This window comes from Pseudomonas sp. MOIL14HWK12:I1 (assembly GCF_000510705.1).
GTDB lineage: Bacteria > Pseudomonadota > Gammaproteobacteria > Pseudomonadales > Pseudomonadaceae > Chryseomonas > Chryseomonas oryzihabitans.
Genome location: NZ_KI783307.1, coordinates 555,328 through 611,721, shown reverse-complemented (window position 1 = coordinate 611,721; position 56,394 = coordinate 555,328). Strand labels below are relative to the sequence as shown.

54 protein-coding genes and 3 pseudogenes (2 of these 57 cut by a window edge) are annotated in these 56,394 nt (G+C 59.8%); 39 read left to right on the top strand and 18 right to left on the bottom strand.

Going from position 1 to position 56,394, the window contains the following annotated elements; genetic code table 11:
• Positions 1-100, top strand: partial view of an SDR family NAD(P)-dependent oxidoreductase gene (locus PSEK12I1_RS0112895; protein WP_027601781.1) — the 3' end only. It extends 653 nt beyond the left edge of the window; the window shows 100 of its 753 coding nt (coding positions 654-753); the start codon falls outside the window, past its left edge; its stop codon occupies positions 98-100.
• Between the two features lie 250 nt (positions 101-350).
• On the opposite strand, the pseudogene PSEK12I1_RS23775 reads toward PSEK12I1_RS0112895, so the two are convergent.
• Positions 351-851: pseudogene (locus PSEK12I1_RS23775) on the bottom strand (beta-ketoacyl-ACP synthase II); the annotation flags it as partial.
• A 405-nt stretch (positions 852-1,256) separates the two neighbouring features.
• Here PSEK12I1_RS23775 and PSEK12I1_RS24790 point away from each other — a divergent pair.
• The 10 genes from PSEK12I1_RS24790 to PSEK12I1_RS0112845 all read left to right on the top strand — a co-directional run bounded on the left by PSEK12I1_RS24790 (position 1,257) and on the right by PSEK12I1_RS0112845 (position 5,379).
• A complete protein-coding gene (locus tag PSEK12I1_RS24790) occupies positions 1,257-1,676 on the top strand; it encodes a hypothetical protein (protein WP_037006974.1) in 420 nt (139 codons plus the stop codon).
• A 78-nt stretch (positions 1,677-1,754) separates the two neighbouring features.
• Positions 1,755-1,931 (top strand): hypothetical protein, encoded by a 177-nt coding sequence (locus tag PSEK12I1_RS24785; RefSeq protein WP_177323751.1) that lies wholly within the window; start codon positions 1,755-1,757, stop codon positions 1,929-1,931.
• 1 nt (position 1,932) lies between these two features.
• Complete coding sequence (locus PSEK12I1_RS24985) at positions 1,933-2,058, top strand: hypothetical protein (protein WP_256204056.1); 126 nt, start codon at positions 1,933-1,935, stop codon at positions 2,056-2,058.
• A 300-nt stretch (positions 2,059-2,358) separates the two neighbouring features.
• The gene (locus tag PSEK12I1_RS0112870) at positions 2,359-2,577 is read left to right on the top strand and encodes a hypothetical protein (RefSeq protein ID WP_027597849.1); all 219 of its coding nucleotides are present in this window, start codon (positions 2,359-2,361) and stop codon (positions 2,575-2,577) included.
• A 103-nt stretch (positions 2,578-2,680) separates the two neighbouring features.
• Positions 2,681-3,151, top strand: coding sequence for an STY4534 family ICE replication protein (locus PSEK12I1_RS0112865; RefSeq protein WP_027601779.1), 471 nt, complete (start codon positions 2,681-2,683; stop codon positions 3,149-3,151).
• Positions 3,152-3,292: 141 nt separating this feature from the next.
• Positions 3,293-3,460, top strand: a complete 168-nt coding sequence (locus tag PSEK12I1_RS24780; RefSeq protein WP_165904673.1) for a hypothetical protein — start codon at positions 3,293-3,295, stop codon at positions 3,458-3,460.
• A gap of 51 nt (positions 3,461-3,511) precedes the next feature.
• Entirely contained in the window at positions 3,512-3,736 is a 225-nt protein-coding gene (locus PSEK12I1_RS24385; protein WP_081737483.1) for a hypothetical protein, read from the top strand.
• 73 nt (positions 3,737-3,809) lie between these two features.
• On the top strand, positions 3,810-4,367 hold the full coding sequence (locus PSEK12I1_RS0112855) for a hypothetical protein (protein WP_027601778.1): 558 nt from the start codon (positions 3,810-3,812) through the stop codon (positions 4,365-4,367).
• Between the two features lie 69 nt (positions 4,368-4,436).
• On the top strand, positions 4,437-4,937 hold the full coding sequence (gene radC, locus PSEK12I1_RS0112850; RefSeq protein ID WP_051399109.1) for a DNA repair protein RadC: 501 nt from the start codon (positions 4,437-4,439) through the stop codon (positions 4,935-4,937).
• A gap of 82 nt (positions 4,938-5,019) precedes the next feature.
• A complete protein-coding gene (locus PSEK12I1_RS0112845) occupies positions 5,020-5,379 on the top strand; it encodes a hypothetical protein (RefSeq protein WP_027601776.1) in 360 nt (119 codons plus the stop codon).
• Between the two features lie 389 nt (positions 5,380-5,768).
• Here PSEK12I1_RS0112845 and PSEK12I1_RS0112835 read toward each other — a convergent pair whose 3' ends face one another.
• The 3 genes from PSEK12I1_RS0112835 to PSEK12I1_RS0112825 all read right to left on the bottom strand — a co-directional run bounded on the left by PSEK12I1_RS0112835 (position 5,769) and on the right by PSEK12I1_RS0112825 (position 9,443).
• Positions 5,769-6,752, bottom strand: coding sequence for a D-glycerate dehydrogenase (locus tag PSEK12I1_RS0112835; RefSeq protein ID WP_027601774.1), 984 nt, complete (start codon positions 6,750-6,752; stop codon positions 5,769-5,771).
• Between the two features lie 103 nt (positions 6,753-6,855).
• Positions 6,856-8,181 carry a C4-dicarboxylate transporter DctA gene (dctA, locus tag PSEK12I1_RS23760; RefSeq protein ID WP_051399108.1) on the bottom strand — a complete coding sequence of 442 codons (1,326 nt, stop codon included), beginning with the start codon at positions 8,179-8,181 and terminating at the stop codon, positions 6,856-6,858.
• 92 nt (positions 8,182-8,273) lie between these two features.
• The gene (locus tag PSEK12I1_RS0112825) at positions 8,274-9,443 is read right to left on the bottom strand and encodes a mandelate racemase/muconate lactonizing enzyme family protein (RefSeq protein ID WP_027601773.1); all 1,170 of its coding nucleotides are present in this window, start codon (positions 9,441-9,443) and stop codon (positions 8,274-8,276) included.
• A 102-nt stretch (positions 9,444-9,545) separates the two neighbouring features.
• Between PSEK12I1_RS0112825 and PSEK12I1_RS0112820 the strand changes: the two genes are divergently transcribed.
• From PSEK12I1_RS0112820 to PSEK12I1_RS0112785, 8 genes are all read left to right on the top strand, one after another.
• Positions 9,546-10,418, top strand: a complete 873-nt coding sequence (locus PSEK12I1_RS0112820) for a LysR family transcriptional regulator (protein WP_027601772.1) — start codon at positions 9,546-9,548, stop codon at positions 10,416-10,418.
• A gap of 328 nt (positions 10,419-10,746) precedes the next feature.
• Positions 10,747-11,379, top strand: a complete 633-nt coding sequence (locus PSEK12I1_RS0112815) for a DUF3275 family protein (protein ID WP_027601771.1) — start codon at positions 10,747-10,749, stop codon at positions 11,377-11,379.
• Positions 11,380-11,456: 77 nt separating this feature from the next.
• The gene (locus PSEK12I1_RS0112810) at positions 11,457-11,822 is read left to right on the top strand and encodes a hypothetical protein (protein ID WP_027601770.1); all 366 of its coding nucleotides are present in this window, start codon (positions 11,457-11,459) and stop codon (positions 11,820-11,822) included.
• Positions 11,823-11,887: 65 nt separating this feature from the next.
• A complete protein-coding gene (locus PSEK12I1_RS0112805; RefSeq protein WP_027601769.1) occupies positions 11,888-12,466 on the top strand; it encodes a hypothetical protein in 579 nt (192 codons plus the stop codon).
• A gap of 54 nt (positions 12,467-12,520) precedes the next feature.
• Entirely contained in the window at positions 12,521-13,969 is a 1,449-nt protein-coding gene (locus PSEK12I1_RS0112800; protein ID WP_027601768.1) for a DUF6094 domain-containing protein, read from the top strand.
• A gap of 116 nt (positions 13,970-14,085) precedes the next feature.
• Positions 14,086-16,329 carry a DEAD/DEAH box helicase gene (locus PSEK12I1_RS0112795; protein WP_027601767.1) on the top strand — a complete coding sequence of 748 codons (2,244 nt, stop codon included), beginning with the start codon at positions 14,086-14,088 and terminating at the stop codon, positions 16,327-16,329.
• Between the two features lie 296 nt (positions 16,330-16,625).
• A complete protein-coding gene (locus tag PSEK12I1_RS0112790; RefSeq protein ID WP_027601766.1) occupies positions 16,626-16,859 on the top strand; it encodes a Phd-YefM in 234 nt (77 codons plus the stop codon).
• 10 nt (positions 16,860-16,869) lie between these two features.
• Complete coding sequence (locus tag PSEK12I1_RS0112785; protein WP_027601765.1) at positions 16,870-17,154, top strand: type II toxin-antitoxin system RelE/ParE family toxin; 285 nt, start codon at positions 16,870-16,872, stop codon at positions 17,152-17,154.
• Between the two features lie 190 nt (positions 17,155-17,344).
• Here the strand turns inward: PSEK12I1_RS0112785 and PSEK12I1_RS0112780 are convergent, their stop codons facing one another.
• Both PSEK12I1_RS0112780 and PSEK12I1_RS0112775 read right to left on the bottom strand, forming a co-directional pair.
• Positions 17,345-19,075, bottom strand: a complete 1,731-nt coding sequence (locus PSEK12I1_RS0112780) for a hypothetical protein (protein ID WP_027601764.1) — start codon at positions 19,073-19,075, stop codon at positions 17,345-17,347.
• A complete protein-coding gene (locus PSEK12I1_RS0112775; protein ID WP_027601763.1) occupies positions 19,072-20,925 on the bottom strand; it encodes a hypothetical protein in 1,854 nt (617 codons plus the stop codon). The genes PSEK12I1_RS0112780 and PSEK12I1_RS0112775 overlap by 4 nt, the downstream gene beginning before the upstream one ends.
• 314 nt (positions 20,926-21,239) lie before the next feature.
• On the opposite strand from PSEK12I1_RS0112775, the pseudogene PSEK12I1_RS24980 reads away from it, so the two are divergent.
• A pseudogene (locus PSEK12I1_RS24980) lies at positions 21,240-21,405 on the top strand (integrase); the annotation flags it as partial.
• Positions 21,406-21,411: 6 nt separating this feature from the next.
• Here the strand turns inward: PSEK12I1_RS24980 and PSEK12I1_RS24380 are convergent.
• Positions 21,412-23,286 (bottom strand): ATP-dependent endonuclease, encoded by a 1,875-nt coding sequence (locus PSEK12I1_RS24380; RefSeq protein WP_231501000.1) that lies wholly within the window; start codon positions 23,284-23,286, stop codon positions 21,412-21,414.
• Between the two features lie 519 nt (positions 23,287-23,805).
• Between PSEK12I1_RS24380 and PSEK12I1_RS0112765 the strand changes: the two genes are divergently transcribed.
• Together PSEK12I1_RS0112765 and PSEK12I1_RS0112760 are read left to right on the top strand one after the other, a co-directional pair.
• A complete protein-coding gene (locus tag PSEK12I1_RS0112765) occupies positions 23,806-24,444 on the top strand; it encodes a recombinase family protein (protein ID WP_027601762.1) in 639 nt (212 codons plus the stop codon).
• Positions 24,445-24,765: 321 nt separating this feature from the next.
• Entirely contained in the window at positions 24,766-25,149 is a 384-nt protein-coding gene (locus PSEK12I1_RS0112760) for a histone-like nucleoid-structuring protein, MvaT/MvaU family (protein WP_027601761.1), read from the top strand.
• Positions 25,150-26,380: 1,231 nt separating this feature from the next.
• On the opposite strand, the gene PSEK12I1_RS0112750 is transcribed toward PSEK12I1_RS0112760, so the two are convergent.
• Positions 26,381-27,340: an aromatic alcohol reductase gene (locus PSEK12I1_RS0112750; protein ID WP_027601760.1), complete on the bottom strand. Its 960-nt coding sequence runs from the start codon at positions 27,338-27,340 to the stop codon at positions 26,381-26,383.
• A gap of 92 nt (positions 27,341-27,432) precedes the next feature.
• Between PSEK12I1_RS0112750 and PSEK12I1_RS24370 the strand changes: the two genes are divergently transcribed.
• A complete protein-coding gene (locus PSEK12I1_RS24370; protein ID WP_081737512.1) occupies positions 27,433-27,876 on the top strand; it encodes a helix-turn-helix domain-containing protein in 444 nt (147 codons plus the stop codon).
• A 169-nt stretch (positions 27,877-28,045) separates the two neighbouring features.
• On the opposite strand, the gene PSEK12I1_RS0112745 is transcribed toward PSEK12I1_RS24370, so the two are convergent.
• From PSEK12I1_RS0112745 to PSEK12I1_RS0112735, 3 genes are all read right to left on the bottom strand, one after another.
• Entirely contained in the window at positions 28,046-28,963 is a 918-nt protein-coding gene (locus PSEK12I1_RS0112745) for a GntR family transcriptional regulator (RefSeq protein ID WP_027601759.1), read from the bottom strand.
• A gap of 128 nt (positions 28,964-29,091) precedes the next feature.
• The gene (locus PSEK12I1_RS23755; protein ID WP_037006965.1) at positions 29,092-30,390 is read right to left on the bottom strand and encodes an MFS transporter; all 1,299 of its coding nucleotides are present in this window, start codon (positions 30,388-30,390) and stop codon (positions 29,092-29,094) included.
• Positions 30,391-30,481: 91 nt separating this feature from the next.
• Positions 30,482-31,795 (bottom strand): CitMHS family transporter, encoded by a 1,314-nt coding sequence (locus tag PSEK12I1_RS0112735; protein WP_027601758.1) that lies wholly within the window; start codon positions 31,793-31,795, stop codon positions 30,482-30,484.
• Between the two features lie 319 nt (positions 31,796-32,114).
• Between PSEK12I1_RS0112735 and PSEK12I1_RS23750 the strand changes: the two genes are divergently transcribed.
• The 4 genes from PSEK12I1_RS23750 to PSEK12I1_RS0112715 all read left to right on the top strand — a co-directional run bounded on the left by PSEK12I1_RS23750 (position 32,115) and on the right by PSEK12I1_RS0112715 (position 37,996).
• Entirely contained in the window at positions 32,115-34,745 is a 2,631-nt protein-coding gene (locus tag PSEK12I1_RS23750) for an aconitate hydratase (protein WP_037007080.1), read from the top strand.
• Complete coding sequence (gene prpF / locus PSEK12I1_RS0112725) at positions 34,742-35,890, top strand: 2-methylaconitate cis-trans isomerase PrpF (RefSeq protein ID WP_027601757.1); 1,149 nt, start codon at positions 34,742-34,744, stop codon at positions 35,888-35,890. Before PSEK12I1_RS23750 ends, prpF begins: the two co-directional genes overlap by 4 nt.
• A gap of 74 nt (positions 35,891-35,964) precedes the next feature.
• On the top strand, positions 35,965-37,173 hold the full coding sequence (locus PSEK12I1_RS0112720; RefSeq protein ID WP_231500999.1) for a lactonase family protein: 1,209 nt from the start codon (positions 35,965-35,967) through the stop codon (positions 37,171-37,173).
• A 61-nt stretch (positions 37,174-37,234) separates the two neighbouring features.
• The gene (locus PSEK12I1_RS0112715; RefSeq protein ID WP_027601755.1) at positions 37,235-37,996 is read left to right on the top strand and encodes a transporter substrate-binding domain-containing protein; all 762 of its coding nucleotides are present in this window, start codon (positions 37,235-37,237) and stop codon (positions 37,994-37,996) included.
• Here the strand turns inward: PSEK12I1_RS0112715 and PSEK12I1_RS24365 are convergent.
• Positions 37,980-38,903 carry an alpha/beta hydrolase gene (locus PSEK12I1_RS24365; protein WP_197027414.1) on the bottom strand — a complete coding sequence of 308 codons (924 nt, stop codon included), beginning with the start codon at positions 38,901-38,903 and terminating at the stop codon, positions 37,980-37,982. The genes PSEK12I1_RS0112715 and PSEK12I1_RS24365 overlap by 17 nt on opposite strands.
• A 423-nt stretch (positions 38,904-39,326) precedes the next feature.
• Between PSEK12I1_RS24365 and PSEK12I1_RS0112710 the strand changes: the two genes are divergently transcribed.
• The 4 genes from PSEK12I1_RS0112710 to PSEK12I1_RS0112695 are packed head-to-tail and all read left to right on the top strand — an operon-like array spanning position 39,327 to position 44,894.
• A complete protein-coding gene (locus tag PSEK12I1_RS0112710; protein WP_027597871.1) occupies positions 39,327-39,770 on the top strand; it encodes a hypothetical protein in 444 nt (147 codons plus the stop codon).
• Positions 39,763-40,395 (top strand): translesion DNA synthesis-associated protein ImuA, encoded by a 633-nt coding sequence (imuA, locus tag PSEK12I1_RS0112705; RefSeq protein WP_027601754.1) that lies wholly within the window; start codon positions 39,763-39,765, stop codon positions 40,393-40,395. The genes PSEK12I1_RS0112710 and imuA overlap by 8 nt, the downstream gene beginning before the upstream one ends.
• 12 nt (positions 40,396-40,407) lie before the next feature.
• Positions 40,408-41,823 (top strand): DNA polymerase Y family protein, encoded by a 1,416-nt coding sequence (locus PSEK12I1_RS0112700; RefSeq protein WP_027601753.1) that lies wholly within the window; start codon positions 40,408-40,410, stop codon positions 41,821-41,823.
• Complete coding sequence (locus PSEK12I1_RS0112695) at positions 41,820-44,894, top strand: error-prone DNA polymerase (protein WP_027601752.1); 3,075 nt, start codon at positions 41,820-41,822, stop codon at positions 44,892-44,894. Before PSEK12I1_RS0112700 ends, PSEK12I1_RS0112695 begins: the two co-directional genes overlap by 4 nt.
• Positions 44,895-44,917: 23 nt before the next feature.
• On the opposite strand, the gene PSEK12I1_RS0112690 is transcribed toward PSEK12I1_RS0112695, so the two are convergent.
• The gene (locus PSEK12I1_RS0112690) at positions 44,918-45,223 is read right to left on the bottom strand and encodes a hypothetical protein (RefSeq protein WP_155951371.1); all 306 of its coding nucleotides are present in this window, start codon (positions 45,221-45,223) and stop codon (positions 44,918-44,920) included.
• Positions 45,224-45,542: 319 nt separating this feature from the next.
• A complete protein-coding gene (locus tag PSEK12I1_RS0112680; RefSeq protein WP_231500998.1) occupies positions 45,543-45,779 on the bottom strand; it encodes a hypothetical protein in 237 nt (78 codons plus the stop codon).
• A gap of 210 nt (positions 45,780-45,989) precedes the next feature.
• Here PSEK12I1_RS0112680 and PSEK12I1_RS0112675 point away from each other — a divergent pair, with 210 nt between their 5' ends.
• The 8 genes and pseudogenes from PSEK12I1_RS0112675 to PSEK12I1_RS0112640 all read left to right on the top strand — a co-directional run.
• Positions 45,990-46,694 (top strand): hypothetical protein, encoded by a 705-nt coding sequence (locus PSEK12I1_RS0112675; RefSeq protein ID WP_027601748.1) that lies wholly within the window; start codon positions 45,990-45,992, stop codon positions 46,692-46,694.
• A gap of 12 nt (positions 46,695-46,706) precedes the next feature.
• Positions 46,707-47,459, top strand: coding sequence for a TIGR03759 family integrating conjugative element protein (locus tag PSEK12I1_RS0112670; RefSeq protein WP_051399106.1), 753 nt, complete (start codon positions 46,707-46,709; stop codon positions 47,457-47,459).
• The gene (locus tag PSEK12I1_RS0112665; protein WP_027601746.1) at positions 47,444-48,022 is read left to right on the top strand and encodes a transglycosylase SLT domain-containing protein; all 579 of its coding nucleotides are present in this window, start codon (positions 47,444-47,446) and stop codon (positions 48,020-48,022) included. Before PSEK12I1_RS0112670 ends, PSEK12I1_RS0112665 begins: the two co-directional genes overlap by 16 nt.
• Entirely contained in the window at positions 48,019-48,513 is a 495-nt protein-coding gene (locus PSEK12I1_RS0112660; protein ID WP_027601745.1) for an integrating conjugative element protein, read from the top strand. The genes PSEK12I1_RS0112665 and PSEK12I1_RS0112660 overlap by 4 nt, the downstream gene beginning before the upstream one ends.
• 207 nt (positions 48,514-48,720) lie before the next feature.
• Entirely contained in the window at positions 48,721-48,894 is a 174-nt protein-coding gene (locus PSEK12I1_RS24775) for a hypothetical protein (protein WP_155951369.1), read from the top strand.
• A gap of 2 nt (positions 48,895-48,896) precedes the next feature.
• Positions 48,897-51,062: a type IV conjugative transfer system coupling protein TraD gene (traD, locus tag PSEK12I1_RS0112650; RefSeq protein WP_027601744.1), complete on the top strand. Its 2,166-nt coding sequence runs from the start codon at positions 48,897-48,899 to the stop codon at positions 51,060-51,062.
• A 40-nt stretch (positions 51,063-51,102) separates the two neighbouring features.
• Entirely contained in the window at positions 51,103-51,849 is a 747-nt protein-coding gene (locus PSEK12I1_RS0112645; protein WP_027601743.1) for a TIGR03747 family integrating conjugative element membrane protein, read from the top strand.
• Positions 51,850-51,956: 107 nt separating this feature from the next.
• A pseudogene (locus tag PSEK12I1_RS0112640) lies at positions 51,957-52,355 on the top strand (DNA helicase); the annotation flags it as partial.
• Between the two features lie 40 nt (positions 52,356-52,395).
• Here the strand turns inward: PSEK12I1_RS0112640 and PSEK12I1_RS0112635 are convergent.
• The 4 genes from PSEK12I1_RS0112635 to PSEK12I1_RS23740 form a co-directional block, all read right to left on the bottom strand.
• Positions 52,396-53,571, bottom strand: coding sequence for an L-rhamnonate dehydratase (locus PSEK12I1_RS0112635; RefSeq protein WP_027601741.1), 1,176 nt, complete (start codon positions 53,569-53,571; stop codon positions 52,396-52,398).
• A gap of 141 nt (positions 53,572-53,712) precedes the next feature.
• The gene (locus PSEK12I1_RS23745) at positions 53,713-54,633 is read right to left on the bottom strand and encodes an amidohydrolase (protein ID WP_231500997.1); all 921 of its coding nucleotides are present in this window, start codon (positions 54,631-54,633) and stop codon (positions 53,713-53,715) included.
• A gap of 2 nt (positions 54,634-54,635) precedes the next feature.
• The gene (locus tag PSEK12I1_RS0112625; protein WP_027601740.1) at positions 54,636-55,562 is read right to left on the bottom strand and encodes a YncE family protein; all 927 of its coding nucleotides are present in this window, start codon (positions 55,560-55,562) and stop codon (positions 54,636-54,638) included.
• Positions 55,563-55,589: 27 nt separating this feature from the next.
• Positions 55,590-56,394, bottom strand: the 3' portion of a protein-coding gene (locus PSEK12I1_RS23740; protein WP_051399105.1) for an MFS transporter. The gene runs 494 nt beyond the window's last position; only the last 805 of its 1,299 coding nucleotides appear in the window; its start codon lies off the right edge, out of view — the gene reads right to left on this strand; the stop codon is at positions 55,590-55,592.

The window sequence follows — 56,394 nt, the reverse complement described above, 5'->3', positions numbered from 1 at the left end:
CGTGGCCAACATGGCGGCCTTCTTGGTATCCCCGCGGGCGCGCTACGTGACCGGCTCGGTAACCACCGTGGACGGCGGCATGCGCTACTACTCGTTCTAGGGGCTTTCGGTGCCCCTGAACGGCCGCCCGGGTGGATGAGGATGCCGGACAGGCGTCGAGCGGGCGACGTAGCAGAGGATGACCCGCCTAAGGCCGCCACGGGCGCCTGCTCATCCGTGTCCGGCCACCCGCTTTGGGATAAAAAAAGGGAAGAGAAAGGGCTCTTCCCAGTGGGCTCAATCCGTATCCGAAACAGGCGCAGGGAAACGCCGTTCCTACCGCTGCGTCGAGCCCGAGACTGCGCGAGGGCCTATGCCCCGGCCCAGCGCTTGAACACCACGCTGGCGTTGACCCCACCGAAGCCGAATCCATTCGACAGCGCGTACTCGATGGGTAGCTGCCGTGCCTGCAGGGCAACGAGGTTCAAGCCTTCGGCAGCCGGATCCGGGTGGTGCAGGTTCAGTGTCGGCGGCACGAACTGATCCCGCAGGGCGAGCACGGTAAAGATGGCCTCGATGCCGCCCGCGGCGCCCAACAGATGCCCGGTGCTCGACTTGGTCGAGGTGATGGCCACCGGGGACGCGTCGCCAAACACCGCACGGATGGCCGCCAGCTCGCCCTTGTCGCCCACCTGGGTGGAGGTGGCGTGGGCGTTGATGTGCTGGACCTGGGTCGCGTCGATACCGGCCTGGCGCAGCGCCTGCGTCATGGCGCGGCGGGCGCCGCTGCCATCTTCCGGGCCGGCGGTGAGATGGTAGGCATCGGAGCTGGTGCCATTACCCACCAACTCGGCCAGGGGCGTGGCGTCCCGTGTTGCGCGACCATCAATAGTTCTACGTTAGGGGTTTGGGCGAGGGCTTCTCGGCCAGGCAGTGCTCAGTGTTTTTCTCCTGTGTCGCTACGCGAGACCGCTTCGTCCGCTCGAATCTCTTCACAGGCTCAATTGACAACTACGGTGCAGCTGAACATTCTTGCCCCATGTTCCGCTGACGTCGTCAGCAACATGCCCAGGCAGCTCTGGATCTCAAGACTGCAACGTGGTCACCCACGTCGATCCGAACCCATAGTTCGCCAAGCTTCCGGAGGCGCGAACGGTTGACCGGTTCTACCGGTTGATGGAGGCACCTCATACATCTGCTCTACCTACCCAGCGGGGACACACTCCCCCGCCCGGGATCAGTGTTTCTCCGCATTACTCACCTGCAGGAGAAACACCATGACCACCCCTACCCTGAGCTATCGCTTTGGCGAATCCGTCGGTACTGCCCTGCGTGAAATCATTCGCTCCGTGCGTAATGCCCAAGCTAAGGCACGTGCTGCGCGTCCGTCCGTAGCACCGGCTGAACGTCGTGTAGTCGAGTTTCCGCAACCGATCTTAGCGGCTGCTGTGCTCGAGGAGATGGATCACGTCCCGGCGTTCGTTCGCCGCAACGCGATCGACCTCAACACCTGGTTCAAGCAAAACACCCAGGAAGCCCAGCTTGAAAAGCCCAAGCGTGAGCGCAAGCCGCGCAAACCCAAGGCTGCCGCCTCTGTCACTGAGCCCGTCCAGTCACCAGCGCCCCGCGCGCTGCGTCCGGGCTCCTTGGACCAGCTGATCGCCCCGTTCGACCCTGAGGTCGCGCTGGCCAGCTGATTCACACCTTACCCACCCCTGTCGGGAAACCTCCCGTCAGGGCGGTTTTCCTGACGTCATCTGAACGAAGGAGAGCTGATGGCTATCAAAAAACAAGGCGCTGTGGCAGAGGATCTGCGAAAGGTTGGTACCACCTCGGTGGCCGCCGGCATCGTAGGTGTCTTCCTCAGCGATCACCGACTGTTGACGGCTTGTGCCCTCGCAGTAGGTGTTCTAATCTGGTTCATAGGTATCGTCCTTACCGTGGAGGAATGACATGAGTCAGACCGCCTTCGGCATCCTCATGCTGACCTTTCTTTTGTTCGTCTGCTCTGGCATGGCGATTTGGGTCACCTGGCCCAACTTCAAACTGAAAGCGCAGAAGCTGCTGCGATCTCACTGAATGATCCACACCCCTAAAGCCCTCTTCGGAGGGCTTTTTCATTTCCGGGGTATTGACAAGCGATACGGCCCTGAACATTCTGAGGGTGTATGCCGCTGACGTTGTCAGCAACATGCCCTAGGCAGTCTCGGATCTCACGATTGCGATGCGCCCCGAGCGCATTGATCCAAACCCAAGTTCGCTAAGCATTCGGTAGCGCGAACGATTGACCGGCACCCCCGGTTGATGAATGCACCTTCCACCCACCCTCGACGGGACTACCCGTCAGGGCCGGTCTCCGTCACAACCTGGAGACCTTCCATGAAAAGCGGTCTTGCGTTGTACCAGGCATTGCGCTCCATCGATGTTCCTGATGACAAAGCAACTGCTGTTGTCGATGCTTTGGAGTCCGATATGCAAACTCACCTTGCTACCAAGGCTGATCTAGCACAGCTCGAACTCAAGCTCACTATCCGCATGGGCGTCATGATTTCTACTGCTGTCGGCATCCTGCTGGCCGCGATGAAATTCATGCACTGACCTGGCACCACCCTTTCTGGCTACACCCACCCACGCGGGGAATACTCTTCCCCTCCCGGGCAAGGTGTTCTCCGTTTTCACCTATTGAAACTGGAGAGTCACCATGAGCAACCAAGCCGCCGAAAGCCAATACTTCGACCTGCACACCACCGGTATCGGTTACCTCAACCGCATCCGCGAAGTGAAACCCAAAGGTAGAAACGCCAAGCCCTTTTTGGCCGTCACCGTAGCAGCCCTGTGCGGCAGCAAAGAAGCGGTGGAATACCGCTACATCGACTGCAATGTCGTCGGCGCCGAAGCTGAAAAGCTGGTTCGCCGCTGCATCGAAGCCGTCAACGCTGAGAAGAAGGTTCTCGTGTCCTTCCGCATCGGCGATTGCTGGGCTGATCCCTTCACCTACTCTTCCGGACCGAAGCAGGGACAACACGGCGCAAGCCTGAAAGGTCGTCTCCTGTACATCGGCTGGATCAAAGTGGAAGGTGAATTTGTCTACGAAGCCAAACCGCGCGACGCAGCCCCGGCTGAGCAGCAAGGTACGGATCAAGGGGATGACAGCGACCAATCCGCCGCTTGATTCACCCAGTTCTTCCAGGCGCCCACCGGGCGCCCCTGCTCTACCCAGGCTTTGCCACCTTTCTCTTCGCACACCCATCCGGGGGCACCATCCCCGGACCGGGGCATGGTGATCTCCATGAGCTAGATTTTGGAGCCCATCATGCAAGTCATCGCCACCATCAAGTCCGAGCTGCCCGCCCTGCCCATCGTTGCCGAAGTCTCCTATGACGACGTCACCGAAGAGCTGCTGAGCAGCGACCTGTTCTGCGACAACGCCTGGTTCCTGTTCGAGATGAACGCCACCAGCGCTGACCGCGTCCAGGCCTGACTGAACACACCCTATAGGCGCCCTCTGGCGCCTTTGTCTTTTGGAGGCCCCATGGCTACCAATACCGCACCTGCTCACAGCAAGTTCGATCTCGACGGCGCAGCCAACAACTACCCATTGCAGGTTCTGCAGTCTCGCCGTGGTTTCTACCTCGGTACCCTGGACGATGAGGGCATGCCCTTCAGTCGTGAATCGGCTGAATACTTCCGAAACCACAAGGCTGCAGAAAATGCACTTAACTCAGGGAAGTGGACTCGGCATTCGCTGAGCATCTGACGAGCTGAAATCTACCCTTAAGGGATTCATCATCCCTTGAGGGCATGATGAATCTCAGGACGTTGGAGGCATCATGGAATTGATTATTCAAAGCTTCGAAGGCCAGGCTTTCGTCAGCAACCCGTACGCACCTGGTACGTCTCTTCGCCAAGACCTCTTCGAGCGGCAGTTCACCATCACCCTGCATGGGTCGATGGAGCTGTTTGAAGACTCCGGTCGCGGCACCTTCCACACTGATGGCTATGTCCAGCTCGGCCAGTGCGGCCTGCTTGATGACATCCTGCCCATCGCCTTGGACGCAGTCCGACAAGACCGCTATCCGGCACCTGCAGCAGCGCTCACCTTCTGCCCGAAGCGGATCTCCGTTTCCGATCGCCACGGCCACCTGGTCATGGCGGGCAAGGTGGATCGTGAGAGCCGCCGCATCGACTGGATTGACCCCTGCCGCACGGCCGAGGAAGAGAAGGTGGTACTGGCTCAGATCCAGCTGTTGCGTTCGCGCTCTGCGTTCCAACACGGCTGGGACAACTTCAGCACCTCACGACTGCTAGACACCGACGCTGACCTACTCAAGGGCCGGCTTGTTCACAAAGCCTGGCGGCCGCACGTTCGTGCACTGCTAGGCGCCTGATCTCACCCACACCCATCAGGGGACACCGTCCCCTGGGGGCGGTTGTCCGCCAACGCTTTGGAGACAACCATGACCAACGTCCACACGCTCGACAGCACCTCGGCCATCCGCGCTCGCGAAGACGCCATCATCGCCGAAGCCAAGGTCATCTTGGACCAGCGACTCTTCACCCGCGGAAGGCGCATCAACAGCCCTGAGGATGTCCGCAGCTACCTGAAGCTCAAGATAGCACCTGAGCCTAACGAAGTCTTCGCCGTCATCTTCATGGATTCCCCATATCGGGTGATCGCGTTCGAGATCCTGCAGTACGGCACCATCGACAAGGCCTTGATCAGTCCTCGTCACGTTGCCCAACGCTGCCTGAAGCACAACGCCGCCGCGGTCATCGTGGCGCACAATCACCCCTCCGGTAATCCCGAGCCTAGCGAGGATGATTACAGCCTCACTGAACGCCTGCGGGACGCGCTAGCGCTGCTGGATATCCAGTTGCTGGACCACTTCATCGTGGGCAAAGGACAGCCTCTCTCGATGGCGGAAGCCGGACGTTTCACCTTCGCCACCTCGAGCTGATACAGCCCCTGGTACTACACCTTCCATTCACCTACCCAGAGGGGCTGACCCTCTGGGCAGCTCCTCGTCCGAGGAGTCTTCAATGAACAGTTCGTCCACTTCCACCACCCAGTCGGTAACTGAACACAGCGGCCTGGTAGCCGTCCTGACCGATCTACAACGCCGAGGGTGGCGCGCCTCTGAACTGTGGGATGGCGAGGCCTGGGGGCCTATCCACGCCCTCTGGTCCGCTGATGAGATCGCTAAGCACGCGGCAGAAACCGACTTGGCCAAGCTGCGCTTCCTATCGGAAAGCACAGCCGGCCACGAAGGTGTGATGCTGCTGGTATGGGGCAATAGCCCTATCGAGCTCATCGCCGACATGACCATGGCGAACGGCTTCAGTGAGGCCGTCGAGTTGGCCCAGCGAAGCGTTTGGCCGTACTACCCGGAGGAGGAGTAGTCATGGGCTGGACCTGTCCGCAGTGCGGCTCTGCTGACGTCTCAGCCGAGGGGGGAGTGACACCACCTCGACCCGACATCGATGCGCCCGAAGCTGCTGAGTCCGACTGGGACGACACCTGCGAGATGACCTGCAATACCTGCCAACACCAGGATCTCTCGATGTTCTTCGTGAGTGACCTGGAACAACCCTAACCCTAGCTCTGCTGAGCTCCATCAACCACCACACCACCGTGAGGGACCGACCCTCTGGGGCGGCTCCTCTTTTTGAGGAGCCACTTTTGACAGCGCCTCCCCTTCATCCGCGGCCACCGAGACCTGTACATCCGCCAGGAGCTGCTGATCAGCTCACTGTAGACGCGGTTCTTGGTCAGCTTATACACCCAAATATCAGGCCATTCGACGATCCCATGCTTCTGAGTTAACGAGATCTCTGGGTCGATTTCCTGCCAAGCCGCAAAAAAGATTTTCGATCGCCCGGACAGCCATCGAGCGTCGTGTCTCATAGGTAGCTGAGCCGATATGCGGAACGGTGACCACATTGCTCAGGCTGAAAAGCGGTGACCGTACCATCGGCTCTTTCACGAAGACATCAAGACCTGCGGCACGGATCTCTCCCGCCGATAGGGCTCGTACCAGGGCGGCCTCGTCGACCACCGGCCCACGGGATACGTTGATGAGGATCGCGGAACGCTTCATCAGCTGAAACTCCTTTGCACCGATGAAGTTCTTGGTTTCTTCAGTCAGAGGCGTCATGGGACAAACGAAGTCCGACGAACCAAGCAGCTCGTCTTTCGACACGTATCGCGCGCCCAGCTCACGCTCAATATCCAGTTTACGTGAGCGCCCGCTGTACAGAATCTGCATACCGAAGCCAGAGTGACCACGACGGGCAATTGCGCTACCGATCTGGCCCATCCCGAGAATCCCTAGCGTCTTACCATGCACATCGGTGCCGAATTGCGCTTCGCCAGTTGCCTGAGTCCAGTTGCCTGTCTTCGTCCAGTGATCAAGCTCCGGAATCCTCCTGGCCGTTGACAAAATCAGTGCGAAGGCGAGATCGGCGGTGGTCTCGGTAAGGACGTCGGGAGTGTTCGTTAGAAGGACACCCTGCTCGGTCAAGGCATCCAGATCGTAGTTGTCATAGCCGACCGAGATGCTGGAAATGATCTGCAGATTCTTGGCAGATTCGATCTGCGATCTACTGAATTTTCTGTTGCCGCCGATGAGGCCATGCGCTACTGGCAAGACTTCGTTTAGCTGGCTATTTAAGTCTTCGCCGGTTCCTTCGAGTCTGATGATTTCAAACTCCTGGGCATAAGGCTCAAGCAGATCAACTGGAACACGATTGAAGGCGACGACCGTCTTGCGCATAGGTAGCTCTCAACGCTGTGGCATTGTTGATTGTCTTGCCGCCCACCAACACCCTTCCGTTGTGGGAGAACAAACAGCAAGCCAGCCTTGCGGCTGGCTTTTTTCAGTGGGTGACGGGCTTAGCAGGTGGAAGCTCAGCCCCCTTTGGAGGAGCGGTTTTTAGCGACTCGATCTCTCGCTTGGCCTGCTCCACATCGAAGGCGCCGTCCCATTTAGCGATGGCGATAGTGCCGATGCCATTGCCGATCAAGTTGGTCACAGCGCGCGCCTCGTTGAGGAAGCGGTCGATACCAAGCAGCAGCACCAGGCCTACCAAGGGAATGGCGTGGATGGTGGTAAGCGTCGCTGCCAGAGTGATGAAGCCGGCACCGGCAACCCCGGCGGATCCCTTCGAGGTCAGCAGAAGCACACCCAGCAGCATCAGCTGATCCATAATGGAAAGCGGGGTATTGGTAGCCTGGGCGATGAAGATGGCCGCCATGGTGAGGTAGATGCAGGTGCCGTCAGCGTTGAAGGCGTAGCCGGTAGGCAGCACCATGCCCACTACAGACTTTTCGCAGCCCAACCGCTCCAGCTTGGCCATCATGCGTGGTAGTACTGCCTCGGTGGAACAGGTACCAAGGGTGATCAGGATTTCGTCCTTGAAGTAGCGCAGAAACTGCAGCAGGGACAGTCCAGACCAACGTGCGACAGCACCCAGTACCACGACGATGAACAGGAGCGTCGTGATGTACAGAGCCACCAGCAACTGCCCCAACGACAGCAGAGTGCCGATGCCGTACTTGCCGATGGTGAACGCCATACCGGCACCTGCCCCAAGCGGCGCAAGCCGCATGACCATACCGACGATCTTGAACAACCCCTGCATGAACAGATCGATGATGTTCACCAGTGGCTTGCTCTTCTCACCCAGCTGAACCAGGGCGATGCCCATCAGTACGGAGATCAGGATCACCTGCAGCATCGAGCCCTTGGCAAAGGCATCGGCGAAGGTGTGAGGGATGATGTTGAGGAAGAAGTCGACCGTCCCACCTTGCTGCTCAGCGGCCTGGCTGTACTTCTGCACTGCGCTACCGTCGAGCGTGGCAGAATTGATGTTCATGCCCACGCCCGGCTTGACCACGTTCACCACAATCAGGCCGATGACCAGCGCAATGGTGGTCACAATCTCGAAATAGGTCAGAGCCTTCACTCCGATCCGGCCTACCTCTTTGATGCTGCCCATCTTCGCGATACCAACCACCACGGTACCGAAGATGATGGGCGCCAGAAGCATCTTGATCAGCTTGATGAAACCGTCGGCAAGCGGCTGCAGCTTGGCACCGAGCTCAGGTTCGAAATAGCCAATTGCACCGCCGATGACGATACCGATCAGCACCTGTATGTAGAGTTGGCCATACCACCGAGACCTCTTGATTTCCGCTTCCATTGGGGCACCTCGTTTTATTGTTGTGTTCGGGGCTTGCTGGACTCTGCACGGGTATCTGGCCGCGTTTTGAGAGCGCGGCCAGAGGCGATTTATCAGCTGTCGCTGAGCTCTCGCATGACCTTGTAGAGCGCCGACTTGGCTTCGAAGCCCACACCCGGCACATCCGGCAGACCGACGTAGCCGTCTTCCACGCGGATGCCATCGGCGAAGCCACCGAAGGGCTGGAACACGTCTGGATAGGATTCGTTACCGCCCAGGTGCAGGCCGGCAGCGATGTTCAGTGACATCTGGTGGCCGCCGTGGGGTACTACGCGACGCGACGACCAGCCCAGCTCTTCCATCGCCTTGAGGGTGCGCATGTACTCGACCAGGCCGTAGGACAGGGCGCAGTCGAACTGCACATAATCGCGATCCGAACGCATGCCGCCATGGCGCAGCAGGTTACGGGCGTCCTGGTGCGAGAAGAGGTTTTCGCCGGTAGCCATCGGCAGCTCGTAGTGGTTGGCCAGCTCGGCCTGGAGGGCGTAGTCCAGCGGGTCGCCAGCTTCCTCGTACCAGAACAGGTTGTAGGGCTTGAGCGCTTCGGCATAGGCAATCGCGGTTTGCTGATCGAAACGACCGTTGGCATCCACCGCCAACCGGCGTCCGTCGCCGACCACATCGATCACGGCCTCGATCCGGCGGATGTCTTCGGCCAGCGAGGCGGCGCCGATCTTCATCTTTACCACGCTGTAGCCACGGTCGAGATATCCACGCATCTCGTCCTGCAGCTGGGAGTGGTCTTTACCTGGGTAGTAGTAACCGCCAGCAGCGTAGACCCAGACCTTGTCGTCGGCCTGGCCGTTGCGATAGCGGTCGGCGAGCAGACGATACAGCGGCTTGCCTTCGATCTTGGCGACGGCGTCCCACACCGCCATGTCGATGGTGCCCACCGCGACGGAGCGCTCACCATGGCCGCCGGGCTTTTCATTGGTCATTAGGGCCTTCCAGATGGCGAACGGATCCAGGTTGTCGTGTTCCTTGTCGATCAGGCTCTCGGGGTCGGCTTCGCTCACCCGGGCCAGGAAGCGATCGCGCATCAGAGCGCCCTGCCCGTAGCGACCATTGGAGTTGAAGCCATAGCCCACCACTGGCTTACCGTCGCGGATTTGATCCGTGATCACGGCCACGACCGAGCAGGTCATCTTCGAAAAATCGATGTAGGCATTCGCAATGGGCGATGCGATGGATACGGTCTTTTCACGAATCTCGACGATACGCATTGGGTGCGCTCCTTTGTTGTTGGAGACCCAAACATAGACCTGGCGAACTACCCCGCCCAATGCTATTAATGCCTGACCACATGCTGAAACGGCATTGCCCTGATGGAGCTGGTCTGGCTGGAAGATTTCATTGCCTTGGCGGAAAGCGGTAGCTTCATTCGCGCCGCCGAAGCTCGCCATGTCACGCAACCGGCGTTCAGTCGCCGCATTCGTTCACTGGAGCACTGGGTAGGCACCCCGCTGTTCATCAGGACGCCGCAAGGCACCTCGCTCACCGAAGCCGGCAAGTTCATCTTGGACGATGCCCAAGACACCATCAGTCGTCTCTACCGGTTGCGTGAGGATGCCCTTCAAGCAAGTGGGACGGTCATCAAGCATTTAGAGATTGCGGCGACCCATTCCCTATCCTTCACCTTTTTCCCCAGGTGGATCCGTCAGCTCGACCGCAAAGCACCCATCGAGGCCATACAGCTCCACTCAGACAGCATGCCCCGCTGTGAGGGGATGCTGTCCCATGGCCACGTTCAATTTCTGCTCAGCCACAGGCACGTTAACGTCCCTCCTCGCCTCCCCGTTGATACCTACATCAGCAAACGGATAGGCGAGGACTCGCTCATCCCTTTGGTGGCAAGCAACGTGAACCTGCCCAAGGATCTGGGCGAGCTACCCTATCTGGCTTACAGCGAAGAGTCCGGCTTGGGTCGCTTCGTGGCGCACCAGTTCGCCGGCAAGACCGAGTACACGAAGCTGAAGCCGCTGTTCAGAAGTCATCTCGCCGCGGTGCTGATGTCCATGGCACTGGAGGGCAAGGGTATTGCCTGGCTTCCCAGATCGTTGACGGAACAGGAGATCTCTTCAGGCCACCTCATACGCGCGCTGGATGAGAGCTGGGATATTCCATTGGAAATACATCTCACCAGGCCTAAGGCTGTTATCAGCAGTTTTGCAGAAAACTTTTGGCGTCAGCTTGGGTAGCGTTGCAGCCTAGCGCTCGAAATTGCCGTAGCTAGATCTGCTGCTAATGCTGCTACCACCACACGGCGTATGCTTTACCCCTTGCAGTGTTGACCGAGCGGAAGTCTGCCTACAGAATTCGGGCTGTATGCAGCTGACTTCGTCAGCCATGCCCAGGTGGTCAGGATCTCAAGACCACGGCGCCACGCGCTGATCCAGCCCTAAGCTTGCCAAGCATCCGGTAGCGCAAGCGGTCGGCTCCGCCGATGGATGCACCTTTTACCGTTTTCTCCCCCAGGGTACCCCTCCCCTGTCGGGCATGGCGTGCCCCTTATTCACGAGGACCGCCATGATCAAGATCCCCGGCCACCTGGCCATCCGCACCATCCAGGGACGCAACGGCGCTTTCAACGTCGGTCGGCTCTCTACCTCTATCGGCGAATTCGTCATCAAGGACGCTGTGCTCGAGCAACACGTCGAGGGCAAGTACCGCGGCGAGTTCGTCATCACCGAGATCCGTGCATCGTCCTACAGCACTGGCGGCCGCCTGGTCATCGAGATTCGCGCGCGCCTAGACAGCATGGTACTCGAGGACCTCGATGCTCTGACGGCCTACGACAACGCGCAGATCGATGCGCAGTCGCCGGATCCGCTCGATGAAGAGCAACCTGTCGCGGCACCGCCGCCAAAGGCTCGACCACAACCCGCTCGTCCCGCCAGGCCTGCCAGTGATCCAGCAGCGCCTGCAGACGACAACGCACCCTTTGGGATGCCGGTATCACCCGCATCTCCTCAGCTGACGCCTGAGCCGGATGTCAATGAAGCTGACCAAGAACTCTTCGGTACGGTCTGGCCACTTGGCGAGACCGTGCGGCTGGACTCCACGGTCGACCGGCAACGCCTCCGGCAGCAATGCCAGCGGCTGGGCCAGCTGGGCTACACCATGGACTTCAAGTCGCAGGCCTGGAGCCGCGCGGCCTGACCTCACCCTTCACAACCACACCCGGCTGGGACCTCTCCCAGCGGGAAGGCCTGGCCATCACCACAAGGACCTTCCCCATGGGCTGGCTGTTTTCTCACCCCGCGCGCGACGCTCTGATCGCCGAACTCACCGCCGACGGCGAAACCGACAACTGCACCCGCACGGTCATCGATCATCACCTGGTCGACAATGTGCTGTGGCAGGTCGTGAAGCTGGTACCCAAACATGATGGCGTCGTTCGTGGCGTCGCGGCGGGCGAAACCTGCACCTTGATCGGTTGCAACCTACTGGACGTTCACGGGGGCCGCTGGGGCCACAAGTCACTGGATGAAAGCGTGGGCCCCTTCTACTGGAGTTGCCCGCTGCACTTCCTCACTAGGGCCACCCACGGCATCAACCTCGAATGGCGCGAAGGCGTCCGTCGATACCACGCGGCGCGCTGAGCGCCTTCTCTCACCCACCTCGGGGCAACCGCCCCTGGGCGCGTTGCCTCCCTCAGGAGCTGACGATGCCCCTCTACCCTATCGATGAGTGCCCCGATCTGCTGGTGGACGCCTGCGTCTGCGATGAAGAACGGCGGCTGATCTTTCTCTCGGCCTGGGGCCGCGACACCGCCGTCCAGGAAATTCTGGCCAGGCTCACCCTGGGACGCAGCGAAGGCGGCCTCGAGCAATTCCACCTGGTCCAGAGCGGCCGCAGCCTGCCGGTCTTTCCGGACGCTGAGCGACTGGAGAAACGCACGACTCGCCAGCTGCGCGGCACCCTGTTTGGCAGCCTGCTTCATGTATGGCTGTTCGACGGACGCTGCGCGGTACCGGATCGTGCCAACCACCTGGCCTACGCCTTGGTGCGCGACAGCATCGACCCCCTGGCCAGCCTCTGGCCGCTGGTGGTCGACACCTGCCCACTCCCGCTCTTGCCGCACTGGCAGGGACCGGTCATGGAACTGCTCCTGCAGGAGCAGATGCTCGAGCGCCTGCCCGGCGCCTTGGGCGACCTGGCCGGCTGGCGACTCCGACTCAAGCTCGACGAGCTGCAGTACCACCTTGGCCAGCGCATCCGCGCCGGTCAGCTCACCACTTCCTGATCGGGCCGCTTGCGGCCCCTCCTCTCTCACTTTCCCAACACTGGAGCTCCGACCATGGCCCTGATGTTTCCGCGCCTGGCGCGCAACTTCGCCAAGAACGGCTATTACCCCACCGACGAGGTCACTCTCGAACGGACCCTGCAGGCCCTGAGCCCTGCCTCTACCGGCACCATGCGGATCCTCGATCCCTGCGCCGGCGAAGGTGTGGCCCTGGCGGAAGCCGCTCATACCCTCGGGCGTGAGTGCGTCCAGGCCTGCGCGGTGGAGTACGACCGGGAGCGCGCCGAGCACGCCCGTGGCCTGCTCGATCGTGTCCTGCAGAGCGACCTATTGGACACCATCATCACGCGGCAGGCCTTCGGGCTGCTCTGGCTCAACCCACCCTATGGCGACCTGGTCGCCGACCACAGCGGTGCCACGCAGTATCAGGGCAGCGGCCGCCGGCGACTGGAGAAGCTGTTCTATCAGCGCTCGCTACCACTGCTGCAGTACGGCGGCACCCTGGTGCTGATCGTGCCGCACTACGTCCTGGACGATGAGCTGTGTGGTTGGCTCTGCAACCACTTCACCAGCCTGCAGATCCACGCGGCCGCAGATCCGACCTTCAAGCAGGTGGTGATCTTCGGCATCCGGATCCGCCGGCAGGACCTGGCGAGACCCGCTGACATCAAGGCAACCCGAGAACGCTTTCGTGCGATCGGCAGCAGCGAGGCCTCGGCCGAACCGCTACCGGAGGTATGGCTCGGGGAACCCTATGGGGTGCCAGCCGCCGTCACGGAGCTGGAGCACTTCTACCGCGTTACCCTGGAGCCCGAGCAGCTCGCCCTGGAGACGGGTCGACTGGGCGGACTCTGGAATGACTTCACCCTGCACTTTGGCCAGGCTGGCCAAGTACCACGACCACCGGTCAAGGCGCTGTCGCAATGGCACCTGGCCCTGGCCCTCGCCGCGGGAGCGATCTCGGGCGTGGTCACCTCTCCCAATGGGCGCGTCCTGGTTCTCAAGGGCGACACCTACAAGGAGAAGGTCAGCCGCACCGAATTCACCGAGGATGAGGACGGCAACGTCCTGGAGTCGAGGATCCTGACTGACCGTTTCGTGCCCGTGATCCGGGCCTGGGACATGACACCGGGATCTCAGACGCTGGGACAGGTCCTGACCATCACGTCGGCGCCGGCGGCTGAGCCACCCGCACCGGCAGCACCTGAACCGCTCCAGCCACCGGCCGGACGCTTCGACCCTGGTCGAATCGTCATGACGGCAGCGGTGAGCGAGCTGGTGGAGCGCGGTGAGCTCAACCCCGTGACCTACCTGCGGCGTCATCTGCAGGGGGACTGGGGCGAGCTTGACCAAGAGGACAAGCACAGCAATGACCAGGCCCTGCGCCTGGGCAATCGGCTGTTCTCCAGCTACGACACTCCGATGTCCGACGAGCCCCGGCTCTGGATCATTACCGAAGCTGACCGCAGCGTGACCACGCTGCTGTTGCCCTCGGACTACTAACCCGACCCGCCGCCGGCGGCCATGCTGTTACTCGACATCCTGTTACTTCCATCCCCTGGGTACGCCGATACCCATCCGGGGTCGGCCGTGCCCGTTTCTCATCTCAGGAGATCCACATGACCGACCTCAATGCTGGCCAACCGGCCCTGCTCACCACCGTCAGCCTGACCGACTTCATCGCCGAGTTCGGCGAGGGTCTGCTCGACTCCCTCAACCGTTCCAACCCACCGGTCTATGCCGGCGCCGCTCACCCCGGGCGCCAGGCCGTGATGGCAGGTCTCAAACGCACACCCTTCCCGGCGCAAGCCGATGTCGTCCAGGCGATCGCCGCCCTGCTGCTCGACCGCGGCGAACAGGCCGGCATCATCAACGCCGAGATGGGGACTGGAAAGACCATGATGGCCATCGCCGTGGCCGCTGTACTCCACGCAGAGGGCTATCGCCGCTCCCTGGTCGTCTCGCCGCCCCATCTGGTCTACAAGTGGCGGCGCGAGATCCTCGAAACCGTCCCGGGCGCGCGCGTCTGGGTGCTCAACGGACCGGACACCCTGGTGAAGCTGCTCAAGCTCCGCCAGGCCCTGGGCGAGCCTTACGATGGTCGTCAGGAGTTCTTCATCCTGGGCCGCGTACGGATGCGGATGGGCTTTCACTGGCGGCTGGCGTGCGGTACTCGCCGCGCCGCCGGCAGAAGGCGACTGGCCTGCTGTACGGACTGTGGTCGTGTGCTCGAGGACGAGGAAGGCAACTACCTCACCCTCGAGGACTTCCAGCGCGAGGAGCGACGCCGGCAGTGCCCGAATTGCAAGGCGCCCCTTTGGACGATGATGCGTCCGGGCAGGCCCGCCGGTGGTGACAGGCGCAGCGTGATCCTCAAGTCGATGTGCCGCATACCGACCATCGGTCCCATCCGGGCCGAGAAGTTGGTGGCGGACTTCGGCGAAGAGTTTCTTGCAACGATGCTGGCTGACAACGTCCACGAGTTCATCAATCTGATGGACGCCAAGGGCAACTTCGTCTTCAGTGACCGCCAGGCCAAGCGCATGGAGCGGGCGATGGCCAACCTGGAATTCGGCTTCGGCGAGGGTGGCTACCAGCCGACCGAGTTCATCAAGCGCTACCTCCCGGACGGCTACTTTGACCTGCTGGTGGTGGACGAGGGACACGAGTACAAGAACAGCGGTTCGGCCCAGGGCCAGGCCATGGGGGTGCTGGCAGCGAAAGCGCGCAAGACGCTGCTGCTGACGGGCACGCTCATGGGCGGTTACGCCGACGACCTCTTCTACCTCCTGTTCCGGATCCTCTCCCGGCGCATGATCGAGGACGGCTACCGACCGAACGCGCGTGGCAGCATGGCCCCTGCGGCCATGTCGTTCATGCGCGACCACGGCGTGCTCAAGGACATCTACACCGAGCGCGACAGCCAATCGCACAAGACGGCCCGGGGCAAGAAGCTCTCGGTACGGACGGTGAAGGCCCCAGGCTTCGGCCCCAAAGGCATCCACCGCTTCGTGCTGCCCTTTACCGTGTTTCTCAAGCTCAAGGACATCGGCGGCAATGTGCTGCCGGCGTACCAGGAGGAGTTCGTCGACATCCCGATGGAGGCGCACCAGGACGCGGCCTATCAGCAGCTGGCCAGCAAACTGACCGCGGAGCTGCGCCAGGCCCTGGCACGGCGAGACACCACGCTACTTGGGGTGGTGCTCAACGTGCTGCTGGCCTGGCCAGACTGCTGTTTCCGGCCGGAGGTAGTGAAACACCCTCGGACCCGGGACACCTTGGCCAGGCTCGACGCCATTTTTGACGAAGACCAGGCCAACCCTAAGGAGGAGGCGCTGATCGAGCTGTGCCGTCAGGAGAAGGCGCTGGGCCGCAAGGTGCTGGCCTACACCGTCTACAGCGGCACCCGGGACACGACCAGTCGGCTCAAGCGCTTGCTCGAGCAGGCCGGTCTGAAGGTGGCGGTACTGCGTGCTTCGGTGGATACGGCCCGACGCGAGGATTGGATCCTCGACCAAGTCGACCGTGGCGTCGACGTGCTGGTCACCAACCCGGAGCTGGTGAAGACCGGTCTGGATCTGCTGGACTTCCCGACCATCGTCTTCCTACAGACGGGCTACAACGTCTACACCCTGCAGCAGGCAGCGCGCCGGTCGTGGCGGATCGGTCAGAAGCAGGCGGTACGGGTGCTGTTCTTCGGCTATGCCGGCAGCTCCCAGATCACCTGCCTGCAGCTGATGGCCAAGAAGATCGCGGTGGCTCAGAGCACGTCGGGAGACGTTCCAGAGTCTGGGCTCGATGCGTTGAACCAGGATGGTGATTCGGTCGAGATGGCGTTGGCTAGGCAACTGGTCAGTGGATGACAACAGCCCCTCTTCGGAGGGGTTCCTTCTCCCGATACCCTAGAGAAGCAGCTATCAGCGTCCTGCTAAACACGAAAGACCCACGAGCAATCCGCATATTTATTTACGCATAGTTTTGTGTATCATGAGCTTGCGCGTGCCATACCTATGACTAAGCTAACTACTTTGATCGCACCGACACGACAATCGAATTGACTCAGACGATCACACCTACCTACCGCTATCGAATGACTTTGAGGCCACAGCGCATGAGTGCACTCCTAGACCGGGCTGAACAGGCGGTGTCTGCTACAGCAATGGTTCGAGGCTTTAGCGCGAAATTGAAAGAGGTCACCAGTGGTGAGGTCACTCACCTAGTGATTTTCAAGGACAACGAGCCGGCTGCAGTGTTGGTAGGCGTAGAGGCCTACCAAGCTCTGCAGGACGAACTCGAAGACCTGCGTGCTGAGCGCCTCGCCATTGAACGCCTTTCCACCTTGGACAAACAAAACACAGTGAGCCTTGAGGACATGGAGGCTCGCTTCGAATAGGCGAAGGTTGATGAAATGGAGCGTTCGGTTTCACCCTGATGTCGAGCATGATCTCGTCCAGCTAGGCAAAGCTGAGGCGAAAAGGGTACTCAAAGTGATCCGGGAACGGATCGCTGAAGGCGAACCTGAAAAAATTGGCAAGCCTCTCCGCGGCGCCCTCGCAGGGCATCGCAGGATCAGGACGGGCGATGTACGCATCATTTACAAGATCGAAGGCACGGAAATCATACTGATCCTATGCGTAGGGGCCAGACGTGATGACGAGGTTTACGAGGCTGCCAATAGAAGAGCCTGACGAGATCCCCCGCTTCGGCGGGGTTTCTTTTGTCTATAGCTCACCGACCACACACCGCTTGTCGCAATAGACGGCCGCTAGCCTGCAATATCTTCGAAAGAGACGGTAATCAATCGAGAGAAACGTCTTCTGAATGAGAGCTCTCGACCAATAGCGGTCGTTCTCGGTGGATCTCAGGTAGCCAAAAACGCTAAGGAGTGAGGAGTGGCAACCAAAGGTGAGGCGGCAGTGGTAACCGGTAGTGCCTACAAGCCATAACCAGAATTGGCCAATGCCCATGTCTCACAGCTGACAGCGTCCTTAGATGCCCATCCCTCGAAACCTCGGAGTTGAGCATTTTGATCGCCGCCGCGCCGTCAGAAGTTACAGGAATGTCGGTTAGTGCTAGGCCATGCCCTGATATACCTATATACAACATCTCCTCACTATTCTCCCCTGGCAACCAGGCCTGCATGGTGCAATGCTTGAGAGATTCCTTAGCGAAAGTTGCGAATTCTCTGGTTCTCTTTGTTTCGCCTCGCGATGTTGCCCAAGCCATTAGTAGCGGGATCAAAGTACTACCTTTGGTTTGATCCTCACGATAGGTATCAGTAGATTCTCTGGGGTGGCTGATCAAGTTTCGATAGCTCGCGTCTATTGTTGGATAACCATTATGTGTCCAGTAGGTGAATCGGTAGTTTTCGAGTAGGTGGTCACAATAGTTGATAGCAAGCGGATGCCATTTTTCCATCATGGAGAGGAAGGTCAGCGCGACGCCTATGTCGATCGACTGCTCATCTGCGATCGGGCTAAGTAAGATCGGATTGTTGCTGATCAGGTGACGGATCTTTAAGGCCAAATTGGCGGCCTCGTCGAATATGGATGGGTCGCCTGCGTCAGTTTTCAGGCATCGTTGAGGGACCGTGTCATCCCCGCTTATCTGCCAAAGCAGCCAGAGGCCACGCTGGGCGATCCGTCCCAATGTCTCGAATAGTTTGAGACTGATGTCGACTGATGTCGAAGTATTCACCGCCGCAGAGATGCCATGTCGGACATGAACGTATGGCAAAATTTTTTCGCCTAAAAACTCGTCCCAAATTTGGAAGTGAAGATCAACGAGCAATGCGAACGTGTTACCCATGTCGTCCGCAATTTTCTTCTGCTGTTTAGCATCAATGTGCACCTTAATGTGTTCCCAGGCTAGCAGGATGACGCGTTCGCTGGCTCGATAGGGGGCCTCCAGATTGCCCGCGGCACGTGCCCAGACGAACAGTACCCACAAGCAAATGTAGACCTGTCTCACGCTGGTTAACCGTGACTGCGGTTTCAGGTTTTCACCGCCAAACAACCCCTTAGCCAAACGACAAAAATGCTGGTAGGCAATATCCGGCTCGTCGATCATCGCGACCGATTTCTGAAAACTACTGCGCAGGCGCTCGTCGACCAGCTGCTGCTGTAGCACACCCTGGCTTAGCTTTCCGGCCAGGAAATCCCCGTTCCAGATCTGAAAGGAAATGCGTTCATTCGTCTTTATTTTTATGTACTGCGTTACAATATCCTGGATCGCCTCATGTATTTCCCCACCGAAACACAGGCAGATGATAACTTTCATGTGCTTGTATTGCTCGGCAATCCGAACAGGAATATAGAAATCCGTGATTTCATTGATTGAGCCCCTTAGCGCCTGCGGTGTGCCGTCCCAATCGTTGCGGGTCAGATCACCCTGCTTGATGGAGAACAGAAATAGCTTCTCCTCCGAAATACCTGTTTGTGGGTCGAGTTCATTCCCCACAGCAGCTACGTCCACGCCGTATTGACGCGTTCCAACGGAGGGGCGCGAAATCACATTAAAATTTAGCTCGCTGAGTAAATCAGGTAGCACCACGTCAAGCTCACGGCGCTCTCGAAGAGAGGCGAGATATTCCCTGAATACGAGCTTCATTCTGTTTTACCTGCGTTTCGAAGACTCATCAACTTCATCTGCAAACCGACGGGTTCGAGAATCATTTCACGCGGCAACTCAACACTGTGGCTTATGCTTGCGAGGGGATGTTCCAAGCGCGTAGGTTGCCTATCGCTCTGCTCGTCGCCTTCGTTGGAGCTCAGGCTGTCCTCGATCCACGTCACCATGCCATTTCCGTAAAGGAGAATGCTCTCGGCAAAAATGCCGGCAAAAGGTGAGTCTTTTCGACTCGCCTGCATCGCATCATTCATAACGTCAGAACGGCGCTGACCTTCTAACTGTTTTTCGCGTTCAGAGGGCCCGAGCTCGACGATAAACCCAACCTTCTCAATTTCGTCACAGTACTGCTCAAGACTTTTGAGCGCGCGCTTTACCATCGGAGCGGATTTGTCATTGGTGTCGTCGGCAATAGGCTGAAGATGCTTTTGGGCACTGGTGTAATTTATTAGCAGCGGGTCGAACAGCAGATCGCTTATTTCGGCATCCCAATCTTCAGATCCTTGCGATTCGCTCGGCGGCTCATGAGTTCGCTTAGTAGAGGGCTGATCAGCTTGTGCGAACGTAGATTTGATACTCGCGCGCTGAGCGCAGCGCCCTAAATTAACCAGAAAGCTGGCAGCGATGACAGGGGTCATAAAGAAGACCGATGTCGCTCTGCGAGCTATGAACGCATATTCGCTTTCCGTAAAATTGAATAGGGTGAGTTCCAGCCGGAATGTGTACTCCTCATTGCCTCGAAAGAAGCATTCATTCATTTCTTTGCATAGCGAGTGAGGTGCTGTCCTTAGCCAGTCGACAATCCAGGTCTCGAAGTCCTGGACAGGCCCGTCAATGAGGTTTCGGATAGTTGAATCAAAAAGCTCAAACCGGAGATTGGAGCCCGGTTGCATAAGCAGCCTAGTAATAAAATCGCGAGCTTCATCAGCACCGCCTGCTTTTATGAGGTTTGCCAAGCCAAGGTCGATAAGCTTTTGAGTTTGAACTTCCAGCTGGATGGCTCCAAGCTGCGCCAGCAGTAATGCCCTTAACGAAGGTTGAATGTCCTTGAAACTGAAAGCGAGTGCGTAGGCAAGATGGTGAGCGACCTTTGATGTGATCGGATGTAAGGCCTTGCCCGTCAGCTCCTCGAGCTCCATTGCAAAACGCTGCGGAATCGACTCTGTGAAACTTAACAGCGTTCTCACCAGTGCGCTACGAACCTCATCGTCAGACTCCGTTACAGCTGATATACCAAGCACATCTAATGCTCGGCGCCATTCGGCGTCATCGTTAAATGGCGGGGAGGATAAAGCCTGTATAACTTGAGCCTTCACAACAGCCGTGCCATTCTCAATCAACGCGTACGCGCGTCTAGTGAAGTAGGGCAGATCCGCTTTTAGGCCGTTGCGAATGGCAATTTGCAAACTGTAGAAGTCACAGGCATCCAGCTTTCCAGAGTCGACTAGATCAATTAGCTCCCTTGGTCTATTTGGCGAGGCACTGCACCACTTCCGAAGGGTCTCAGTAGTCTCGTGAGCTTCCCCGTCTGCTTGGCTTGCGAGGATCCTGAGTGATGGTAGTAAAGCTGTTACAGAAGTGTTTAGGCGCTCCATGGCTAAGCTGTAGATCCTCCGCCCTTGGTAACCCTTAAAGCCACTAAAAGCTGCCAGGCCGCTGGCAGAGAGAGTGTCAAGCAGATCGAAATTTTCCCCATTGTGGGCGTCGGCAAGTAGTTGAGCAATCGCATCGAAGTGCTGATATCGACAATGCCAACGATCGCTGAAAATGGCCTCTAGCAGCGTTCCATTTTCAGCTAGCTCCACGACATCTGCGAGGGTGGGAAGGATCATCCGCGGCTCCTCAGCGGGGCGTAATTTGTAGGCAAATTATATCGGTAGTAAGTGTGGCTGGGAATGGCATTGCGTCGTCTGAGGTAGGCGTCCGCGTCGCGCGCCATTCCATGTATGCCTGCCCTGTAAAGCGAGGAATTCAAAACGGAATCTATGTTTTTACACTGCATGGGTTAATAGTCGGCGGTGGCAGATGACTATTTTTCTGGTTAGCGACCGTTGCGCTGGTGAGCCACTCTTGTGCTTGCCCGCGTGAAGGACATGTTATGAGCATCATGCCTACCCGTAGCCGTTAGCCTTGGAACAAACGAAAATTGATTAGGCAAAAACCCAGCTACAACTGAGAGATATCCAGGCTATCCGAGTAATGCTTCAAATTACAGAAAAATTCGAGATCTAGCTTTTTTCGATCTGGCTATCAACAGCAAGCTTCGTGATTGTGACTTAACCAATCTCCGCGTGCGCGACGTCGACCATGGCGGCGGCTCAAACCTTGGCTATCGCCTTCTCCAATATTGTTTTGAGATCCGGAGCAACCGTGAAGCCCTTTGGAATGGTGAATGTATTCAACGGGCTGTTGCTATGGCCATTCTTGGTCACCACGACTTTAATCTGCGCCAGTAGTTTTTTGCCCTTTACTGTCGCGGGACTGGGCCCTGCTTGCTCCGCCCACAAATCACTGGTTTCAGGTGAGCCACCATCAGGCCAGATGAGCCGATTTATCACTTGACGCTTAGCGGAAAAGGTATCTTTTGCCTTGTTAACCGCCCTGGACGCATCCATTCGCCATCGTTCCGCTTCTTCAAGTGAGATTCCGTATAATTCTGCCAGATAATCCGCTGAGCAGAAATATCCTTCAATATCCGATCCTGCCGTCGCCCATGGATATACACCCTTCGTACTGAATGCTGCGGCCCATTTATCTGCTTCTTTGGTCGTCATGAAGTCCCCATCTCGATGGATAACAGCACTTACGTCAATTTTGCCGTCGACCAGTAACCCTTCAAGTAGCTTGTCCTTTGGAAGGTTTTCGATTCCAAAGCACCTGCACAATGACAGATGTCGGCTAAGCTCTGGCCATTGCCGGAGAATAGCCCGAAGGGGCTTGTCGTCTTCATCTTCAATGAAAAACAAAACAGATTTATCTAGTCCGCCCCATCCGAGCAATCGACGGATTGCTTCGTCATCGTCTGTTTTGACTTCGCCTTCACTCATCCAGACTAACTTGGTTGTGGAGCTGGCTGCACGTACCACGTGCGGGCTGTGCGTGGACAATATGATTTGGGTGTCATGTTCGTCCGCCGCTTGCTCCAGGGCTTCAATAAGTCGCTCTTGTCGATTGGGATGAAGATGGGCATCGGGCTCATCAATCAGCATGAGCCTAGGCTCAAAATATATGAGATACGCAAAAATTTGGATGGTTTGGAGGATGCCTGTAGCAGCTGTTTCTAGCGGCCTTTTATATCCGTCCATCTGTACCGTGGCCGATATGTGGAAATCCTCCCTATCATCGTAGGACACATCAATGGACACGGTAGGGTGCACTTTTTGCAGCAGCAGGTTGAGCTGCCTCAAACGCTGCTCCCCCGCTGAGCTATCAGATTCGTCTGCTTTACGGGCTTTGAGATTGAGTAGGATGTTGCGTAGTACTCCTCCGGCGTCGCCGCTGGCGGCCTGTCGACGCAGCGACGGCTGTGCCAGGATTGCCTCTTTCTCTGAGAGTCCAGCCAATCCGGGGATGTAAGTCGTGAGAAACTGATATCGCTGCTTGTATGGCGTAACCGCGTTTCCACCGTCGATGTGTGCTGTGATTCCAGCCTTATTCCTCGCCGCCCTCAGTTTCACAACAGTCTGGACCGGATCGTCTCCTGCGGTTACATGATTGAACGCTACCTCAATAGGTGTCGATGTCGCTCCGGGCTTCAACTGACCGTTGTGGAGCATGGACAACGGATCGCTTGAGGGTAAGTAATCTAACCGCTCAAAAGAGATCATTTCACTGGTGTTTTTTGGCAGAATGTAGCTTGCGGCGCGTGCTGCCAAATGGACAGCCTGAAGCACGGACGATTTACCGCACCCGTTAGGCCCGACCAAAATTGTTACCTTCCCCAGAGGAATGATGGCGTGTTTAGCTGCCTTGAAATTCTGGACAGCGATGGATTCCAGGGGATTCCAGCGCTTTGCCCGCGTGGAGCGTGTATCTGGAAAGGTGACTGAAGTATCCAAGATCGGCGCTACTTCTACATTATCGGCGAGCTCATCAGCCGCGGTACGTTTGTGCCTTGTGCGTCGAATTCGCTTACCAACCGGCGCCGTTTCTGGCACTTCTGGCTCATATTCTAGGTTCGCTGAATCTTGCATCGATTCCTTCCTATCAAAGGTCTGGAGCTGGGTCGCGACTGCGAAAAATTCGGCTTCAGGCAGGTATATGGTAAGCGTAAGCAAAATACAACCTGTCCTGACCAGCCCGGCAGCCACTGATACGGTAACAGCTGCTCGATATCACTAGCCATCTACGCTGGCAGCTTCGCTAGCGCCTACATAATGTACGCGAACGATCACGCCCGATAGTTTCCGCCAACTGGATCAGGCTTACGATTTTCTTCGTCCATGATCGCCTCGGCAAAAATAGGAGGCCAATATCGTCATTAGCGCTGGAGTTAAGAAGCACCAGGCTTTCGAAGGAATATCAAGGGCAGCTATGGGTCGGACGCAGTCTCCCATGCCTTTCCATTTTATCTGCTGTAGCCGTGTGCTTTTACCTGTACCTCATGCGCTACACCTATCAGCACGGCTAAAGACGTGGCGAAAAGTAGTCCAGCGGACCCAAACGACTACGGTTACATTTCGAGACGCCAAACGACTACACCGGAGCCTGTCATGTTCGTTCGCGCCTACCTTCGAGCTTCGACGGATGATCAGGACGCCACCCGTGCGCGGGAGACGCTACGCACCTTCGCCGGCGAGCATGGCGCCCGGATCGCGGCGACCTATGTTGAGAACGCGTCGGGCACACTGCTGAACCGTCGTGAACTGCTGCGACTGCTGGCCGATGCCGAGCGTGGAGATGTACTGCTGGTGGAAGCGGTCGACCGATTGTCCCGGCTTGACCGTGCGACCTGGGACCAGTTGCGCGACCGGATCGCCCAGGCGGGCCTGCAGGTGGTTTCCCTCGATCTACCACTGACCCATGCATTGATCCGGCCGGCCACGGTCGGCGGCGACGGTCTCCAAGAGTGGATGACGAGGGCGCTATCCCAGATGTTCTTGGAATTCATGGCGGCGTTCGCTCGGAAGGACTACGAAACGCGACGTGCCCGCGCGGCCCAGGGCATCGCCAAGGCGAAGGCGGCAGGAGTTTACAAAGGGCGGCCCAGGGATGAGCAGCTGCATGCGCGGATCCGCGAATGCTTGGCCAGGGGGATGTCGGTGCGGGGGACGGCGCGGGTACTTGAGTGCTCAACCAGCACCGTGAACCGGTGCCGATCGCAGACTATCGCCGCCCAAAAACAGGAATGAGCCAGCTGCTTAACCAGCGAAGGGGAAAGGGAATTCCCACGCGCAACTATCGCGGAGCCCCTCTAGCAAACGCTATTCGTCTTCGCCCTCTGAGTGGCTAGCAATGTCCAGATAGTAGTTGTGCCACATACCAGCTTTTTGGTGAAGATAAGGGGTAACCGTGCTTGTACAGCACGAATTATCTCCCGAAGTGGGCGGACTTTTTTCATTGCCGATTTAACCGCACTGAATCAGCGCTCAACGTATCATCACGTGGGATATAGCATCTTGCAAGTAAAAAGGCTATAAAGGCAGCCACCGCCTAATCCAGAGGAAATCACGATGTCCCTAATTCAAGAATACCGTCAGACTGAAGCGACTATTGAAGAACTGAAGCAGCGCTTGGAACAGCTAAACAGCGACGGGCGCCTGCAGAAAGAGCTTGAGTTCGAAAAGCACCTGCGTGCTTTGCTGAGCGATTACAACAAGTCGCTCCGTGACGTCATCGCTATTCTGGACATGAACGCCACTGCCACAAAGAGCGTCGCCCGTAAGAGCAATTCCGCGCCGGCGGCACAACAGCGCCGGCCCCGCTCGTTGAAACGCTATGAGCACCCCGAAACCGGCGAGGTCATTGAAACTAAAGGCGGTAACCACAAGATACTGAAAGCCTGGAAAGCTAAGCACGGTGCCGACGTGGTTGAGGGCTGGCTTCAGGGCAATTAATCGTCCGCATGCCGCACAAGGCAGCGATTCATAATAGTGTTGAGTCGCTGCGCTTCTAGTACAGGTGAGGCCCCACTGCATCAGTGATGCCTTGTTTCGCCTCCGCCGTTCGTCGCTGTCAAGTTTGCCGGGACCCCTTTCGCTAATTTCTGTCTATCCATACAGCATCCTGAAAGGAGGTCCACTCTCATCTCCATTTCGCGCCCCATCCCTCGTCTCTGCCACAGTTGTCTCGGTCGTTCTGTCGACTATCAGAAGATCAAGGCTTCAGGGATTGAGCAGGCGGACTGCTATGGACATGCTCGGTGATGAGCAGGACAGCTTCTAACAATAGCAGTCTCTCTTCCGCCCTACGGAGCTGATGTACTGCCGTAACCTAATCGATTTGCTGACCGAAGAGCTCGACCAAGTTCGTCAGTGCCTAGGGCAAGCCCAACGCGCCAATCGTCTGTTTGTAGTTGAGTGCGACAACTAATTGCAGAACGCGATGCCCTCAAGGCGAAGGTGCAGCGTCATCGGCTACGCTACGTCCAGTTCGTACAGGAAGAGAATCAGCGTCACGGGCCCCGCAGGGTACGACTCTTCCCAGACGGCCGCGACGACCCTCCCTCACGGGCCCGGCGTCATATCCTCCGGCTGGAGTCGATGAACTCCGTCCTGCATGCAGATCTCTTCAAGGTGCGCGCGCAGCTGCAGGTCCTGCTTACCGAACACGGCAGCACGCCGTCGGCCCCGACGCGCATGCAGCATGGATAACGTGGGCACCAATGTCGTTGCGCTCGACTCCCGCTCGATAGCCGCCGCGTGTGGCGGGCAAAGTCCCCATGTCGACGACGCCAGCACCCAGCCAATCGGCCACGCCGCGCTCAATGCTAACTGCCCTCGAGGGCTGGCCTGATGCGGCCCTGACCGAAATCTTCAGCGCCCGGTCAGGCATTGGTGAGCTGACCCTCGTCTGGCCGACGCTTGCGCGTCCCACTGCCGTCGGCGAGCGGGTTGTACTCATCGCCCCTACCTGATCTGCCCACATGGGTGGCTGCAGGCCGGCGTCGATCTTGGCCGGTTGAGCATCATCCAGCTCCAGGGCAAAAACGTGCTGTGGACAGCAGAACAGTGCCTGCGCTTCGGTATCAGCGGCGCAGTGCTCTGCTGGCCCAGCCGTAAGGGTGATCGCCCGCTACGCTGGCTGCAGGTAGTCCCTGAAACCGGGCAGACCAGCGCTAAATGGCTATCAGTCTTTCTTGGCATCGCCAAGGTGGGCTAGCGCCCACTGCTCCGCAGTGGTAGTTGCTATTGCGTGCCTACCATTGAAGGTTGTGTCCTTGGGCCATGCAACACCCCGACCCTGAGCGAAGACTGCACGATACTTTTTGATGTGTTTGAGTCCTTCGTCACTCTCCTTCTCCATCTCGTCCATCAGGTAGGAAACCGACCAGACGTTGGACTTGAAGGGGCGCTTCAGTACCCGTTCGAGCAGGGCAGGCACCTCGCCATAGGCCAGAGTATCCCCCGCTAGGTAGACGATTTCGTTGCGGAAACGCGGCTCGAAGAACACGATGTCCGCTGTCAGCTTGCCGATATCGTCCGGGGTGGTAAGAGTGACCTTGGTATCCAGACTGCCCAGTGCATTGACCGTATCTGTGTCGAAATCAATCACGCCAAACACGGGCTCGAACAGGAAGCTGGTGAACATCCCGGTTGAGATGATCACCCATTCGGTTTGACTTTGCGCGCGCAGCAATTCACGCACATCGAGCTGTGCATCGAAAAGATCCTGGGGGCTGCCACGACCAATTACCTCGAAATCCACGCCGAATTGCCAAGGAAAGTACCGCTTGACGCCGGACTGGAGAGCAGCACGAGCAAGCTTCATCGGCGTTTCACGGCCAGCCACCATGCCTGCGCACCCAATGACAGTGTCGTACTGAGAGAAGACCGCGGCCAGTTGCTCGATAGAGTCGTTGACCAAGTCGGCAGCCACCATATTAACGCCCAAACTGCGCAGCTCATCTATCTCTTTTTTCTTACCAGGCGTCTGGCTGTTAATCGTGGACTCGCGCAGGAGAACGCTTACCTCGGAGCCGGGTTTTTGCTTGGAGATTCGCGCGAGGTTGCGCAACACTGGTAGGCCAAGTTCACCAGCGCCTAGTACGAGAATAGATTGAGTAGCGGTAGGAAAATTGAGAGTCATGATCAATCCTGCAGTCAGGTGTAGTATTGACCAATGCTGGCAGACAACAGCGACGCTTAGTAGAAGGCACACGCGTGATACCGGAGGAGAAATTGACCGAGCTGGAGATTCTCAGACAGTCGGAAGCCATCTGTCAGACGCTCAGGCGGGACGTTGATGGAGTACGCCGTGAGGTGCTAGCTCATGCAGGCAGTCGATGGTCCTTAGGTATCCTCCATGCACTTGGCGTCTACGGCGTCATGCGTCACGCAGAACTCGCACGACAATTGTCAGGGATCACCCAGAGAATGCTGACAAAGACTCTCCGCTCGCTCGAACGTGACGGCCTTCTTGTCAGACACGACTATGATGAGTTGCCGCCCAGGGTCGAATACGAACTGACAGCTCTAGGTATGAGCCTATTGGTTCGGATGACGCCCATCTGGACCTGGGTGGTCGAGAACGTTGAAGAGTTCCGGACAGCACGCCACGCCTTCGACGACAGAGGGAGTAAAAGACCTGCATGGCAGGATCCAAAGCCCATACCGGGCGATTGAAATAGGAATGACCCTAGAGGCTGGCTGTTAGCGACAGCTTTCACTCATATTATTAATACGCCTCATCGCCTATTACAGCCTCCGTAATTGGAAGCGGTAACTTCACGTTTAGCCATGTCAAAACCATGACTGCGCCCTATTTTTCCCTCGGCGCTTTGGGAGGCTTCGGTCAAGTAAGCTCCGTGCCCGTCGCGACTCCGGTGGTGAAGAGCCCAGAAAGAACTTTATGCTGTCGGGCATGCTCGAGATGCCGGCGCATACGATCAGCGGCTGCCAAACGATCCCCTGCCTCAAGTAGCGCCAGGATTTCCAAATGTTCCTCCGCGTGCTCTTTTCGCGGCGTACGCTGACTGGCCTGCTGGTACTCAACCAGACGCCGCAGGCCATCAAGTCGACGCACCGTCTGCAGGTGAAACCTATTACCAGAGAATGTCGCCAGCGTTTCATGAAACTGGGCGTTGGCTTCGAACAGCTCGCGCGGCGTCATGGTCAGGTAGCCCCCCTGGGCAATGTACTCCTGCTGCCGGCGGCACCTGCCCAATGCTTCGGCATCGACCATGAAGGTGGGTGCGAGCAGAGCTGCAGGCTCGATGATTGCTCTGAAGGTGTAGCTTTCTTCGTAGGCCTGTACCGAATCGATTATGGGCAGGAACTGCCAGCCCTGCCCCGCCCGCTGCTCGATCCAACCTTCCTGCTGGATACGCATCAGCACCACCCGCAACGTTGCCCGTGTCACGTCGAACAGCCGCATCAGATCAGTTTCCGCAAACTGCTCGGGCAACTTGCGCTGGAGCCGCATGGACGCGATCTGTAGATACAGCGGATCCTCAGCTTCCTCGAACAAGGATTGAGCAAAGCCGGCCATGTCCTTGGCACTTAGCGCCAAGAAGAAGCCTCGGTTACGGTCATAGGTGAGCATGCCCTGCTCCGCCAGGAACTGCATGGCGATCTTGACCGGGCTTCGCGAGGTGTTGAGGACTTTGGCCAGCCCTAACTCCGTCAGGTGATGCCCTTCTTCAAATTGTTCCTGCCGAACATAGGCAACGATGTCACGTGCTACCCGAGTTTGTAGGGCCGAGAGATTCATAGAACGGTAAAGCACCTTAAGCCGATCGCCCATCTGACAGGACAGGCAGGATAGCCCGCAGTCTACCACCCACTCAGCCACTGGCATGTCTGAGCAGGCGGCAATCGAAGGGGCTCTAACACCGCCGCTTATTTGGTCAAGAGAATCGGCGCTGGAACCTTGGTTTCGTTCGCAACCGGCAGCATCGGCTTGCGCGTCATCGTCAGCGCGATCACCGCTCCCACAAGCAACAGGCTGCCGGCAATGATGAAGGCCGCGTTATAGCCGCCCGAAGCCTGGATCACATAGCCCGTCACAACGGGTGCGAGCATCCCAAAAAGGTTGCCGCCCATCACTACGAATGCTACAGCGCGACCCACGTCACCCGCACTGGGCAGCATGTCATTGAGCAGCGAGAAATTAAGCGAGGTCGTAGAGGCGATACCCGCGAGCGTAAGCGAGGAAATTGCCACCAGCCCGAATGTCGAGTCAGCGAAGGGAATCAGCAGGATGCAGCTGGCGATCAGCATAGACAGCGCAATGACGTTACGGCGTTTGCCCGAACTTACGCCACCACCCTTCTTAAGGTACAGGTCGCTGAGCTTGCCTAAACCGATGCATAGCACCACGGCCATGGCATAGGGAATGGCCGTCACGACGCCGCTCTTGGCCAAGGTTAAGTGGCGAGCCTCCTGCAGGTAGCTGGGGAGCCAGGTCAAGAACAGGTACTGGGTGTAGACGTTGCACCCCTGGGTCAGGGCGAGCCCCCACAGCGTGGGCGTTTTCAGTAATTTCTTCAGGCCGTAGCCTTTACCGGTCGCGGCACCTTTCTCGCCGTCGCGATGCTGAAGAATGTGGGCACGCTCCTGCTCACTCAGCCACCTGACGTCTTCGGGCTTGCCATAGAAGCAATACCAGGCAAGCAACCAAACAGCCCCAATGCCACCCGCGATCACGAACGACCATCGCCAACCGAGACTGGCAACCAATGCCGCCAACACGATCGAGCATATGGCCGGGCCAGCATAGGAGCCGCTATTGAACACAGCGGTCGTGGTACCGCGCTCAGTAGCGGGAATCCACTCGCGGATCACTTTGCCGCCAACTGGATTGCTGACTGCCTCACCAGCCCCCATCACCAAGCGTGCGGCAATCAGTGTAACGAAGCTAGAGGCCGCGCCCGTCAGCGCGGTTGCCGTCGACCACACCAGGATGCCCAGGCCACCGATGCGCTTGGCACCGTAGCGATCAATCAGCAGACCGACGGGAATCAGGAAGAGCGCATAGCTCCAGATGAACGATGAGAAGAGATAGCCCATGCCCACCGACGACAGATGAAACTCTTCGGCGATAGGCTTGGCTGCGATGGATAAAGCGATCCTGTCCATGTAGTTGATCATGGCCAGGGTGAAGAGAAAGACGCCAATCCAGGCTCTACGGTAACGCATGGGGAGTGACCCTCTTGTTTGAATGAGTTCCTACGCCTGAGACTGGCGAGAGTGACCGGCCAGGCCGCTGGGCCCTGGCCGGTTCGGACGTTCAGGTGCCGTGGTAGAAAGGAAACGCACCGAACAACAGCCCACCTGCCAATAGGCCGAAGCTTGCGAAGATCGCCCACTTCAAGGCGAAGCGTTGGTGATCGCCAAGATCGACCTTGGCCAAGCCCACCAGCAGGTACAGCGACGGCACGAGCGGACTTAATAAATGAACCGGCTGACCGACGACTGAAGCGCGGGCGATTTCGACAGAACTAATGCCGTAATTGGCGGCGGTCTGCGCAATGACCGGCAGGATCCCGAAATAGAAGGCGTCGTTCGACATGAAGAACGTGAACGGCAGGCTGACTAGCGCGGTGAACACCGCCAGGAAGGGGCCGAAGCTGTGAGGAATGACAGCCAGCAGTCCTTTCGCCATGGCGTCCACCATCCCGGTGCCTGACAGAATTCCGGTGAAGATACCGGCGGCGAAGATCACCGAAGTCACCGCGAGCACATTACCTGCGTGGCTTGCGATGCGCTCCTTCTGCTCTTCAATTCGCGGGTAATTGATCATGAGAGCGATAGCAAAGCTGACCATGAACAGCACCTGGATCGGCACGACCCCTGCCATCAACAGCCCCACCAGAACAAGCGTGAGGATTAGGTTCGGCCAGAACATGCGGGGACGGCGGTGCTGATCGCACTCTTCGGCAGAGCCATTACCCAGTGCTATGCCAGCACTGGACGTATCCAGCGTGACGATTCCAAGCCTATTCCGCTCACGTTTACCTAGCACGACTGCGGTAAAAATCAGGCACGCGCAGCCGATCAGCATCCCAGGCACCATAGGCAGGAAAATATCCATGGCGTCCACGTGGAGTGCGGCAGCAGCACGCGCAGTCGGGCCGCCCCAGGGCGTGATGTTCATGATGCCGCTGGCAATGTTCACCACGCAGGTCAGGCCGAGCACATTCATGCCGAGCTTCTGATAGAGCGGCAGGAAGGCTGCAACCGCAATCATGTAGGTAGTGGAGCTATCGCCGTCCAAGGACACTAAAAGTGTCAATACAGCAGTGCCCACGAGCACCTTGAGCGGATCGCCCTTCACGAGTTTGAGGATCGTCCGCACCAGGCCGTCGAACAGGCCCGCATCGATCATGATGCCGAAGTAAAGGATGGAGAACGTCAGCATGACGCCGGTGGGCGCCAGCGTCTTGATGCCATCTAGCATCATCTTGCCAAGCCCGGCGTAGAACCCACCGATGAGCGCGAAAATGATGGGTACCACGATCAAGGCGACAAGCGCTGACAAGCGCTTCGTCATGATCAGGTACATGAAACAGATGACCATCGAAAAGCCGAGCACAGTAAGCATGGCTAGCCCCTATTTTTGCGAATGGATGTCAGATTCGGACGGTAGGGAAAGCAATGCGCTTGCTTTCTCTGGCCACAAAACTCAATTCACACTCATAGCGGGCCACCGCATACAGATTGTATTTCATCATCATGCGCCTCAATTTTTATCATTGTTTTAGGTTGCAAAGGCATGAAATAGCGGGACTTTTTACCGATTACGACAGATTGCATCGTTCGTACGGCAAGCCAGCTCATTCGCCTCGACTGCATCCAGATTGACCTAGATAGCTATCGAGTGCAATATGGCCTCACAAAAACATGCCTGTGAGGTCGCTGTGATGAATGAGATTCGGAGTCAACACCTAGCTGCCAATGGCCGCGACTATCGTGTTGCGAACATTCGGGAGGCAGTGGCGTCAGTTGGCGGACACTTCGCCAAGATGCCTCTCTCCCTGCGCATCCTTGCGGAAAACATCCTGCGTACCGAGGCTGAGCCGATTGCTGCATTGAGCGTGGTAAGTCAGCGCGCGAAGGATCAGGACATTCCGTTCCGCCCTGCGCGCGTCGTACTGCAGGATCTGCTAGGTACACCCGCACTCGTAGACCTGGCAGGTCTGCGCGATGCCGTAGCAGAACGTGGCGGTGACCCCAGGCAGGTCAACCCCGTTACCCCTACGCACCTGGTTGTCGATCATTCTCTGAATGTCGAGCGCTGGGGCAATGCCAAGGCGTTAGCGGAAAACGAGGCAATTGAGCGCGAGCGAAATGCCGAGCGGTTTGCCTTCTTGGACTGGTGCAATAAGGCGTTCAACAACCTGTCCATCGTGCCGTCAGGCAATGGCATCCTTCATCAGATCAACCTAGAGCGCCTGACGACTGTCGTGGGCACCAAGGAGATCGACGGCGAGCTGTGGGCGTTTCCCGACACCCTAGTAGGTACTGATAGCCACACCACGATGATCAACGCCATCGGCGTTTTGGGCTGGGGCGTTGGCGGTATCGAGGCTGAAGCTGCGATGCTGGGGAAGGCCCTGATGATGCGTGTGCCAGAAATCGTCGGCGTACGATTGGAGGGGGCGCCGCCCAGTGGCTACGTCGCGACGGATATTTCTCTGGCCCTAACTGAGCTGCTGCGCAAGGCAGGGGTCATCGGTAGCGTGCTCGAATTCTTCGGCCCCGGGGTGAGCACCCTGTCGCTGTCTGATCGCGGCACCCTATCGAACATGGCTCCGGAATTCGGCGCCACCGCAGCGATGTTCGCAATCGACGAGCGCACCCTTCACTACCTGCGCTTGAGCGGCCGTGGTGGAGAGATTTCCGTCTTGACTGAGGCTTATGCCAAGCAACAGGGCCTGTGGCACGACACCTTGACCGAGGTGGAATACGACCGTGTCGTCACCCTGGATCTGTCTACGGTCGGTCGGGCTATCGCCGGCCCCAAGCAGCCCCACCAGCGCATTCTGCTAGGCAAAAAGGATCCTGCTACCTCGCTGCCGTCGGGTCTAGATAATGGTTCGGTAGTCATTGCCGCCATCACCAGCTGTACCAATACCTCGAATCCTCGGGGTGTGATTGCCGCCGCACTGGTAGCCCGCAACGCGCTGCGCCGCGGCCTGAAACGCGCACCTTGGGTCAAGACGTCCTTTGCCCCCGGCTCTAAAGTAGTCGCCGATTACCTTGAGCGCGCGGGTCTAAACAAGGATCTGGATCAGCTCGGTTTCAACGTCGTCGGTTACGGCTGTACGACGTGCAACGGCATGTCAGGCCCGCTGATCAACGAAGAGATCGAGAACGAGATCCGGACGCGCAAGCTGGAAACGGTGGCGGCCACTTCGGGCAATCGGAACTTCGAGGGGCGTGTACATCCGCTGGCGCGTGAAGTCTTCATCATGTCGCCGCCGCTCATCGTAGCCTACGCCCTGTCCGGTACCTATCTGATTGACCCAGAAAAGGATCCCCTCGGTACCGATAGCGAAGGCAAGCCAGTGTATCTGCACGAGCTCTGGCCAGCTGATGACGAGCTCGCCCGGATCGAAGAAGCCTCGCTTTCAGCAGATCTCTTCGATAAGGCTTACGAAAATATCCCACGCGAGGCTGGCCTGATCGCATCGGATCTTCGTGCTGGCGTCAGTGACCAGTATGCCTGGCAAGCCGACAGCACCTACATTCGCAAGCCCCCCTACTGGAGCGAAGCGCTCACCGCGTCCGTCCCGGAGAAAGACCTGCAAAAGATGCGCGCGCTGGTGATGCTGTCTGACAACATCACGACTGATCACATCTCGCCTTCCGGTGCCATTCTCCCCGACAGCGATGCCGGCACCTACCTCAAGAGTCACGGCATTGACGTTCCGGAATTCAACTCCTATGGCACGCGTCGGGGCAACCATGAAGCAGCGCAACGAGCGACCTTCGCCAGCCCACGGCTGAAGAACGAGATGCTTGCCGACGGTCGTGAAGGCCCCTGGGCCGTAGTGCTGCCGGAAAATCAGATCACTTCGGTTTTCGAGGCCGCTCAAACGTACGCGGCGCGTAAACAGCCGCTGATCGTCATCGCGGGCAAGGAATACGGCAGCGGCTCCTCTCGCGACTGGGCAGCGAAAGGTCCACGGCTGCTGGGCGTAAGGGTCGTCGTCGCCGAGAGCTTCGAGCGCATCCATCGTACCAACCTCGCAGGACTGGGCATTCTTCCGCTGCAATTCGAGACAGGCGTCTCGCGGCAAACCCTGGGCCTTACCGGGCGAGAGCTGTTCAGCGTGGAAGGCATCGATGAGCAATTCGTACCCGGCGCGAAGCTCACCTTGGTCGTCGAGCGAGAAGACGGCGAAGTGGAACGTGTCACCGTCACCAGCCGCCTGGACACCTTCGAGGACGTTCGTTACTTCCGACGGGGTGGCCTGCTGCCTCAGCTGTTGGTGGAGCGTCTGGAAAAGGCTGGCAAAACCGTTGCTCTTGAAGGAACTGCAAAATGACTCAACAACGTATCCCTGCCGTCTACATGCGTGGCGGTACCAGCAAAGGCGTTTTCTTCTTGGATAAGGACGTGCCGCCGGCCGGGCCGCAGCGTGACGCCTTCATGCTCCGGGTCATCGGCAGCCCCGACCCCTACGGCAAGCAGATCGATGGGATGGGTGCCGCTACGTCGAGTACCAGCAAGGTAGTGATCATTGGCAAGTCCGCCCGTGATGACGCTGACGTCGACTATCTGTTCGGTGCGCCCTCGATCGAAAATCCGGTCGTGGACTGGTCAGGCAACTGCGGCAACCTCAGTTCCGCGGTAGGCCCCTTCGCCATCGCCCAGGGCTTGGTTGACGCGCCTCGTGACGGCATCGCCACCGTACGGATCTGGCAGGTCAACATCCAGAAGCACATCATTGCACACGTGCCGATGCGCGATGGGGATGTCGTCGAGGAAGGGGACTTCGTACTGGACGGCGTCGCCTTCCCTGCGGCCGAAGTTGTCGTCGAGTTCATGCACCCTGGCGGCTCTGGTGGCAACATCCTGCCTACCGGCAACACCATCGATGAGCTCGACATTCCTGGGTTTCCAGCGTTGCCGGCCACCCTCCTCAATGCGGGCAATCCCACAATTTTTGTGGAGGCCGACCGGGTCGGGCTCGTAGGCACCGAGACTCAGGAGCAGGTCAACGGAAACACTGAGCTGCTTGCCCAGCTGGAAACCATCCGTGCCCACTGTACGGTGGCCATGGGCTTGGCCGCTACGCCGGAGGAAGCCACATCCCTGCGGCCACACACGCCCAAGCTCTGCCTCGTGGCAAAACCGGCCAGCTATGTGGCAGCCGGCGGAAAACAAGTAGAGGCCGCCGAGATAGACGTCATTGCCCGCATCGTCTCGATGGGCAAACTCCACCACGCCATCACGGGCACGGGTGCCGTCGCGGTTGCAGTCGCTGCGGCCCTGGAAGGGACGCTCGTCAATCGCATCGCGGGCGACATCGGTAATCGTCAGGTGCAGATGGGGCATACCGCAGGAACGGTCGCTGTCGGCGCCCAGACCCAGCAGATCAACGGCGCTTGGGTAGTGGAAAAAGCCGTGATGAGCCGCAGCGCTCGTCGCCTGATGGAAGGCTGGGTACTCCTTCCCGAACAGTACTGATCACACCAGCAGCCGGGCACCTGTTTGCCCGGCGCTGCTCATCACAAAAACAATAGCCGATGAGTACCTGAAGCATGTCGCAGACGCCTTTCAATCGTCGTCATTTCATTCGCCTGGCCAGCGCTGCAGCCGTCCTGTCCACGACTAGTCTGGCTTCCAGCCGCCTGCTCGCAGCCACCACACCGAGCGCTTCTTCTATGACAACCACTGCGCAAGCCGCCAAGTTCGTCTATGTCGGATCGCGTACCACGCGTGAGCGAAACGCGCGGGGAGCTGGCATCACGGTCTACCAATACGATGCCGAGACGGGTCAGGCGAAGTTGATTCAAACGGTCGAGGACGTGGTTAACCCGTCCTTCCTGTGCTTTGACCGCGAACAGACATTCCTCTTCTGTGTGCATGGCGATCAGCAGGAAGTCAGTGCCTTCGCGATCGACGGCAATACGGGCCAATTGTCGAAGATCAACACCGTCAGTTGCGAAGGTCGCAATCCGGTACATCTGTCGGTAGATCCAACCAATCATTTTCTCGCCATTGCCAACTATGCCACCGGCGCCATTGCGCTGATTCCATTTGGTGCGGACGGTAAGCTCGCTGCAGTGGCCGACCTGCAGAAGCTTCCAGGCGAGCCAGGGCCGCACCGGATCGAGCAAGCCAGTTCGCACCCTCACATGATCCCTTTCGATCCGTTCGGTCGCCATGTCGTAGTGCCGGACAAGGGCTTGGATGCGGTGTTCGTCTACCGGGTCGAAACCACCACGGACAAACCGAGCCTCGTCCAAACGAGCGTGGTGAAAACCCGCGAGTCAGCTGGGCCACGGCACGTAGTGTTCGCACCCAAGGGCCGCCCCTTCGCCTATGTGGTCAACGAGCTCGACAGTACCGTCACGGCCTATCGCTACGATGGCGAAAGTGGAGCATTGGCGGCCATACAAGTACTCCCCACCCTCCCCGATGACTTCACCGGATCCAGTCGTGCAGCAGCCATTGTCATGGCACCTAATGGCGAAACTCTCTACGTCTCCAACCGGGGACACGACTCGATCGCGATTTTCTCACTGGATTCGAAATCTGGTTGGCTCCAGGCCGTTGGATACCAGGCGAGCGGCGGGCGTAAACCACGCTTCATGACGATATCGCCGGATGGTCGTTTCGTATTCGCGGCTAACGAAGACAGCGACAACATCCAACGGCTTAGCGTGATACCTGAGGGGCGTCTGGACACCCCAAAAATCGCGATCAATACGGGCAGCCCGGTGTGCATGATTTTTAAAACCGCCTAGTCACCTGCCGACCCTCACGCGCGCCATACGGTGAGACGTCAGATAATCAAGGAGTACTGATGTGCATGATCTAGCACAGGTAAAGAGCGAATTGGCTCCTACTGGGGTCTTGAGGGTGGCCATCAACTTCGGCAATCCAGTCCTTGCGCAACCGGGGCCCCAAGGCGCGCCTAAGGGCGTATCTGTTGCCCTTGCCGAATGCCTGGCACAAGAAGTCAATCTCGACGTCGAGTTCATTACGTTTGATGCCGCAGGCAAGGTGTTCGGGGCCTTAGCAGAAAACGCTTGGAACATTGCTTTCCTAGCTATCGAGCCGGTGCGCGAGGCCCAACTTCATTTCAGTACTCCCTACGTTATCATTGAGGGCACCTACCTTGTGGCGAGCGGTTCCCGCTATCAGACGGCTGCAGATCTCGATCATGCGGAGGCTGTTATCGCTGTTGGCCGAGGGGCGGCGTACGACCTCTTTCTGAGTAGAACGCTCACCGCGGCACGGCTTGAGCGGGCTGACACCTCTGTAGCTGCTGTCGAGCTTTTTTGCGAGCAACGCCTTGATGCGGCTGCTGGAGTACGTCAGCCCCTTGATGCATTCGCGAAGGCCAATGCAGGTCTGCGGGTACTGAAGGATTCATTCACTTCGATTCAGCAGGCCATCGCGGTGCCACGCGGTAGAACGCTGGCGGCTGCCTATATCCAGGATTTTGTTGAGCGGCAGTTGAAAAATAACTTTGTCACGAAAGCGCTGTTACAGAGCGGCCAGGCTGACCTAAGCGCTAAGCGGAAGCCCGGCGTTATGAAGACCACCTCTAAAAAGCGCCTCTAAACCATTCGGTAATCAGGTCAACTACTGAAGGTTGAAACCAGTAGATATCCCCGTGACCGGCACCTTCGAGCAGGTAAAAATCGGCGCGATTTCCGCGTGCGACCAGTTCAGCGTGAAGCCGCTCCGACTGCATGGGTGATACGAGCTTGTCTGCTGTACCATGCATAATAAGGAATGGAGGCTTTTTTCCTTCCAAGTAACCCACAGGGCTGCATGAAATAGCCAACTCGGGATCATCCTGGATGCTTTTTCCAACATGATCACCAACCGTAAAGCCGTGTAAAAGTAGCGCCTCGGGCGAAGCTGGAGAAGCTTGTTTCACATGAGCGCGCTCGGTACCTGCAACATCTAGCAAAGAGGAAATCCCATATAAACTAGCTACCGCCTGCACAGCAGACGATTGATCAGGACAAGGTCCCTTATCAAATTTAGACTCATCGTTTGTCAGGCCAAGCATTTGGACAAGATATCCACCTGCAGAATTTCCCAAAGCGCCAATTCGAGCGGAATCGATGCCAAACTCTTGCGCGTGAGCGCGTAGATACCTAACGGCGGTCTTGGCGTCCTCTATCGGAGCCGGGTAGCGTTCTGGAAGGACGCGATACTGCGCGGCGGCAACCACAAATCCTCTTTGTGCTAAAGCGTATCGCAACTCGATGAACCTATCGTGATGACTGGAAATAAAGCCACCACCAGGAAAAAATATTATTGCAGGTTTGGGTCTGTCATTCCGCGGGATTAGGAGGGACATTTCGAGCTTGCGCACTGACCGAACATCCGTAACTTGAGAGTATACGACCCCTGAAAGATGATCGATTTGATCGCGAAGTGGTAGCTGGGGCAGCGGTATGATACGCGCACCAGATACCGATACTTTATGATTCATTTTCGCCTCATCATCAGACATATTTAATAACCATCTGCAGAATTAGTAAATATCATACAAGACTATCGTTGAAATTTATACATAAGAGACTACCAGACGCAACTCGCACAGGGCTTGTTTCTTGGGAACATCCTAAATACACACTCCGTTGCCCGAACGGTGGGTCGTTCAATCCTTATTTACTTAAATGGTGCAAGGTTTGCTGGGCGGAGAGTAGCCTACCTCCTTGCGCTATCAACACTTGCCGCTTCGCCTCTACCGTTCGTCGGTGTCAAGCTTGCTGGGAACCCTTTCGCTGATTACTGTCTATCCATACAGTACCCTGAAAGGAGGTCTATCCCATGTCCATTTCGCGCCCCATCCCTCGTCCCTGCCACGGTTGTCCCGGTCGTTCTGTCGAGTATCAGAAGGTCATGGCTTCAGGGACTGAGCAGGTGGGCCGCCATGGACATGCTTGGTGATGAGCAGGACAGCTTCGAACAGCAGCAGTCCCTCTTCCGTCCTACGGAGCTGATGTACTGCCGCAACCTCGTTGATCTGCTGACTGAAGAACTAGACCAGGTGCGTCAGTGCTTGGGGCAAGCCCAGCGCGCCAATCGTATTTTGGTTGCTGAGCGGGATGTCCTGACGGCGGAGGTACAGCGCCACCGACTGCGCTACATCCAGTTCGTCCAGGAAGAGAACCAGCGCCACGTACCCCGCGGTGACCGACTCATTCCGGACGACCGCGACGATCCCCTCTCACGCGCTCAGCGCCATATCCTGCGGCTGGAGTCGATGAACTCCGTCCTGCACGCTGACCTCTTCAAGGTACGCGCGCAGCTGCAGGTGCTGCTCACCGAGCGCGGCAGCACGCCGTCGGCGGCGACGGGGGTGCAGCATGGATAACGCGGCCACCAATGTCGTAGCGCTCGACTCCCTGCTCGATAGTCGCCGCGTATGGCGCGGGCAGAGTCCTCATGTCGACGACGCCAGCACCCAGCCAACCGGGCACTCGGCGCTCGACGCCCAGCTACCCCTCGGCGGTTGGCCTTATGCAGCGCTCACCGAAATATTAAGCGCCCGACCGGGCCTGGGTGAGCTGATGCTCGTATGGCCAACGCTGGCGCGCCTCACCGCCGCCGGCGAACGAGTGGTGCTGATTGCCCCTCCCTACTTGCTCTATCCGCACGCCTGGCTACAGGCCGGCGTCGATCTTGGCCGGCTGAGCATCATCGAGGTGCAGGGCAAAGACGTGCTGTGGGCGGCAGAGCAGTGCCTGCGCTCCGGTAGCTGTGGTGCGGTGCTCTGCTGGCCAAGCCGTGCGGACGATCGCGCGCTGCGCCGGCTGCAGGTGGCTGCAGAGACCGGGCAAACCCTGGCCTTTGCGTTCCGCCACCAGCGCGAGGCGGTCAACGCGTCACCTGCAGCGCTACGCCTGGTCCTCGAGGGTTCACCTCAGCAATTGCGGGTGCTCAAGTGCCGCGGCGGCAACCCACCGGCAACGGCGCTTGCGCATCGGGTCTGGCATTGAGGGACGACTGCCATGAAATGGGCCTGCATTTTTTTCCCGCAGTTCGCGCTGGACGGTGTGCTGCGCAACTGTCCTGACCCGGACGAGGCTCTGGTACTGCTCCACGGGCCTATCCAGCGACGGATCATCAAGGCGGCAAATGCTGCGGCGCTGGCGCTTGGGCTACGGCCAGAGATGACGTACACCGCTGCCCAGGCGATCTGCCCGCAGTTTGCGACAGTGGAGTACGACGAGGCGGCACTAAGGCGCCAGCACGAGCTCCTCGCCGCCTGGGCCTATGGGTTCAGCTCCCAGGTGAGCCTGCACTTCGCTGACGCCTTGGTGCTCGAGGTGCAGTCGAGCCTGCCACTCTTCGGCCCGTGGCCCCGATTCGAGGCGCGCCTACGTCAGGAGCTCACAGCTCTGGGGTTCGGCCATCGGATCACCCTGGCACCGAACCCGGTCGCCGCCCGAGTGTTGGCCAACGCCGGCGACAGCCTGGCGGTTCGGGACGATGCCGGCCTGGCCAGCGCGTTGCGCACGCTGCCGGTGGCGCTTCTGGGCTTCGAGCCTGAGATCGTCCAGGCCCTGGGCCGCATGGGACTGCGCCAGCTGAACCAGGTGCTAGCGCTGCCCCGGGCGCAGCTCGCACGGCGCTTCCCCCTGAGCCTGCTCAATCACCTCGATCAAATGCTGGGCAGCAAGGTCCTGCCCCTGGAGTTTTTCCTGCCCCCGACCACCTTCAGGCTGCGGATCGAGCTCAACTTCGAAGTCGAGTCGACGCAGGCCCTGTTGTTCCCGCTGCGCCGACTGACCTCGGACCTGGCCACCTGTCTCGCCGGCCGAGACATGGGTGCCCAACGCTTCACCCTGCGTCTCGAACACCGTGAGGCGCCGACAACCGAGATCGTGGTAGGTCTGCTTGCACCCGAGCGGGACCCTGCGCTGCTGTTCGAATTTGCCCGGGGCCGCCTGGAGCCCACCCAGGTGGTAGAGCCGGTACTCGCGATTGGCCTGGTCGCTGACGAGTTGCCCTCGTTCGTCCCTCAGCACCGCGGCCTATTTGATGAGCGCCCGCAACAGACGGTGAGCTGGGAGCAACTGCGTGAGCGGCTGCGGTCGCGCCTGGGCGACGACGCGGTCTATGCGGTGGGCGCCCAGAGCGATCACCGACCGGAGCGGGCCTGGCGGCGCGATACGCCGTCTCTGGCACTCCAGGCATTGGGACCGAATCGACGGCCGGGTTGGCTGCTGCCGGCGCCGGAGCCGCTGGATGTCGATCAGTCACGGGTCCTAAGCGGACCGGAGCGGATCGAGAGCGGGTGGTGGGACGGTGAGGATGCCCGTCGGGACTACTACGTGCTCGAACTCGCAGACGGGCGTACGGCCTGGGCTTTCCAGTCGCAGGCGGAGGGGGCTGGCTGGTGGGTGCAGGGGTGGTTCGCGTGACACCCGGCTATGCGGAGCTGCACTGCCTGTCGAACTTCAGCTTCCAGCGCGGTGCCTCAAGCGTCGATCAGCTGTTCGAGCGGGCCAAGGCCAAGGGCTATGAGGCGCTGGCCATCACTGACGAGTGCACCCTCGCCGGCATCGTGCGGGCCTGGCAGGCATCGGAGAAGCATGACGTCCGGCTGATCGTCGGCGCGGAACTTCAGGTCGCCCAGGGCCCCAAGCTCGTGCTGCTGGTGGAAGACCTGCAGGGCTACCAGCAGCTGTGCCGGCTGATCACCCTCGCCCGCCGGCGGGCGGACAAAGGCAGCTACCGGCTGCTGCGCGAGGACCTTGGCCAGGTCGCTGGCCTTGTCGCGCTCTGGGTACCGGAGCGGAACGGGGAAGCGGAGTCGGTGCGTTGGTTGCTGGAGGTGTTTCCTGACCGGCTGTGGATCGCCGCCGAGCTCCACTTCGACCAAGACGACAAGGTGCGGCTGCAGCAGCTCCAGGAACTGGGAGCGGCCTTAGGCATAGGGCTGGTCGCCGCCGGCGACGTGCACATGCACTGCCGCGGGCGCCGGGCACTGCAGGACACCATCACCGCGATTCGCCATCACGTCCCGGTGGCGGAAGCTGGCCAGTTGCTCTTCCCGAACGGGGAGCGTCATCTGCGTACCCGTGAAGCCTTGGCACGCTGCTATCCGCCCGAGCTGCTGGAGGAAACCCTGCGCATCGCCGAACGCTGCACCTTCAACCTGGCTGAGCTGCGCTACCAGTACCCCAGCGAAGTGGTTCCGGAGGGACACACCGCCACCAGCTGGCTACGTGTGCTGACCGAGGAAGGCTGCGCCTGGCGTTGGCCGGAGGGTCTATCAAATCGCTTGCACGCTCAAATCGAGAAGGAACTGCAGCTGATCGCCGACAAGGCATACGAGAGTTACTTCCTGACAGTGCACGACATCGTCCGCTTCGCACGGCAGCAGGGGATCCTCTGCCAGGGGCGCGGCTCGGCCGCGAACTCTGCAGTCTGTTTCGCCCTGGGCATTACCGAGCTGGATCCAACCCGGATCAACCTGCTGTTCGAGCGATTCATCAGCCACGAGCGCGATGAGCCGCCGGACATCGACGTCGACTTCGAGCATGATCGCCGGGAAGAGGTCATCCAGTACATCTTCCGCCGGTACGGCCGGCAGCGCGCCGCCCTCACCGCGGTGGTGTCCACCTATCACGCCGCGGGCGCTGTGCGGGACGTGGCCAAGGCCCTGGGCTTACCGCCAGATCAGATCACCGCGCTGGCGGACTGCTGTGGTCGTTGGACCGACAACCTGCCGCCGCCGGAGCGTCTCCGCGAGTCTGGCTTCGATCCTGATAGCCCCCTCCTTCACCGGATCCTGGTGCTCACCGGCGAGCTGATCGGATTCCCTCGGCACCTGTCGCAGCACCCGGGCGGTTTCGTCATCGCCGACCAGACGCTGGATACCCTGGTACCGGTCGAGAACGCGGCCATGGAAGGACGCACTGTCATCCAGTGGGACAAGGACGACCTTGATGCCATGGGCCTGCTCAAGGTCGACATCCTCGCCCTGGGCATGCTCAGCGCCCTACGCCGCTGCTTCGACCTGGTCAAAGGCTACCGAGGCGAGGAGCTGACGCTGGCCACCGTCCCCCAGGAGGACAAGCCGACCTACGCCATGATCAGTCGGGCCGATACGCTCGGGGTGTTCCAGATCGAATCACGCGCCCAGATGGCCATGCTGCCGCGGCTGAAGCCACAGACCTTTTACGATCTGGTGATCGAGGTGGCCATCGTCCGGCCGGGCCCCATCCAGGGAGGGATGGTTCACCCGTACCTGCGCCGGCGGACGGGCCAGGAAGAGATCAGTTACCCGCCGGCGCTGGAGCGCGTCTTCGGCCGAACCCTGGGCGTCCCGCTGTTCCAGGAGCAGGTGATGGAGCTCGCCATCCTCGCTGCCGATTACACCCCCGGCGAGGCCGATCAGCTGCGGCGCAGCATGGCGGCCTGGAAGCGCCATGGCGGGCTTGAGCCGCACCGGGAGCGGCTCACCTCGCGCATGCTCGCCAACGGCTACACCGCCGAGTACGCCGCGGACATCTTCCGGCAGATCGAGGGGTTTGGCAGCTACGGCTTTCCCGAATCTCATGCGGCCAGCTTCGCCCTGCTCACCTATGCGAGCTGCTGGCTCAAATGCCATGAGCCGGCGGCCTTCGCGGCGGCGTTGATCAATTCATACCCCATGGGCTTCTACAGCCCAGACCAGATCCTGCAGGACGCCCGGCGCCATTGGTTGCAGACCCTGCCGGTAGACGTGACCTGCAGCGACTGGGATTGCAGCCTTGAGGATGTCGCGGATACCCCGCAACCGGCGATCCGGATGGGGCTGCGGATGGTGTGCGGCCTGGCCGAGAAAGCTGGGCGCGCGGTTGAGCAGGCCCGCCGACAGCGGTCATTCAGCGATGTCACTGATCTGTGCCTGCGCGCCGGTCTCGATGCCAAAGCCCGGGAGTGCCTGGCGGATGCGGGCGCACTCAAAGGCTTGGCGGGACATCGATTCCAGGCCCGCTGGGCGATGGCTGCGATCGAGCCCCAGCTGCCGCTCTTTGCTGAGGGTGCGGTGGTTGAGGAGGAAATCCAGGAGCTGGTCGCGCCGACCGTGGGCGAGGACCTCTATTCGGACTATGCCTCATTGGGTACCACCCTGGGCCCCCACCCACTCACGCTGCTGCGGCCGGAGCTTTCAGCCCGGCGGCTGATGAGCTCGCATGAGCTGAAGGAGCGGCGCCACGGCCAGCCGGCCCGGGTCGCTGGCCTGGTAGTCGGCCGGCAGCGGCCCGGTACGGCCAGCGGCGTGACCTTCGTGACGCTGGAGGACGAGTATGGGATGGTCAACGTGGTCGTGTGGCGCACCCTGGCGGAGCGCCAGCGGCGTGAGCTGGTGGCCTCACAGCTGCTGCGGGTAGATGGCACCGTCGAAACAAGGGACGGTGTACTGCATGTAGTGGCGGGCCGACTGGAGGACATCAGCGAGCTGCTTCAGGGGCTGGATACACGCAGTCGAGATTTTCGCTAATGGCAAATCTACGGTTGCCTGCCTTACGGGAAGTATGTGTCCCTTAACTCTCGCGCAATAACATTTAGCTGGCCTGGCTTACCGAGTGTCTCGTCAACGGTTGGCAGCTGCATACCGTCTCCGAAGTATTCGGGGTGACCATTGTCGTCATAGAAAAACTCGCTTGGAGACGCGTCCGCCTGTGCGGCATAGATATCGTTGATTGTCGATACCGCTAAAGAGCGGCTTGCCCCTTTAAAGACCAAGGTTGCTGCCTCGCGGCTCTTCTGGTCCTTCAAGCCCTCCTCGAAATCTTCTTGCTCCTGCGCCAAGATCACTTCTTTAGTCACGGCAACCCCCTATACGCGTTCTATTAATTAGACTGGTCTAGCTTAGCTCTGACTAACGAGTGTCCGAGCTGACAAACAGCAGCAACGCCGATGAGCATGACGATGAGAGGAGCAAAATCCTCAGCGAGGCCCCGCTGGTCAAGCGGGTGACCGCTGAGCTCTGCAACGAAGACAAGTGTGATCATTGAGAAAATTGTTGCGAAGGCACACCAAAATGAGATTCGGTAGCCCTTCTTCAAGTGCGCTGCGCGCTTTGACCATTGGTCGTTATTCATAGCCCTCTCCGATACAAGTTTACCCCACCAGAACACCAGCAATATCACACGCCGTCAAAGCTGGCGACTCCGGTCCGGAATGGCTTCCACTCATTTTCAGGGGTACCAGGAAGGCAGATCGCCACGCTCACCTGCTGCCCAGCCTGTGGATCGGCCGGCTTTATCGCCACGTGACGATAAACGGTGAAGTCGGGCCTATACATCGTCGAGCTCTGGCTCCGATGGTATTCCCAGATGCCGTACCCGTTCGAGGTACTCACCTGGCGCTCCAGATTGATCACGCTACCTTTTTCCAGCCGAATCACTAGCACCTTGGTAGCCCTCTCAGCCAAAGCGCGCATCATAACCTGCCCGCTCTCAGCACCTGGCCGAAGGGCGATCTATGGGCTGTTGAACCCCGAAACCTAACCTCCTGAGACCTGGATAAGGTTTCCTACTGACCCCCTTCAGCGCTTCTGCGACCGTGCACGGCATCCTGTGCGAGGTCTCCTATGAAGCGCCCTTCCCTATCGCAAACACTCGTCGCGACCGGCTTTTCAGCCTTGTCTGGTGCGTGCCTGTATCTCTACGTTGAGCTGTCCCATGTCAATCGCGACCTGAACGCCACGGCTGACCAGAACACGGTGCATGCCATCACCCAGCGTCTGGACAAGATGCAGGATCAGATGGATGGCTTCGCCGGCGGCAAGCCAGTCCAGGATGCGGATTTCCGGGCGAGCCAACAGGCGTTGTCGCAGCGCATCGATACCGCCCAGGCCATGCTGGTGGAGATCCAGCGCGCCAACCAGACCGCTTTGCAGGGAATGGCCCAGGCGGGCGACCTGGTCGTGCTCGAGGCCAAGCTGGAAGGACTGCAAAACGACCTGGGGGACCTGCGCAAAAAAGCAGTGGAGCCGGCCAAGGCGCCGCCCCCACTTATCGTCCCCAAGCAGCGCAGCGCCCCGGCGATCGCGCGTAAGTCCGAGCCGGTCAAGCCGGTCGACACCCCTCCCCCCTTCACTGTCGTCGGCATCGAGTACCGCGGCGGTGAGCGCTTCCTTGCGGTCGCGCCTCCCGGCAGCACCCAGCTCAGCGAGCTCTCCTTGGTGCGCCCAGGAGACAACGTCGGCGGCACCCGCTGGCGGCTGGCCAACCTCGACGACCGCCAGGCGCAGTTCAGCGTCGACGGCGCGACCCGCACCCTTTCCGTCAAGTAGTAGAGGCAACTCATGCGCCCCCAGTCCCCTCTCTTCCCGGCGAGCCTTGCGATCGCCCTCATCCTGCTCTCGCCATCCGCGCCGGCACTCACCGCAGACCTTGTCGCCCCCCAAGTCTTCTCCGGCGAAACAGGTAGCGCTGAGCGTCAAAGCGCGGTCCAGCGTAACGACAGCGCCATCGCCCAGGAATGGGGCCTGAGCAGTCAGGAATTCCAGCGCTACCGGACCCTGATGCAGGGCAGCCGTGGAGTCTACTCACCTGGCCTGGATCCGCTCACCGCCCTGGGCATCGAAGCCCAGTCCGATGCCGAGCGGCGCCGCTATGCCGAGCTGCAGGTTCGCGCCGAGGCGCAGCGGGTGCAGAAGGAGCTGGCCTATGACCAGGCCTACCGCGACGCCTGGAATCGCCTCTACCCGAACATGCAGCCGGTACAAGCCGGCGGCCAGGCAGCGCCCCAGGCAAGTCCAGCTGTGCGCGGTAATGGGCGGCTCGCCGTGTTCGTGACCGATAGCTGCGCCGCCTGCATCGAGCGGGTCCAGACACTGCAGAGCGCTGGCCAGGCGTTCGACCTCTACCTGATCGGCAGTCAGAACGACGATGCCCGTATCCGCCGCTGGGCCGTGCTCGCCGGGGTCGATCCGGCCAAGGTGCGCGGACGGCAGATCACGCTCAACCACGACGCCGGCCGCTGGGTCCAGCTGGGCCTGGGCGGCGAACTGCCGGCCGTTGTCCGCGAGGTGAATGGGCAATGGCTACGGCAATGACCAGGGCGCTCGCCGCCGGCCTCCTCCTGCAGTTGATCGCGGCGGGGGTACTGGCATCCGAGACACCGCCCCCGGCCTATCAACTGGCTGCCCATCAGGCGGGCATCCCCTCTGAGGTCCTCTACTCGGTAGCCCTGCAGGAGAGTGGTACCCGATTGCGCGGCAGGGGCGCACAGCTGGTCCCCTGGCCCTGGACGCTCAATGTCGCCGGCGCCGGCTATCGCTTCGCCACCCGCGCTGATGCCTGCACTGCGCTGCTGGTCGCGTTGAGCACCGCCGGCGCCAAGCGCGTCGACGTCGGCATCGCACAGGTCAACATGGGCTGGAACGGCCATCGCTTCGGCCGCGGCGTCTCGCCCTGTGAGGCACTCAACCCCTACAAAAACCTGGAAGTCGCAGCGCAAATGCTTGCCGAGCTGCGCGCCCAGGGCGGCGACTGGATCAACGTCGCTGGCCGCTATCACCGTCCCGCCGGCGGCGCCCCCGCTGCCAAGTACCGCGAGCTCTTCGCCAAACACCTGAGCCGGGTCACCGGCATGACATTGCTGGCCTCGAATCCATGAAGCAGATCCTCTCACTCCTCATCCTGACCCTGCCGCTGGCCGCCCAGGCCACCAGCCTCACCGTGGTCGAAGACCGCGGCGGCGTCTCCGCCTTGCCCTACTACCAAAGCCTGAATCCGGAGCCGATGCAGGCACAGCAGCAAGCGCCGCTACCACAGCCTGCCCAGGCCTTGGGCTTCCCCGTGCGATCGCAGCGGCTCACCCCCGGCACGGTCCAGGGGCGCGCGCTGAACGCGCCTGGCCTGCAGCCATTCTTCCTGATTGGCGACGACGACCTGTCTCGCCAGTGGCTGGCCAGCCGTGGCGAGACTCTTCAGCGACTCGGCGCCGCTGGCCTGGCGGTCAATGTGGCCAGCGCGCAGCGCCTGGCCGCGATCCGCAGCTGGGCCCCTGGGCTGGCCATCAGCCCCGCCGTTGGCGATGACCTGGCTGCCCGCCTCGGGCTCAACCACTACCCCGTACTCATCACCCCAACCGCCCTTGAGCAATAGGAGATCCCAGTGCCCAGCTCTCAGACTCCACACTCAGCCGCTGATGATGCCTCCAAGCCGAATGCGCATGGCGCCAGTCCATCTCAGGACGAATCCCTCAGTTACCCCGTCACCTTCGGCCCAACACGGTCAGGGGCTTCCTACTATCTGACGATGGTCATTCGCTTACCTGACCACCAGAAAGCACGCGCCGCCCTGGCAGGTGACGTGGAGGTTCTGGTCGACCTCCATGGCGGCGAGATCACCGGCCGCTCTATGGACGATGAGATCACCCTCTGCGAGCGCTTCGAAGCAGCGCTGCCGCGTGGCCAAGCCGAGGCTATCCGCAAAGAGCACGCCGCGGCCCTGCCGCTGCCAGGCGCTGGCGAGCTGGAGCGCTGACCATGGCTCGTAATCATGCCCTGGACACGCTGCTGCGGCCTGCGGTGGAGCTCTACACCGTGCAGGTGTGCCTGGCCATGGCCTTCCTGTGCGTATTCGCGCCCTGGGCCGTCGCCCTGACCCCGTTGTTCGGTCTGGTCACGGCCGTCGCCTTTCTTGCCTTCGGCACCTACCGCTTCCGCCAGGCGCTGCGCGTGCTGCGCTACCGGCGCAACATCCGGCGGCTGTCGTTCTACAGCATGACCAGCAAGGAGATCCCGGTCAGCAACGAGCGCTTGTTCATCGGCAAGGGCTTTCGCTGGGAGCAGAAGCACACCCAGCGCCTGGTCGACACCTATCTGCCGCAGTACGCCCCCTACGTCGAGCCGTCGGAGTGGACCAACAGGGCCCGGCGCCTCGAGGCGCGCCTAGAGTTCGCCCCTTTCCCGCTCACCCTGCTGGCCAAGGCCACCGCCTGGGATAACGCCGCGAACCCGTTCCGACCGCTGCCTCCGGTGGGCGGTCTGCCGCGCCTGCACGGCATTGAACCTGAGGAGCACGATGTCACCCTGCCGTTGGGCGAGCGAGTGGGTCACACGATCGTCTTGGGCACCACTCGGGTGGGCAAGACGCGCCTGGCCGAGCTCTTCATCACCCAGGACATCCGTCGCAAGCGGCGCGGCCAGCATGAGGTGGTGATCGTCTTCGATCCCAAGGGCGATGCCGACCTGCTCAAGCGCATGTACGTCGAGTGCGAACGCGCCGGCCGGACCAACGAGTTCTATGTCTTCCACCTGGGGTGGCCGGACCAGTCCGCCCGCTACAACGCGGTGGGCCGCTTCGGCCGGATCTCGGAGGTGGCCACCCGCGTCGCGGGCCAGCTGTCCAGCGAGGGCAACTCGGCGGCATTCAAGGAATTCGCCTGGCGCTTCGTCAACATCATCGCTCGGGCCCTGGTCGCCCTCGGCCGGCGGCCGGACTACCTGCAGATCCAGCAGCACGTGATCAACATCGAAGGGCTGTTCCTGGAATACGCCCAGAAATACTTCGATGAGCACGACCCCAAGGCCTGGGAGAAGATCATCTTCATCGAGAGCAAGCTCAACGAAAAGAACGTGCCCTTCAACATGAAGGGGCGGCCGTTGCGCGTGATCGCCATCGACCAGTACCTCAACCAGACTCGCGTGATGGATCCGGTCATGGACGGCCTGCGCAGCGCCGTGCGCTACGACAAGACCTACTTCGACAAGATCGTCGCCTCGCTGCTGCCCCTGCTGGAGAAACTCACCACCGGCCGCATGGCCGAACTGATCGCCCCGGACTACCACGACGTCAATGACCCGCGACCGATCTTCGATTGGATGCAGGTGGTGCGCAAACGCGCTGTGGTCTACGTCGGCCTGGACGCCCTCTCCGACACCGAGGTCGCCGCGGCAGTTGGTAACTCCATGTTCTCCGACCTGGTCTCGGTTGCCGGCCATATCTACAAGTACGGCATCGATGATGGCTTGCCCGGGGAGGCCAGCGGCAAGGTGGCCATCAACCTGCACGCCGACGAATTCAACGAGCTGATCGGCGATGAGTTCATCCCCATGATCAACAAGGGTGGCGGCGCCGGTCTGCAGGTGACGGCCTACACTCAGACCCTGTCCGACATCGAGGCCAAGATCGGCAACCGCGCCAAGGCCGGGCAGATCATCGGCAACTTCAACAACCTCTTCATGCTGCGGGTCCGCGAGACGGCGACGGCTGAGCTGCTGACCAACCAGTTGCCCAAGGTGCAAGTCTTCACCGCTACGCCAGCAAGCAGCGCGAGCGACGCCGTCAACGGCAAGACCGCCTTCACCTCCAACACCCATGACCAGCTCAGCGCCACCAGCGTGCCCATGCTGGAGCCCGCCCATGTGGTGGGCCTACCCAAGGGCCAGTGCTACGCGCTGATCGAGGGCGGCAACCTGTGGAAGGTGCGGATGCCGCTGCCGGCGGTGGATCCGGATGAAGCGATGCCCAAGGACCTGCAGGAGCTCGCGGAGAAGATGCGCAAGGCCTACCAGGTGGGCCAGGCCACCGGCAGTGAGTGGTGGGAGGCTCCAGGCCAGCGCCGTGTCGCAGACGACCTGCCCTTGGACCTGCAGGACGACTTCCGGCAGATGGCCCAAGGCGCCGCTGACGAAGGAGATGCTGCATGACCGCCAGCTTTGATCATGACCACCCCAGAGGATGCCGCTAATGGCCGACGTCGCCCAGCGCGCCCAGCAGCAACAGGTCAAGGAGCAGACCTTCATCGGGTCGGTGCTCAGCTTCCCCTTCCACTTCATCGGCGTGATGTTCCTATCCCTGGGCGGCGCCATCCTGGTGGACTGGCTCTGCCTCTACTTCCTCTGGCCAGGGGCTGGCTGGCACCACGCCAAGGGCATGCTCGATCACGAACTGGCCTGGCTGTCGCAGGGGTTTCTATCCAGCGTTGTCGTCCAGGAGCCCGGGCACACGGCGACCTGGTTGGTGGGGCTGCTCTACGACTGGCTGTTCGTGAAGACGGGTTTGGTCCACTGGCTGACTGGGATGCAGCAGCTGGCCGCCGCCGGCCCACGTGGCGAGCTGGATCTGCGCTACATGGCCGCGCAAGGCATCACCACTGTGCAGACCTACGGCCTGTCTGCCCTCTTCACCGTGCTGGTGTTCTGCGTGCGCCTGGTGATCCTGGTGCTCGCCGTGCCGCTCTTTGCCATGGCCGCCCTGGTTGGCTTCATCGACGGCCTGGTGCGGCGGGACATCCGCAAGTTCAGCGCCGGCCGCGAGTCGAGCTACTTCTACCACAAGGCCCGCAGCACCATGCTGCCGCTGGCCCTGTTGCCCTGGTCGCTCTACCTCGCTTTGCCGTTCAGCGTGAGCCCGCTCCTGGTACTGCTGCCCTGTGCCGCCCTGCTGGCCCTGTCAGTGAACCTCACGACCGCCTCATTTAAGAAGTACCTGTAGTCGTCGGCCTGCTCCGCGGCCGCAACCTGGCCACAAGGAGCGCCCTCACGCCATCAATATGCAGGGGTGGTATTGAATCCCTGTCCCAGCCGATCTGGAGTTACCCCATGCAGTGGACCCCTGAGCAAGCCCCCGCCATCGCGTCAAACGCCCGCAAGCTGCAGATCCAGGCCTTTGCCGGCACCGGAAAGACCACCACCCTGGTGGGCTACGCCAGCGCCCATGCGGACGTGCAGATGCCCTACCTCTGCTACAACAAGTCGGTGGAGATGGCGGCGAAGAATCGCTTTCCGCGCAACGTCACCTGCAAGACCGCCCACGGCCTGGCCTACGCGGTCTATGGCACCCAGTGCCAGCACAAGCGGGCCGGCAACCTGCGCATCACTGAGGTCGCCCGAGTGCTGAACACCCAGGACTGGGAGCTGGCCAGAGACGTCGTCAATACGCTCAGCACCTTCATGGCCAGCGCCGACCTGGCCCTGGACGGCCGCCACTTCGCCCGCTTTCTTGCGTTCGCGCAGGCGACTAGGTTTCGGACTAATACTTTTACTCGATAACGTCGAAGTCCTTGAGATGCTCTTCGGACAGCTCCAGGCCCAGGCCGGGCTTGTCGTCGTCGAGTTGCAGGTAGCCGCCGACGGGCTGGGGTTCACCCTTGAAGACGTAGTAGAAGAGTTCGTTGCCTACCTCCACGTCGAACACCGGGAAGAACTCGGCCATGGGCGAGGCGGTGCTGGCCATGGTCAGGTGGTAGTTGTGCATCTGACCGGCGTGGGGGATGACCGGTACCGACCAGGCTTCGGCCAGGGCGTTGATCTTGCGCGCGGCGGTGATGCCGCCCACACGGTTGGTGTCGTACTGGATGACGTCCACGGCGCGGCGTTCGAGCAGGTCCTTGAAGCCGTAGGAGGTGAATTCGTGCTCGCCGCCGGAGATGGGCATGATGCCCATCTTCTTGAGTTCGACGTAGCCTTCGATGTCATCGGCGATGACCGGTTCTTCCAACCAGCGCGGTTCGAATTCGGCCAGTTTGGGCAGCATGCGGCGGGCGTATTCCAGGGTCCAGCCCATGTAGCATTCCAGCATGATGTCGACGTCGGGACCGGCCAGTTCGCGCAGGGCGCGGACCTGCTCGATGTTACGGCGCATGCCAGCCGGACCGTCCTTGGGGCCATAGCCGAATCTCATCTTGAGGGCGTCGAAGCCCTGGTTGAGATAGCCCTGGGCTTCTTCCAGGAACAGATCAAGGTTGTCGTTGGCGTAGAGCTTGGAGGCGTAGCAGGGGATCTTTTCCTTGGTGCGGCCACCCAGCAGCTTGAACACCGGCTTGTCTACCGCCTTGCCCATCAGGTCCCAGAGCGCCAGGTCGACGGCGGAGATGGCGGCCATGCCGATGCCCTTGCGGCCCCAGGCGTGGGTGCGGCGATACATCTTCTGCCAGAGGTATTCGTTGTCGAAGGGATCCTGGCCCATGACGATGGGCGTCAGGTACAGGTCGATGATCTCCTTGGCCACCCGCGGCGCCAAGGCGCAGTTGCCGAGGCCGACCAGGCCGCTGTCGGTTTCGATCTCCACCACCAGCCAGCCGTGGAAGCGGAAGGAGCCCATGGCGTCGCCGCGCTCATAGAGGATGTCGGTAGCGTTGGTGCAGAAGTGCGGCTGGGGCGGGACGACCTTGCCTTTCCATTCGAAGACGCGGGTACGGACGTTTGTAATTTTCACGATGAGGCTCCTGGATTCTTAGAGGTTCACGCCGAAGCATGTCTGTCGACTGTAGGAGCAAGATGAAGCCGGTACTAATCAATTCCTCGCATGCATCAATAACTTGAGGAAATGGCAAAGCTACAGTGTTTGTCTTCACTGTTATGGGACAGGAGGCGCTAAAGGGATGCGGTAAACCCGTTGAGCGGTCTGCCAGAAGAAGGCCTCACGCTGTTCCGGTCTGTCCTCGGCTAGAAAATTCTCAAAATGCGCCACCAGTTCGGCATAGCCGATACGCAGGCCGGCCACCGGGAAGTTGCTGGCGAACATGCAACGCTCATGACCGAAGAGCTCCAAGGTGTCGCGCACCAGACGGCAATTCTGTTCCACGTCCCAGCCGGGTTCGGGCAAGCCGAACTCGGAGACCTTGACCGCGACTTGTGGCAGCCGCGCCAGGGCACTCATGCCCCGTCGCCAGAGTGCCAGCCCACTGGGGCTACGATCCCAGGGTAGGCCTGTGTGATTAAGTACGACGGTCAAACCAGGATGTGCTTCGAGGAGGGTGGCAGCCTCTTCCAGATGCCACCAAGGTACGCGCAGATCCCAGCTCAGGCCGAGACGCTGCAACATCTCCAATGCTCCGTGCCAGGCAGGATCCTGCAAGCTGCCCAACTGGCCGCGAATAGACTCGGCGTCATGGGGCCTGCGGGCCGTCACCGGTTTGTAGCGGATGCCGCGTACTAACGACGACTGAGCCTGAACCTCCAACACCTGCTCGGCACTGGGGTCCAGCAACGGTGCCCAGGCCACCAAGACGCTGGGCAAGCCAATGCGTGCCTGTTGCTCGATCAACCAGCGCGTTTCGGCAAGCGGATCGCTCCGGGCGTGCTCGGCTTCGCAATGCACCGATCCCAGCAGTCGTAAGCCAACGGCATCACGCTGAAAGTCCTCAGGCAGGTAGTTGCAACGCAGCGCCCGGTAATCGCCGAGAAAGAAGCCCGGCTCGCCCTCTCCCTGCAGCCAGGGATAGTTCAGTCGGCCCAGATCCCAAAGGTGATGGTGGGCGTCGATCAGGGCGCGCACTGTCATACCACTATGACCTGGGACACATCCGGCTCTAGCAGGGTGTTGAAGTAGCGGCGCATCTGCCAGGTCTCCAGATCAAGCATACCTACACGCTGGTCCTTGAGGGTCACAAAGGCCAGATCACGGGTGGGATGCAGACTCATGGCGATAGCAGTGCTCTCAAGCTCGATGCGCCCAAGTGGTTGCAGGCGCTCGTCGAACACCGACAGCGAAGTTTCGCCATAGTTGGTGACATAGAGCCGGTCGCGGCGGTCGCGATAGATGCGCGTCGGATCACTACCCGTGCGACCGCGGGCGACGATTTCCAGGCTTCGAGTATCGATGGCGACGATACCGTTGTCCCCGCGGGTGCTGACGTAAAGCAAACGCTCGTCATGGCTGAAGCAATTGCCTTCCGGGCGGCTGCCGGGCTGCAGCGGCTCGGGTGCCCGGGTCGGATCCTGGGGCGCGAGACGGGTAACGGTGTTGCTCAGTAGGTTGAGGGCGAAAGCCGTCTCGCCATCGCGACTCAGGGCCACCAGATGGCTCTTGTAGCCGCCTGAGGGTATGGCGCGATCAGGGACGTCGCGGCGCTCCGGCTCATCGAAGATCAGCAGAGTGGAGTCGGCCTCACTGAGCACATAGAGGCGACCATGCTCGTCCAGCGCCAAGCCGTGGGGACGACGAAAAGGCCATAGATTGAGGGTTCGGACATGCTTGCGCTCTTGCAGGTCAATGACGAATACCGAGCAGCCCCCCTCCCCCTGGTGGCTGGAAGTTTCGATGCCGTAGTGGCCGACATAGGCGTAGCGATTGGCCGAATCCACCACGAATTCATGGGGAAACTCGGGCAGGCGAATATGCTCCAGGGCCTCCCCGCTTTCAACGTCATAGAAGCTGAAGGTGTGGGCACACTTTTCTACCAGCAACAGGATTTCACGACTCATAGTTCACTCCGAATTAATAGGGACGGATCAGCTTTCGCAACGTTTAGGCAGCGCTAGCGCGAGGACAGATGCCATCGCTAGGGACAGCGCTAGGCAGAGCACTCCGGCGCCTTGATCAAAACGCACGATAAGGACACCGACCAGATATGGGCCGCAGAAGCCTCCCAGGTTGCCCAGCGCATTAATCAGGCCGCGAGCGCCACCGGCAGCCTCGGCACTGAACAACCGCGGTGGAATAGTCCAGAACACCCCGGCGGCCGACTGCAGAAAGAAGCCGCAACCTACCAAGGCGGCGTAGGCCAGCCAGAGGTGCTCATGCAGAAGGACGGACAGGAACAGGCAGGTAGCGAAACCAGCCAGCGGCAGGCAAACGAACAGGCGCCGGCGACCTGTGCGGTCCGATAGATTCGAGAACAGAAACATCCCGGCCAGCGCGGCGAGATAGGGAAGGATGGCCAGCATCCCAACCATGCCCATGCCACTATGGGTAAGCTCCTTGAGGATGCTAGGAAGCCACAGCGTGTAGCCATAGATGCCGAATTGGTAGAAGAAGTTGACCGCGATGAGGTGCCACAGCGTGCGCTCCGGCAAGATCTGGATCAGCGACTGCTTGGCCTGGCCTTGAGCTCGCAGACGCTCCTGTTCGGCACTAAGGGTCTGAACCAGATAGTCGCGCTCAGTACTGGACAGCCACTTGGCCTCCTGAGGGCGGTCGCTCACGGTAAGCCACCAGATCACCATGACCAGGGCCGAGACAATCCCAGCACTGATGAACAGCACTCGCCAATCGTAGACCGCGATGATCCAACCAGAGAGCGGTGCGCTGATAATC

Excerpts from the sequence above, each read along its gene's own strand:
- PSEK12I1_RS24790 (WP_037006974.1), top strand. The coding sequence starts at position 1,257 with ATGACCACCCCTACCCTGAGCTATCGCTTTGGCGAATCCGTCGGTACT.
- PSEK12I1_RS24785 (WP_177323751.1), top strand. The coding sequence starts at position 1,755 with ATGGCTATCAAAAAACAAGGCGCTGTGGCAGAGGATCTGCGAAAGGTT.
- PSEK12I1_RS24985 (WP_256204056.1), top strand. The coding sequence starts at position 1,933 with ATGAGTCAGACCGCCTTCGGCATCCTCATGCTGACCTTTCTTTTGTTC.
- PSEK12I1_RS0112870 (WP_027597849.1), top strand. The coding sequence starts at position 2,359 with ATGAAAAGCGGTCTTGCGTTGTACCAGGCATTGCGCTCCATCGATGTT.
- PSEK12I1_RS0112865 (WP_027601779.1), top strand. The coding sequence starts at position 2,681 with ATGAGCAACCAAGCCGCCGAAAGCCAATACTTCGACCTGCACACCACC.
- PSEK12I1_RS24780 (WP_165904673.1), top strand. The coding sequence starts at position 3,293 with ATGCAAGTCATCGCCACCATCAAGTCCGAGCTGCCCGCCCTGCCCATC.
- PSEK12I1_RS24385 (WP_081737483.1), top strand. The coding sequence starts at position 3,512 with ATGGCTACCAATACCGCACCTGCTCACAGCAAGTTCGATCTCGACGGC.
- PSEK12I1_RS0112855 (WP_027601778.1), top strand. The coding sequence starts at position 3,810 with ATGGAATTGATTATTCAAAGCTTCGAAGGCCAGGCTTTCGTCAGCAAC.
- radC (WP_051399109.1), top strand. The coding sequence starts at position 4,437 with ATGACCAACGTCCACACGCTCGACAGCACCTCGGCCATCCGCGCTCGC.
- PSEK12I1_RS0112845 (WP_027601776.1), top strand. The coding sequence starts at position 5,020 with ATGAACAGTTCGTCCACTTCCACCACCCAGTCGGTAACTGAACACAGC.
- PSEK12I1_RS0112835 (WP_027601774.1), bottom strand. The coding sequence starts at position 6,752 with ATGCGCAAGACGGTCGTCGCCTTCAATCGTGTTCCAGTTGATCTGCTT.
- dctA (WP_051399108.1), bottom strand. The coding sequence starts at position 8,181 with ATGGAAGCGGAAATCAAGAGGTCTCGGTGGTATGGCCAACTCTACATA.
- PSEK12I1_RS0112825 (WP_027601773.1), bottom strand. The coding sequence starts at position 9,443 with ATGCGTATCGTCGAGATTCGTGAAAAGACCGTATCCATCGCATCGCCC.
- PSEK12I1_RS0112820 (WP_027601772.1), top strand. The coding sequence starts at position 9,546 with ATGGAGCTGGTCTGGCTGGAAGATTTCATTGCCTTGGCGGAAAGCGGT.
- PSEK12I1_RS0112815 (WP_027601771.1), top strand. The coding sequence starts at position 10,747 with ATGATCAAGATCCCCGGCCACCTGGCCATCCGCACCATCCAGGGACGC.
- PSEK12I1_RS0112810 (WP_027601770.1), top strand. The coding sequence starts at position 11,457 with ATGGGCTGGCTGTTTTCTCACCCCGCGCGCGACGCTCTGATCGCCGAA.
- PSEK12I1_RS0112805 (WP_027601769.1), top strand. The coding sequence starts at position 11,888 with ATGCCCCTCTACCCTATCGATGAGTGCCCCGATCTGCTGGTGGACGCC.
- PSEK12I1_RS0112800 (WP_027601768.1), top strand. The coding sequence starts at position 12,521 with ATGGCCCTGATGTTTCCGCGCCTGGCGCGCAACTTCGCCAAGAACGGC.
- PSEK12I1_RS0112795 (WP_027601767.1), top strand. The coding sequence starts at position 14,086 with ATGACCGACCTCAATGCTGGCCAACCGGCCCTGCTCACCACCGTCAGC.
- PSEK12I1_RS0112790 (WP_027601766.1), top strand. The coding sequence starts at position 16,626 with ATGGTTCGAGGCTTTAGCGCGAAATTGAAAGAGGTCACCAGTGGTGAG.
- PSEK12I1_RS0112785 (WP_027601765.1), top strand. The coding sequence starts at position 16,870 with ATGAAATGGAGCGTTCGGTTTCACCCTGATGTCGAGCATGATCTCGTC.
- PSEK12I1_RS0112780 (WP_027601764.1), bottom strand. The coding sequence starts at position 19,075 with ATGAAGCTCGTATTCAGGGAATATCTCGCCTCTCTTCGAGAGCGCCGT.
- PSEK12I1_RS0112775 (WP_027601763.1), bottom strand. The coding sequence starts at position 20,925 with ATGATCCTTCCCACCCTCGCAGATGTCGTGGAGCTAGCTGAAAATGGA.
- PSEK12I1_RS24380 (WP_231501000.1), bottom strand. The coding sequence starts at position 23,286 with ATGCAAGATTCAGCGAACCTAGAATATGAGCCAGAAGTGCCAGAAACG.
- PSEK12I1_RS0112765 (WP_027601762.1), top strand. The coding sequence starts at position 23,806 with ATGTTCGTTCGCGCCTACCTTCGAGCTTCGACGGATGATCAGGACGCC.
- PSEK12I1_RS0112760 (WP_027601761.1), top strand. The coding sequence starts at position 24,766 with ATGTCCCTAATTCAAGAATACCGTCAGACTGAAGCGACTATTGAAGAA.
- PSEK12I1_RS0112750 (WP_027601760.1), bottom strand. The coding sequence starts at position 27,340 with ATGACTCTCAATTTTCCTACCGCTACTCAATCTATTCTCGTACTAGGC.
- PSEK12I1_RS0112745 (WP_027601759.1), bottom strand. The coding sequence starts at position 28,963 with ATGAATCTCTCGGCCCTACAAACTCGGGTAGCACGTGACATCGTTGCC.
- PSEK12I1_RS23755 (WP_037006965.1), bottom strand. The coding sequence starts at position 30,390 with ATGCGTTACCGTAGAGCCTGGATTGGCGTCTTTCTCTTCACCCTGGCC.
- PSEK12I1_RS0112735 (WP_027601758.1), bottom strand. The coding sequence starts at position 31,795 with ATGCTTACTGTGCTCGGCTTTTCGATGGTCATCTGTTTCATGTACCTG.
- PSEK12I1_RS23750 (WP_037007080.1), top strand. The coding sequence starts at position 32,115 with ATGAATGAGATTCGGAGTCAACACCTAGCTGCCAATGGCCGCGACTAT.
- prpF (WP_027601757.1), top strand. The coding sequence starts at position 34,742 with ATGACTCAACAACGTATCCCTGCCGTCTACATGCGTGGCGGTACCAGC.
- PSEK12I1_RS0112720 (WP_231500999.1), top strand. The coding sequence starts at position 35,965 with ATGTCGCAGACGCCTTTCAATCGTCGTCATTTCATTCGCCTGGCCAGC.
- PSEK12I1_RS24365 (WP_197027414.1), bottom strand. The coding sequence starts at position 38,903 with ATGTCTGATGATGAGGCGAAAATGAATCATAAAGTATCGGTATCTGGT.
- PSEK12I1_RS0112710 (WP_027597871.1), top strand. The coding sequence starts at position 39,327 with ATGGACATGCTTGGTGATGAGCAGGACAGCTTCGAACAGCAGCAGTCC.
- imuA (WP_027601754.1), top strand. The coding sequence starts at position 39,763 with ATGGATAACGCGGCCACCAATGTCGTAGCGCTCGACTCCCTGCTCGAT.
- PSEK12I1_RS0112700 (WP_027601753.1), top strand. The coding sequence starts at position 40,408 with ATGAAATGGGCCTGCATTTTTTTCCCGCAGTTCGCGCTGGACGGTGTG.
- PSEK12I1_RS0112675 (WP_027601748.1), top strand. The coding sequence starts at position 45,990 with ATGAAGCGCCCTTCCCTATCGCAAACACTCGTCGCGACCGGCTTTTCA.
- PSEK12I1_RS0112670 (WP_051399106.1), top strand. The coding sequence starts at position 46,707 with ATGCGCCCCCAGTCCCCTCTCTTCCCGGCGAGCCTTGCGATCGCCCTC.
- PSEK12I1_RS0112665 (WP_027601746.1), top strand. The coding sequence starts at position 47,444 with ATGGCTACGGCAATGACCAGGGCGCTCGCCGCCGGCCTCCTCCTGCAG.
- PSEK12I1_RS0112660 (WP_027601745.1), top strand. The coding sequence starts at position 48,019 with ATGAAGCAGATCCTCTCACTCCTCATCCTGACCCTGCCGCTGGCCGCC.
- traD (WP_027601744.1), top strand. The coding sequence starts at position 48,897 with ATGGCTCGTAATCATGCCCTGGACACGCTGCTGCGGCCTGCGGTGGAG.
- PSEK12I1_RS0112645 (WP_027601743.1), top strand. The coding sequence starts at position 51,103 with ATGGCCGACGTCGCCCAGCGCGCCCAGCAGCAACAGGTCAAGGAGCAG.
- PSEK12I1_RS0112625 (WP_027601740.1), bottom strand. The coding sequence starts at position 55,562 with ATGAGTCGTGAAATCCTGTTGCTGGTAGAAAAGTGTGCCCACACCTTC.